General features: G+C 40.5%; 49 protein-coding genes (1 of these 49 running past the window's edge). 25 read left to right on the top strand and 24 right to left on the bottom strand.

What is annotated here, in order from left to right; all coding sequences use genetic code 11:
- Positions 1-2188 carry the 5' portion of an acyl-CoA dehydrogenase gene (locus FTU29_RS14400; RefSeq protein WP_180084142.1) on the bottom strand. Its footprint begins 326 nt before the window's first position, so 2188 of the gene's 2514 nt are visible here — the first part of the coding sequence; its start codon is at positions 2186-2188; its stop codon lies beyond the left edge, outside the window.
- A gap of 412 nt (positions 2189-2600) precedes the next feature.
- Positions 2601-3614 carry a lipoyl synthase gene (gene lipA, locus FTU29_RS14395; RefSeq protein ID WP_180004941.1) on the bottom strand — a complete coding sequence of 338 codons (1014 nt, stop codon included), beginning with the start codon at positions 3612-3614 and terminating at the stop codon, positions 2601-2603.
- A 206-nt stretch (positions 3615-3820) separates the two neighbouring features.
- Here lipA and sthA point away from each other — a divergent pair, with 206 nt between their 5' ends.
- Positions 3821-5236 (top strand): Si-specific NAD(P)(+) transhydrogenase, encoded by a 1416-nt coding sequence (gene sthA / locus FTU29_RS14390; RefSeq protein WP_078190237.1) that lies wholly within the window; start codon positions 3821-3823, stop codon positions 5234-5236.
- A gap of 142 nt (positions 5237-5378) precedes the next feature.
- Positions 5379-6491: an AAA family ATPase gene (locus tag FTU29_RS14385; RefSeq protein ID WP_180122543.1), complete on the top strand. Its 1113-nt coding sequence runs from the start codon at positions 5379-5381 to the stop codon at positions 6489-6491.
- 34 nt (positions 6492-6525) lie between these two features.
- On the opposite strand, the gene chrA is transcribed toward FTU29_RS14385, so the two are convergent.
- The gene (gene chrA, locus FTU29_RS14380; protein ID WP_180122541.1) at positions 6526-7764 is read right to left on the bottom strand and encodes a chromate efflux transporter; all 1239 of its coding nucleotides are present in this window, start codon (positions 7762-7764) and stop codon (positions 6526-6528) included.
- A gap of 335 nt (positions 7765-8099) precedes the next feature.
- On the opposite strand from chrA, the gene FTU29_RS14375 reads away from it, so the two are divergent.
- Positions 8100-9083, top strand: coding sequence for an alpha/beta hydrolase (locus tag FTU29_RS14375; RefSeq protein ID WP_257226936.1), 984 nt, complete (start codon positions 8100-8102; stop codon positions 9081-9083).
- Between the two features lie 91 nt (positions 9084-9174).
- Here FTU29_RS14375 and FTU29_RS14370 read toward each other — a convergent pair whose 3' ends face one another.
- Positions 9175-10026 carry a pirin family protein gene (locus FTU29_RS14370; protein WP_180122538.1) on the bottom strand — a complete coding sequence of 284 codons (852 nt, stop codon included), beginning with the start codon at positions 10024-10026 and terminating at the stop codon, positions 9175-9177.
- A gap of 102 nt (positions 10027-10128) precedes the next feature.
- Here FTU29_RS14370 and FTU29_RS14365 point away from each other — a divergent pair, with 102 nt between their 5' ends.
- The gene (locus FTU29_RS14365) at positions 10129-11040 is read left to right on the top strand and encodes a LysR substrate-binding domain-containing protein (RefSeq protein WP_180122537.1); all 912 of its coding nucleotides are present in this window, start codon (positions 10129-10131) and stop codon (positions 11038-11040) included.
- Positions 11041-11147: 107 nt separating this feature from the next.
- Here the strand turns inward: FTU29_RS14365 and FTU29_RS14360 are convergent, their stop codons facing one another.
- The 4 genes from FTU29_RS14360 to FTU29_RS14350 form a co-directional block, all read right to left on the bottom strand.
- Positions 11148-12104, bottom strand: coding sequence for a TauD/TfdA family dioxygenase (locus tag FTU29_RS14360; RefSeq protein WP_078191885.1), 957 nt, complete (start codon positions 12102-12104; stop codon positions 11148-11150).
- Between the two features lie 221 nt (positions 12105-12325).
- Complete coding sequence (locus tag FTU29_RS17515; protein ID WP_257220694.1) at positions 12326-12460, bottom strand: hypothetical protein; 135 nt, start codon at positions 12458-12460, stop codon at positions 12326-12328.
- A complete protein-coding gene (locus FTU29_RS14355) occupies positions 12453-13664 on the bottom strand; it encodes an MFS transporter (protein WP_180122536.1) in 1212 nt (403 codons plus the stop codon). The genes FTU29_RS17515 and FTU29_RS14355 overlap by 8 nt, the downstream gene beginning before the upstream one ends.
- Positions 13665-13909: 245 nt before the next feature.
- A complete protein-coding gene (locus FTU29_RS14350; protein ID WP_180122535.1) occupies positions 13910-14968 on the bottom strand; it encodes an OmpW family protein in 1059 nt (352 codons plus the stop codon).
- A 440-nt stretch (positions 14969-15408) separates the two neighbouring features.
- Between FTU29_RS14350 and FTU29_RS14345 the strand changes: the two genes are divergently transcribed.
- Entirely contained in the window at positions 15409-15588 is a 180-nt protein-coding gene (locus tag FTU29_RS14345) for a hypothetical protein (protein WP_078190224.1), read from the top strand.
- A gap of 60 nt (positions 15589-15648) precedes the next feature.
- Here FTU29_RS14345 and FTU29_RS14340 read toward each other — a convergent pair whose 3' ends face one another.
- Complete coding sequence (locus tag FTU29_RS14340) at positions 15649-17106, bottom strand: sensor domain-containing diguanylate cyclase (protein WP_180122567.1); 1458 nt, start codon at positions 17104-17106, stop codon at positions 15649-15651.
- Positions 17107-17301: 195 nt separating this feature from the next.
- The gene (locus FTU29_RS14335) at positions 17302-18090 is read right to left on the bottom strand and encodes a hypothetical protein (RefSeq protein ID WP_180108283.1); all 789 of its coding nucleotides are present in this window, start codon (positions 18088-18090) and stop codon (positions 17302-17304) included.
- A gap of 294 nt (positions 18091-18384) precedes the next feature.
- On the opposite strand from FTU29_RS14335, the gene uvrB reads away from it, so the two are divergent.
- The 7 genes from uvrB (at position 18385) to FTU29_RS14300 (ending at position 27990) form a co-directional block, all read left to right on the top strand.
- Positions 18385-20406: an excinuclease ABC subunit UvrB gene (gene uvrB / locus FTU29_RS14330; RefSeq protein WP_180040495.1), complete on the top strand. Its 2022-nt coding sequence runs from the start codon at positions 18385-18387 to the stop codon at positions 20404-20406.
- Between the two features lie 155 nt (positions 20407-20561).
- Complete coding sequence (locus FTU29_RS14325; protein WP_180122534.1) at positions 20562-21152, top strand: lipocalin family protein; 591 nt, start codon at positions 20562-20564, stop codon at positions 21150-21152.
- Between the two features lie 134 nt (positions 21153-21286).
- Positions 21287-22219, top strand: a complete 933-nt coding sequence (rarD, locus tag FTU29_RS14320) for an EamA family transporter RarD (protein ID WP_078191878.1) — start codon at positions 21287-21289, stop codon at positions 22217-22219.
- Between the two features lie 229 nt (positions 22220-22448).
- Entirely contained in the window at positions 22449-24125 is a 1677-nt protein-coding gene (locus tag FTU29_RS14315; protein WP_180122533.1) for a hypothetical protein, read from the top strand.
- Positions 24126-24837: 712 nt separating this feature from the next.
- A complete protein-coding gene (locus FTU29_RS14310; protein WP_111885541.1) occupies positions 24838-26295 on the top strand; it encodes a glyceraldehyde-3-phosphate dehydrogenase in 1458 nt (485 codons plus the stop codon).
- A gap of 294 nt (positions 26296-26589) precedes the next feature.
- The gene (locus tag FTU29_RS14305) at positions 26590-27306 is read left to right on the top strand and encodes an MFS transporter (protein ID WP_180122532.1); all 717 of its coding nucleotides are present in this window, start codon (positions 26590-26592) and stop codon (positions 27304-27306) included.
- A gap of 3 nt (positions 27307-27309) precedes the next feature.
- A complete protein-coding gene (locus FTU29_RS14300) occupies positions 27310-27990 on the top strand; it encodes a hypothetical protein (RefSeq protein WP_180122530.1) in 681 nt (226 codons plus the stop codon).
- Positions 27991-28048: 58 nt separating this feature from the next.
- On the opposite strand, the gene FTU29_RS14295 is transcribed toward FTU29_RS14300, so the two are convergent.
- On the bottom strand, positions 28049-28903 hold the full coding sequence (locus FTU29_RS14295) for an SDR family oxidoreductase (RefSeq protein ID WP_180122528.1): 855 nt from the start codon (positions 28901-28903) through the stop codon (positions 28049-28051).
- 115 nt (positions 28904-29018) lie between these two features.
- Between FTU29_RS14295 and FTU29_RS14290 the strand changes: the two genes are divergently transcribed.
- The 4 genes from FTU29_RS14290 to FTU29_RS14275 all read left to right on the top strand — a co-directional run bounded on the left by FTU29_RS14290 (position 29019) and on the right by FTU29_RS14275 (position 32604).
- Positions 29019-29393, top strand: a complete 375-nt coding sequence (locus FTU29_RS14290) for a helix-turn-helix domain-containing protein (RefSeq protein WP_078191873.1) — start codon at positions 29019-29021, stop codon at positions 29391-29393.
- 213 nt (positions 29394-29606) lie between these two features.
- Complete coding sequence (gene cgtA / locus FTU29_RS14285) at positions 29607-30821, top strand: Obg family GTPase CgtA (protein WP_078190204.1); 1215 nt, start codon at positions 29607-29609, stop codon at positions 30819-30821.
- 40 nt (positions 30822-30861) lie between these two features.
- Positions 30862-31995, top strand: coding sequence for a glutamate 5-kinase (gene proB, locus FTU29_RS14280; protein ID WP_180122526.1), 1134 nt, complete (start codon positions 30862-30864; stop codon positions 31993-31995).
- A gap of 90 nt (positions 31996-32085) precedes the next feature.
- Positions 32086-32604, top strand: a complete 519-nt coding sequence (locus tag FTU29_RS14275) for a GNAT family N-acetyltransferase (protein WP_180122524.1) — start codon at positions 32086-32088, stop codon at positions 32602-32604.
- Positions 32605-32662: 58 nt separating this feature from the next.
- Here FTU29_RS14275 and arsH read toward each other — a convergent pair whose 3' ends face one another.
- From arsH to FTU29_RS14245, 6 genes are all read right to left on the bottom strand, one after another.
- Entirely contained in the window at positions 32663-33367 is a 705-nt protein-coding gene (gene arsH / locus FTU29_RS14270) for an arsenical resistance protein ArsH (protein ID WP_180122521.1), read from the bottom strand.
- A 1-nt stretch (position 33368) separates the two neighbouring features.
- On the bottom strand, positions 33369-34409 hold the full coding sequence (gene arsB, locus FTU29_RS14265; RefSeq protein WP_180122515.1) for an ACR3 family arsenite efflux transporter: 1041 nt from the start codon (positions 34407-34409) through the stop codon (positions 33369-33371).
- On the bottom strand, positions 34409-34882 hold the full coding sequence (locus FTU29_RS14260; protein ID WP_180122514.1) for an arsenate reductase ArsC: 474 nt from the start codon (positions 34880-34882) through the stop codon (positions 34409-34411). Before FTU29_RS14260 ends, arsB begins: the two co-directional genes overlap by 1 nt.
- Entirely contained in the window at positions 34879-35208 is a 330-nt protein-coding gene (locus FTU29_RS14255) for a metalloregulator ArsR/SmtB family transcription factor (RefSeq protein WP_078191857.1), read from the bottom strand. The genes FTU29_RS14260 and FTU29_RS14255 overlap by 4 nt, the downstream gene beginning before the upstream one ends.
- A gap of 113 nt (positions 35209-35321) precedes the next feature.
- Positions 35322-37517 carry a TonB-dependent siderophore receptor gene (locus tag FTU29_RS14250; RefSeq protein ID WP_180122512.1) on the bottom strand — a complete coding sequence of 732 codons (2196 nt, stop codon included), beginning with the start codon at positions 37515-37517 and terminating at the stop codon, positions 35322-35324.
- A 187-nt stretch (positions 37518-37704) separates the two neighbouring features.
- Positions 37705-38406 carry an SIMPL domain-containing protein gene (locus FTU29_RS14245; RefSeq protein ID WP_180122510.1) on the bottom strand — a complete coding sequence of 234 codons (702 nt, stop codon included), beginning with the start codon at positions 38404-38406 and terminating at the stop codon, positions 37705-37707.
- Positions 38407-38891: 485 nt separating this feature from the next.
- Between FTU29_RS14245 and FTU29_RS14240 the strand changes: the two genes are divergently transcribed.
- Positions 38892-40265, top strand: a complete 1374-nt coding sequence (locus FTU29_RS14240; RefSeq protein ID WP_180035339.1) for a diaminobutyrate--2-oxoglutarate transaminase — start codon at positions 38892-38894, stop codon at positions 40263-40265.
- A 3-nt stretch (positions 40266-40268) separates the two neighbouring features.
- Positions 40269-41801, top strand: coding sequence for an aspartate aminotransferase family protein (locus FTU29_RS14235; RefSeq protein ID WP_180122508.1), 1533 nt, complete (start codon positions 40269-40271; stop codon positions 41799-41801).
- Between the two features lie 373 nt (positions 41802-42174).
- Here FTU29_RS14235 and FTU29_RS14230 read toward each other — a convergent pair whose 3' ends face one another.
- Positions 42175-43227: a Rieske 2Fe-2S domain-containing protein gene (locus FTU29_RS14230; protein ID WP_373423631.1), complete on the bottom strand. Its 1053-nt coding sequence runs from the start codon at positions 43225-43227 to the stop codon at positions 42175-42177.
- 408 nt (positions 43228-43635) lie between these two features.
- On the opposite strand from FTU29_RS14230, the gene FTU29_RS14225 reads away from it, so the two are divergent.
- The 6 genes from FTU29_RS14225 (at position 43636) to FTU29_RS14200 (ending at position 52164) form a co-directional block, all read left to right on the top strand.
- The gene (locus FTU29_RS14225; protein WP_180107529.1) at positions 43636-44661 is read left to right on the top strand and encodes a substrate-binding domain-containing protein; all 1026 of its coding nucleotides are present in this window, start codon (positions 43636-43638) and stop codon (positions 44659-44661) included.
- Between the two features lie 100 nt (positions 44662-44761).
- On the top strand, positions 44762-46141 hold the full coding sequence (gene pstC, locus FTU29_RS14220; protein WP_180035336.1) for a phosphate ABC transporter permease subunit PstC: 1380 nt from the start codon (positions 44762-44764) through the stop codon (positions 46139-46141).
- Entirely contained in the window at positions 46138-47529 is a 1392-nt protein-coding gene (gene pstA, locus FTU29_RS14215) for a phosphate ABC transporter permease PstA (protein WP_078191850.1), read from the top strand. Before pstC ends, pstA begins: the two co-directional genes overlap by 4 nt.
- A gap of 13 nt (positions 47530-47542) precedes the next feature.
- The gene (pstB, locus tag FTU29_RS14210) at positions 47543-48466 is read left to right on the top strand and encodes a phosphate ABC transporter ATP-binding protein PstB (RefSeq protein ID WP_218950056.1); all 924 of its coding nucleotides are present in this window, start codon (positions 47543-47545) and stop codon (positions 48464-48466) included.
- Between the two features lie 189 nt (positions 48467-48655).
- Positions 48656-49618, top strand: a complete 963-nt coding sequence (sohB, locus tag FTU29_RS14205) for a protease SohB (RefSeq protein WP_078190186.1) — start codon at positions 48656-48658, stop codon at positions 49616-49618.
- A gap of 341 nt (positions 49619-49959) precedes the next feature.
- Positions 49960-52164 carry an Ig-like domain-containing protein gene (locus tag FTU29_RS14200; protein ID WP_180122506.1) on the top strand — a complete coding sequence of 735 codons (2205 nt, stop codon included), beginning with the start codon at positions 49960-49962 and terminating at the stop codon, positions 52162-52164.
- Positions 52165-52226: 62 nt separating this feature from the next.
- Here the strand turns inward: FTU29_RS14200 and FTU29_RS14195 are convergent, their stop codons facing one another.
- Entirely contained in the window at positions 52227-52856 is a 630-nt protein-coding gene (locus FTU29_RS14195; protein ID WP_180122504.1) for a DUF2238 domain-containing protein, read from the bottom strand.
- 212 nt (positions 52857-53068) lie between these two features.
- Between FTU29_RS14195 and FTU29_RS14190 the strand changes: the two genes are divergently transcribed.
- A complete protein-coding gene (locus FTU29_RS14190; RefSeq protein ID WP_180023455.1) occupies positions 53069-53308 on the top strand; it encodes a hypothetical protein in 240 nt (79 codons plus the stop codon).
- Between the two features lie 113 nt (positions 53309-53421).
- Here the strand turns inward: FTU29_RS14190 and purB are convergent, their stop codons facing one another.
- The 5 genes from purB to FTU29_RS14165 all read right to left on the bottom strand — a co-directional run.
- Positions 53422-54810, bottom strand: coding sequence for an adenylosuccinate lyase (gene purB / locus FTU29_RS14185; RefSeq protein ID WP_180122502.1), 1389 nt, complete (start codon positions 54808-54810; stop codon positions 53422-53424).
- A 56-nt stretch (positions 54811-54866) separates the two neighbouring features.
- Positions 54867-55598: a high frequency lysogenization protein HflD gene (gene hflD, locus FTU29_RS14180; RefSeq protein WP_218954891.1), complete on the bottom strand. Its 732-nt coding sequence runs from the start codon at positions 55596-55598 to the stop codon at positions 54867-54869.
- Between the two features lie 12 nt (positions 55599-55610).
- A complete protein-coding gene (gene mnmA / locus FTU29_RS14175; protein WP_180122500.1) occupies positions 55611-56747 on the bottom strand; it encodes a tRNA 2-thiouridine(34) synthase MnmA in 1137 nt (378 codons plus the stop codon).
- 4 nt (positions 56748-56751) lie between these two features.
- Positions 56752-57237 (bottom strand): NUDIX hydrolase, encoded by a 486-nt coding sequence (locus tag FTU29_RS14170; protein ID WP_180010414.1) that lies wholly within the window; start codon positions 57235-57237, stop codon positions 56752-56754.
- A 202-nt stretch (positions 57238-57439) separates the two neighbouring features.
- The coding region (locus FTU29_RS14165; protein ID WP_180122499.1) for a transposase family protein at positions 57440-57671 on the bottom strand (232 nt) is incomplete at its 5' end.

Below are 57671 nucleotides of genomic sequence, written 5' to 3'. Positions count from 1 at the left end.
CAGAAACTTCATCTGCTGCAGTGCTGTAATACACGTGCTTTTTCAGTTCTTGGCGGAAAGTATTGTCTAGCATCATTTGAGTGGCAACTTCACGTTTTAAACGGTCTGTCGGTTTAGCAACAACTCGTCCCAACGGAAAGCAGATGATTTTTACTACGCTTGCTGCCAGCCGCATTGGGAAGTTGTCAAATAAGCCCTGGAAAGCTTCTTCAACATTGTACAAAGCTTTATCTAATGCAAGTTGCGCATGTAATTGTTCAGCTTCACTTCTTTGACCTTGTTCATAATATTTAAGAATAGCCGTTGCTATAAATAAATAAGAGTGAATGTCCGCCAAACGTCCCGAAAGCATTTCTTTGCGTTTAATATCGCCGGCTAAAAGGCCGAGACACATATCAGCAGTCAGCGCGAAATCAGCACTGAATCGATTAATTTTTTTATAGTAGGGGCGGCTAAATTCATCTGCTGAAGCAGGTGAGTCTGATGGGCCACCAGTGAAGGCATAAGCAAAAGCACGTGCAGTTCGGTTAAAGGTATACCCTAAGTGCTTAAAGAGCATTTCATTGAATGCATTGAGTGCAGTGTTTTTATCTTCGGCTTGAAGTAATTGTAGCTCTTCAAATAAATATGGATGGCACCGCATTGAGCCTTGTCCAAAAATCATCAGAGAGCGACTTAGAATATTGGCACCTTCGACAGTAATTGACACAGGAATGGCCTGATAATTCAAAGCTAAAAAATTACGAGGTCCCATTTGCACAGCACGTCCACCGACGATGTCCATGCCATGATTCACCACTTTCCGCATGGTTTCAGTGGCATAGTATTTGGCCATTGCAGTCATTACAGCAGGTTTGCCGCCTTGGTTTAAACCACAAGTCACCAAATAGCGGAATGCTTCAAGCATATATGCATCTGATGCGATATCACTCGATGCTTCTTGTACACCTTCAAAATTACCTACAGAAATTTTAAATTGCTGACGAACTTTGGCAAATGCACCAACATTTAAATATGCCATTTCTCCGGCTGCTGTTGACAATGCAGGGAGTGAAATACCACGACCGACCGCTAAACATTCCATCAGCATACGCCAGCCTTTGCCGGCATTTTCAATCCCTCCAATGATCCAGTCTAAGGGAATAAAGACATCTTTACCTTCAACTGTCCCATTCATAAATGGTGAGCCTGGATTATGACGAGGGCCTGTAACGACACCGTCATGACTCGCCGGTAGCAGCGCGCAGGTGATACCATATTCCGTTTTATTTTTATCTCCCAATAAGCCATCTGGATCGTATAACTTAAATGCAAGACCAATGACGGTGGCAATTGGTGCAAGAGTAATCCAGCGTTTGGAGAAGTTCATGTTTAAGCCGAGCACCTGTTGTCCCTCAAAAGTGCCATAACAGACGACACCTGTATCTGGAATAGCGCCTGCATCTGAGCCTGCTTCAGGGCTGGTGAGTCCAAAACATGGAATTTCTTCACCTTTTGCAAGGCCAGGGAGGTATCGGTCTTTTTGTGCTTCGGTACCATAGTGTAGAAGTAATTCCCCCGGTCCAAGAGAGTTGGGCACCATACAACTGACTGCGGCAGTGAGTGAGCGAGATGCAATCTTGCTCATGACACGGCTTTGTGCAAATGAGCTAAATTCACGGCCCCCGTAAGATTTTGGAATCACCAATCCTAAGAAACCATTATCCTTAATGAATTGCCAAGCTTCTGGTGGGAGGTCTTTATGTTTATGGTGAATATCCCACTCGTTGAGCATGGCACAAAGTTGCTCGACTTCATTATCAATGAAGGATTGTTCTTCAGCACTAAGCTGTGGATAGGGATAAGCCTCAAATTTTTTCCAATCAGGCGCACCCATAAATAGCTCTTTTTCCCACCAACTTGTTCCTGCATCCAACGCTTCACGTTCCGTAGTACTCATACTCGGCATCGCATTTGCTAAGGTTTTATAGGCAGGTTTGGTGAGCAGATTGAGCCGCAGTGGGTCAATCAACATAACTAAACTTAAAGCAATAAGCGGGATGCCAAGTATTAATGACCATGGGGTTAAAAAGGCGAGTGCAATTGAAACAAATATCAGTGTTATTGCGCCTACAGCTCGTGAAAGTTCAAAGAAAAAAACGGCCCAAAGAGCAAAAATAAAGAGTACTGCACTGAGTATAAATAGCATTTGTTATGGCTCCAGTGACAAGGGCCAGAGCGTTATGCGTTTAAAACAGCCTACATGCGTTTAAAAATGATCTCATCTTTTGTCTTTCTGATTTTAAAGTGCATGAGACTGTCAAAATGGCATCACTCGGCTGGTGAGTGTGATTGGACAATTGCGCGAATATAATGAAAGCGCTAATAATGTGTTATCAATAGATTGATTAATAAATAATCACAATACAATCCCTATCGGGCAAAAAAATGTCACATTACGTAAACTTGGATGATTCGATATATTGGATAACGTTTAAGGAACGGACAATTTTCGAAAGATCTTATATTGGGAAACGAATTAGGCTGAGTGTGTGAAAGCCACAAAAAAAGCCCTCAATCAATGAGGGCTTTAATTTGCGATGTTTTAAATCTTTGCGTGATTAAGCTTCAATCGTTTGAACTGCAATTTTCTTTGCAGGATCAGTTTTACGACGTACCGCAGGTACTGGCTCACCATAGTATTGACGGTCAGCAAAGTAGCTTGAACGGACCATTGGTGCAGCCCAAATGTTTTTGAAACCAAGCTTTTGACCATGTGCAGTGTAACGATCAAACTCTTCAGGTGTAACGAAACGATCGATCGGGGCATGTTCTTTAGAGGGCTGTAAGTACTGACCAATGGTGACATAGTCAACATCGTGTGCTTTTAAGTCGTCTAATAGCGCAATCACTTCTTCTTCAGTTTCACCAATACCGACCATCAAACCACATTTGGTAGGAACATCTGGGCAGTATTCTTTAAACATTTTTAATAAGTTTAGAGAGTGTTGGTAGTCAGAACCTGGACGCATTGCTTTATACAAACGTGGTACAGTCTCAATGTTGTGGTTAAATACATCGGGTGGGCACTCTGTCATAATTCGAAGGGCAACATCCATACGACCACGGAAGTCAGGTACTAAAATTTCCAAAAGTGTTTTTGGACTCAAGTCACGAGCTTCTTTAATACAGTCAACAAAGTGCTGTGCGCCGCCATCAACTAGGTCATCACGGTCGACAGAAGTAATTACGGCATATTTCAAACCAAGATTGGCAATGGTTTCTGCCATGTGACGTGGTTCATCTGGGTCAAGAGCATTGGGACGACCATGCGCAACGTCGCAGAATGGACAACGACGAGTACAGATATCGCCCATAATCATAAAGGTTGCAGTACCGCCACCGAAACATTCAGGTAAGTTCGGGCAAGCCGCTTCTTCACACACGGTATGTAATTTTTGTGCGCGTAAAGTTGTTTTAATACGTTGAACTTCATCAGGGGCAGCCATTTTGACCCGAATCCAGTCAGGCTTACGAGGCGTTTCAACCGTTGGCACGACCTTCACAGGTATGCGAGCGACTTTTTCTGCGCCACGAAGTTTTACACCCTGTACAGGTTTACGGTTCTCAGACATATTCAACTTTTCCACTGTTTTTGACGAGGAGATATTCAAAAAATTAGCTCGATCATTATAGCGGACTTGAGCTTAAATAGGGGGAAAACGATATTCATATAATAAATGTGGTTATCACATAATATATGTGAGCTAAATATCCAAAAAAGTTAGGATATACGTCATAATACAGCCTAGATTAAAGAATATTTGTAAAGGAGCGTTGAATGCCACGTAAGAAAGAGGTCGTTAGTGGAACTTTCGTGAAATACGATGCGGTAGTTCTGGGTTCTGGCCCTGCGGGTGAAGGCGCTGCAATGAAACTTGCTAAATCAGGTAAGCGAGTTGCTATTGTAGATATGCGTGAACAGCTTGGTGGTAACTGTACCCATGTAGGAACAATTCCAAGTAAAGCATTGCGTCAGACCGTTTCAAGCATTTTACGTTACCAACGTGACCCTATGTTCCAAAAAGTCGGTGAATGGAAACAGTTCACGATGAAACAGGTGTTACGTAATGCGCATAAAGTGATTCAACAACAAGTTGAAACGCATTCACGTTTTTATGACCGTAATAAAATTGATATTTTCCACGGCCGTGCGTATATCCAAGATCAAAACACTGTTTTGATTTTTAGCAATGAAGGTATGACGGAAACTTTAGTATTCCAGCAATTAGTGATTGCAACAGGTTCACGTCCTTACCGTCCAGCTGCTTTAGACTTTAATCATCCTCGCGTATTTGATTCAGATAAAATTTTGGATCTGGATTATTCAATCCAAAAAATCATCATTTACGGTGCAGGTGTGATTGGTTGTGAATATGCCTCTATCTTTATTGGTCTAGACCACAAAGTCGATTTGATCAATACACAGCACAAATTACTCAGCTATTTAGACGATGAAATCTCAGATGCATTGTCATATCGTTTACGTGAGCAGGGTGTACTGATTCGCCACAACGAACAGATTGATCATCTTGAAACACATGATGATCATGTAGTTCTGCACTTGCAAAGTGGTAAGAAAATTAAAGCAGATGCGATTTTGTGGTGTAACGGTCGTTCTGGTAATACCGATGGTTTAGGCCTAGAAAATGTAGGCATCAAACCAAACAGCCGTGGTCAATTAACCGTGAATGATCAATATCAAACTGAAGTAGAGAATATCTTTGCTGCGGGTGATGTAATCGGTTGGCCTTCACTTGCATCTGCTGCATATGACCAAGGTCGCTGTGCCGGTTCTAACATGAGCGGTGAAGAAGGAATTGCACCTGTAACGGATATTCCTACAGGTATTTATACAATTCCTGAAATTTCTTCGATTGGTAAAACTGAACAACAGTTAACTGAAGAAAAAATTCCGTATGAAGTGGGTCAGGCATCTTTCCGTCATTTGGCACGTGCGCAAATTACGGGCGACACCGTGGGCGAGCTTAAAATCTTGTTCCATCGTGATACTTTAGAAATTTTAGGTGTTCATTGCTTCGGTAATAATGCTGCGGAAATTATTCACATTGGTCAGGCTGTGATGAACAGCCCGAACAATACGATTAAATATTTCGTAGAAACCACATTTAACTATCCGACTATGGCGGAAGCGTACCGTGTTGCAACATTGAACGGTATGAACCGCTTATTCTAAGGTTAAATTGAACTTAGAATGTGCAATGAAAGACCCGTAAGTTTCGGCTTGCGGGTTTTTTATGGGTAGAATAAAGTGCATACAAAATATACAGTCAATCCACTTATAATCATCAGAATTTTCAACTCATTTTAGGTAACCCATGACGATCCGTTCAGTGACTATTCAAGGTTTTCGATCTATTCATCATATGAATTTGACCTTGTCGCGTCTGAATATTGTCAGTGGTCCGAATGGTTGTGGTAAATCCAATCTATATAAAGCTGTACGTCTCCTACATGAAGCTGCAAATGGCCAATTATCCCAAGCTATTGCAAATGAAGGCGGGATTCAAAAAATCATGTGGGCAGGTGGTCACCGTGCGGGTGATCGATCGAAAGATCCTAAGCGCATGAAGCTTGCGGTGGACATGGAACATTATGAATATCAACTTGAAATTGGTTTCCCTGAACCGCTTATTACGATGTTTGCACTCGATCCTTTGGTCAAACTAGAAGGAATTTGGTTGAGCGGCTATCAACGTCGAAAAATGAGCGAGTTGTTAGAGAGAACTAACCAAGCAGCATTTCTTAAAAATGTTGATGAAGAACGGATTGCTTATCCGATGTCTTTAACACCTGAAGAGTCGGTGTTTGGACAATTGTCCGATCCACACTTATATCCCGAAGTTTCACAAGTGCGTGAGACCATGAAAAACTGGCGCTTTTATCATGAGTTTTCAGTCAGTGGAAATTCACCGATCCGTGTCCCACAGGTGGGCATTCGTTCGCCGGTTTTAGCGCATGATGGCACAAATTTAGCCGCAGCCTTTGAAACTTTACGTGAGCGTGGCAACAGTGAAACCTTGTTTGAAGTACTAGAAAAAGCCTTTCCGCAGACCCAATTTTATGTGCAGGAAATGGGTGGGCGCTTTCAAATGATGATGCAAAAGCAAGGGATCTTAAGACCTTTGGAAAGTGCCGAATTTTCAGATGGGACTTTACGGTTTTTGTGTTTAGCTGTGGCTTTATTGAGTCCAAGACCCCCAAATTTTATGGCACTGAATGAGCCAGAAAATAGCTTACATCCCGATTTATTACCTGCCTTGGCGATGCTGATTGCCGAAGCAAGTCGCTATACGCAGCTTTGGTTGACCACACATTCCAATGAACTGGTTGAAATGATCAAACAGTATAGTGATGTGCAGCATTATCAACTAGATCAAGTCGAGGGGAAGACCGTGGTCAAGGGCGCAAGCTTAATCGATGAGGATTAGATTATTCCTTTAGTTATAGTTTTTTTGCTTAAGTTTAAAAAGGTAGAAAAGTTAAAAAAGCATAATAGCCGATAAAACTGCTTATTAAGCTAAACCAGACTGGCAGCTTGCTGCGAAGTAAAGCAATAACGACGGCAACAAATATAAAGTCCGTCCATTGAATGATGTATTTCTGGCTCATTTGAAATAGTAGACACAGTAATAGACCGACGACAGTAGCATTGATTATTTTTAAGGTGCCGAAAAGCATCGGGTATTTCATCAACTTATTCCAAAACGGTAATAAGCCAAACAATAATAAAAATGATGGTAAAAATATCGCCACAGTCGCGAGTACAGCATTTAAGAGTAGCACATCAGTCATGGGTAAAAGTGTGCCGAGATAGGCGGCGAAACTAAACAAAGGCCCCGGCATGAGTTGTGCAAGGGCATAGCCTAAGTCAAAATTTTCATTACTGATCAGTCCTGTCGAGACAAAATCCTGATGTAAAAATGGCAAAATAATATGTCCACCACCAAAGACGAGGGATGCTGTGCGGTAGAAGCTTTCTAAGCTGAAAGCCAATATATTGCTATGTTGTATATCGAAGAATGGCAGAACGAAAAAAGGGCTGATAAAGGCGAGAAGCCATAGCCAAGAGGTGCGAGTATTTTCATGTGCATTCTGGCTAAAATTGTCATGTTTGGGTGGAACTGTTTCGGCGATATTTGGCTTTTGGCTGTGTAATTGATTTGACGATAAAACTAAACCGATAATTGCAGCGCATAAAATCACCAAAACTTGATTTAGAGAAAATTGAAAGAAATAAATAAAAAATGCAGCTAAAAGCATGACTAGATACTGAAATTTTGTTTTACAGAAGCTTCGCATCATTTGCCAAAATGCCCATGCAACAACGGCTAGTACAATTAACTGAATAACATGAAAGAATAAAGTTGAGAGTTGATTACTGAGTTTTATACTTAAAGTGGCCGCGGCACACATCAGCAGGGCTGAAGGTAAAGTAAATCCTAACCATGCAAAACAAGCACCTTGATAGCGGTTGAGTTGAAATCCAATCGCCATGCCGAGCTGGCTACTTGTTGGGCCTGGAAGGACTTGAGCCAAGGCAAGCAAATGCGCATATTCATGCTCTGTTATCCATTTTTCTTGTTTCACAAAATACTGAAAAAACAACACCAAATGTGCCGCAGGTCCACCAAATGCAATACACCCTAATCTTAAAAAGGTGAGAAAGATGACAAGGTTTCGTTGTGGTTTGGACTGGCTCATGCGTTACCAATATTTAAAATCAAAAGTAAGGTTATGAATTTCTAAAGGATAAAATTATTAAAGTTAAAAGATCTTAAAGGCTGATTATTGCAGGAGTATGTAAATCCTGCTTCAAAAATATTTTGAAGTGCTTAGCAGGGAAAAAGATAATTGGACGAAGTGACATAGTGCTGTCCCACATGCACATGGCGTCGGTTTCCGCCGCTGATTAGCATCTGCACATACACATAAAAAATTGTCTAAAAATGACTTCTCCAAAATCAGACACCTTATCAGAAATTTTGAGCGCTTTATTGAAGTGGTTGATGAGTGGCATTGCATCGTTATTCTCAATCATGGCATTTGCAGATGATCAGCTACTTGCTTCACAAGCATTAGCAAGTTATACAGATCAAAACAGTTGGCAGGGCATTCAGCACTATCTACCCAAAGAATACCATTTAGATGAAACGCAGCGACCCAAAGAAGAGTGGTGGAGTTGGCAGGGTCATACTGTTCACTTAGATACTTATCGGCATCCACAGGCAAAAGTGAAGGTGATTCTGTTTCATGGTGTGGGAACAAATGGTCGACAAATGTCGATGATTTTGGGTCATCCTTTGGCACAACGTGGCTATGAAACTATCGCTATTGATATGCCCGGTTATGGCCTCACCCAAGTCAAAAAGGGCTCAAAAATTCGTTATGATGATTGGGTTCAAGCAGGTAATGACCTCATTGAAGCCGAGCTACAAAAAGATCATCGTCCTATCGTTTTGTATGGGCTTAGTGCAGGTGGTATGTTGACCTATCACGTGGCGGCAAAAAATAAAAAGGTGAAAGGTATCGTCGGTATGACCTTTCTAGACACTTCAAATAAAACTGTGCGTGATCAAGTCTCTTTGAATAAATTTATGAGCCGCGTGGGCAGCCCACTGGCTCATGTGACAGCACATACACCATTATCAGCATTACCAATGCCGATGCGTTGGGTAAGTAAAATGCATCGTTTGGTGAATAATGACGCAGCATTGCAGGTCTTCTTAAAAGATAAAACGTCAGCTGGGAATAGTGTATCGGTTAAATTTCTAGATTCGTATTTATATTATAAAAATGATACGCCACCGGAGCAGTTTAATGTCTGCCCAATTTTACTGACGCAGCCTGAACAAGACCGCTGGACGCCTTTGGCTTTAAGTCAGCCATTTTTAGCACGGATTCACCAAGTTCCAGTCGATGTCGTGCTGTTGAAAAATGCAGGACATTATCCTTTGGAACAGCCGGGACTTGAGCAAATGGTCAATGCAATAGATGCGTTTTATCAAAAAGTCACGCAATAATCTGTTGAAAGCGTGATGCGTAATTCATACCAACATAGATATAAAAAAACCGCCAGAAGGCGGTTTTTTTATTGGGACTTTGTGGAAATATTTAAGCAAAATGACCATGTTGAAAATCATAAAATGCCTGACGTATTTCATCTTCAGTATTCATGACGAATGGTCCATGTGCCGCAATGGGTTCATTTAAAGCTTCGCCACTTAAAATAAGCAGTTTGGTTGCTTCAAAAGATTTAAGTTTCAAGGACGATACTTGGTCACTGACATATAAAGTCTGTTTCGCATCAAAGCGTTGACCTTCAATTTCGATCGCCCCACTTAATACAAAAATCATGTTATTCCACTGTGGGTTGAATGAAAATTCCTGTTCAGCATTTGCATTCAAGCGCACATCCAATACATTCATCGGGCTAAAGGTTTCAGCGGCGCCCAATGTATCTTCAAATTGGCCAGCAATGACGCGTACCACGCCTGCATTTTGTGCAAGCTTTACTTCAGCAATATTGGCTGTTGTCAGTTCTTGATAGTGAGGTTCAGTCATTTTGGCATGACGAGGTAAATTGACCCAAAGTTGTACCATGTCTAAATTTCCGCCAGTTTTGGCAAAATCTTTAGAATGGTGTTCTTCATGCATAATGCCTCGACCCGCAGTCATCCATTGCACTTCGTCTTTGGCAATGCTGCCGTGATTTCCTTTAGAGTCAAAATGCTCCAATTCTCCTTCATAAACAATGGTTACTGTTTCAAAGCCACGATGTGGATGTGATCCAACACCACGTTGATGATGACTTGGAGAGAAATGATATTGGCCGGTATAGCCCATAACGAAGAATGGACTGGTTTTATTGCCCATTTCTTGCATAGGGAGCATAGAGTTTGTTGGGAAGCCATCGCCCACCCAAGTCCTACGATCACTATGATAAACACGTTTGATTGAATTCATAATTCAGCCCTCAATTTATTGCTTCTGAAATCTATTATTGAGGTATAGTGAGGGAATGACAGGGCGAAAAACTCAACAGATTATTCTAAAAATGAAACAATCATGCAAAATTTAAATGACTATTACTACTTCGTGCAAGTGGTGAAATACCAAGGTTATACCAAAGCCAGTGAAGCATTGGGTATCACAAAATCTAAGCTATCACGCCGTATCACAGAATTAGAGACCCGTTTGGGGGTGCGTTTGATTCAGCGTAATACGCGTAAATTTACAGTAACTGAAATAGGACAACAGTTCTATTTGCATTGCTTAAAAATTTTAGAGGAAGTCAGCGAAACGGAAAACTTTGTGCTTAGTACGTTGAATGACCAACTCTGTGGCCAAATTAAAATCTCTTGTCCTGTGGCTTTGGTGGAAATGCCTGTTGCCAAAATGGTCATCGATTTTATGCAGCAATATCCAGACATCAGTGTGCATCTGATGGCGACCAATCATCGGGTTGATGTTATCGAGGAAGGCGTAGATTTAGCCATTCGTGTGCGTAATATGCCTTTATTGGATAGTGATTTGATCGTTCGAGATTTAGATGCTTGGGATCATGTTTTGGTGGCATCGCCACAACTTTTCTTCGAGCGTGAAATACCACAGCAATTGGCTGAGATTCAAAATTTTCCGTGTATTGGTTTTGACCGACCTAAACATTTTTGGGATTTCCGACATCGTGAAAAAAGTGAAACTCAACAAATTGAATTTCATCCACGCTTAAGAACTGACAGTTTTAGTGCGATGATTTCTGCTGCTCTTTCTGGCGTAGGAATCGCATCTTTGCCCAAAGTGTTTGTACGTGATGCTTTAAAAAGTGGTGAGTTAATAGAGCTATTTCCTGAATGGCAATTGCCGCAAGGGGTCATCCATGTTGCATACGCGACACGACAAGGCATGCTGCCGGGTGTGCGTGCGATGTTAGATCATTTGATTTCAGGTTTTAAGGCATTAGATATAGATCATCCGTAATTTGAGCAGTGTTCTTATTGTTTTAAAATTTTAATTATTTGGAGTTATTGCTCAAACATGGATTTTACTGGGTTATTTATTTTTTATTGTTGGCATGAAGTTCAACATTAGTATGGTCGTCCTCCTGCTAGGCTAATTCGCTTTAATAAGCGGCGTTGGTCTGAAGGGAAAGGGCGGCGTGAGTGTAAAGTGGCTTGGTTATCCCAAAACACAATGTCACCTTCTTCCCATTGATGTTCATATCGAAACTCAGGTTTCAATAAATGTTCACGTAAAGATGCAATCAACTCACTGCCCGACTGATCATCGTAGTGAACCAATTCCACTTCAGATCGTTCATTTAACCACAGCCCTTTACGGCCACTTTCTGGATGGGTACGTACAAGCGGATGTGGATAGGCATGTCCAACAATCGGTTGGTCTTTGAAACGATATAGCGGTGTAGCGCCATATCCCGTTGTGCCTTTATTATTTTTGGCACGGACAAATGGGTTGTAGGTAATGAGTTGAAGTTGGTCTAAATGTTTTTGTGTCGCTTCATCTAAAGCTTCATAGGCTTTAATGGTGTTATACCATGAGGTTTGTCCACCGTCTTGTGGTAGTTCAATGGCATAGAGTAATGAACCAAAAGATGGCAGCGGAGTCCACTGATGGTCTGCATGCGCAGCCAATTCACCATGTCCAGTATAGTCACCTTTGCCGACTGCATTTGAAACGGGTACCACGTCTGGTGGTGTACCGGTATCATCTTGTGACGCTAGCACAGGAATATCTGCACCGGGACGGAAGATTGAACCGAAATAACTTGCAAACGCGAGATACTGTAAATCATCTAGACTTTGATGTTTAAAAATTAAAATCAAGTGTTCTGCCAGCGCTTGTTTTAAACGATAGATGGTTTCCCCAGACTGTGCTTTACGCGCATCTAAACCATAAACCACAGCCCCCAAAGCTTGGTCATGTTGCACTTCAATACGAATTTCATTGCCATCTTGAAAATGTTCTGCTTGATGCCAACGCGGAGCATCATGGATAGCTTGTGAAAGTTGAGTTAATGCGGTCATTTCATAAGTTCTCAAATTGTTCTTTATTGAGACTTAATCTATGGAAGAAAGTGCAGGTTGGAAAATTAAAAAATAAGCTAAGTTTATGAAAAAACGTATTATTAATACTAATATGCTGAAAATGCAGCTTTTATTTAATGGTGTAGAAAATAGCTAAAAAACTGCTGTTGTAGTGTTGATAAAACAGCAGTTTGGATCGGAATTAAGATTTCAATACGTCTTTAATGCGCACAAAACGCTTGGTTAAAGTATTCAAATAATTCAGGTGTTTGGCTCCATAAGCCGATGGACAATGCCAACAAGGCCAGAATACTGATGCCAATACTGAGTCGGAACCATAATGTTGAATTAGTCATGAATGACACTTTCCTCATTAACCATGAAATGTACCAATACCCCAAAAATACTCAGGACAATCGAAAAAATCCAAATGGCATTATAGTTACCAGTCATATCATGGTTCACACCACCCAACCAGCCACCAAAAAATGAACCGACTTGGTGAGTAAAGAACACGATACCACTGAGCATACTGAGATATTTAACGCCAAACATATTGGCCACAATACCGTTGGTGAGCGGTACGGTAGAAAGCCATAATAAACCCATAATGACGCCAAAAGCATAGATTGTCCATGTACTTAAAGGCAGCAAAAGAAAGGCAATAATGGCAATACCACGTAATCCATACAGTCCCATCAACAGCTTTGGTTTGGAATATTTGCCACCGAGCCAACCTGCTGTGTATGTGCCGACAATATTAAACAGTCCAACGAGCGCTAGGAAAATAGTGCCTGTAGTGGCATTAAAGCCATGATCAATTAAATAACCCGGCAGATGGATACCAATAAACACCACTTGGAAGCCACAGACAAAGAAACCAAGTGCTAAAAACCAAAAGGGTTTATGCTCCCAAGCCAATTGCAAAATTTGTTTAAATGTCAGAGAGGCTTCATGCGTATTGGTTGCATTTGGTGCAACATACATTGGTGCTTTTAACATCCAAGCTAAAGGAATAATAAGCGCAATTAAAATGGCGCTGACCACCAAAGCCGAAGACCAACCCAATTTTTGCAGTAGCAGTAATGTAGAGGGCAGCATAATGAACTGACCAAAAGAACCTGCGGCACTGGCAATACCCATGGCTAAACTACGTTTGTCTGGATGCGCTGCACGTCCTACGGCCGAGAGTAATACTGGAAAGGAGGTGGCTGAGAGGGCTAAACCTAGGATTAAACCTGCGCTTAAATTAAGCAGTAAACCGGTGGAGCTGACGGCCATGAGTAATAGTCCGAGGGCATATAATGCACCACCGACGGCGACCACGATCTTACTGCCATATTTATCTGCAAAAGCCCCAGTAATTGGCTGCACAGCACCCCAAATTAAGTTTTGCATGGCAATGGCAAGGCTAAATACGTTATGTCCCCAACCGAATTCATCACTCATCGGCACGAGATAGAGGCCAAATGCATGACGCACCCCTAAAGACAATGCCAAAATAATAGCACTGCCAATGAGCATGTAAATCAGGGGCTTTGAGAAACGAGTATCAGACATACAGCAGGCTACATTCTTTAAATTTAACCCAATGGTATGCGAATAAACGCAGAGTTGCGATTAAATTTAATTCACCAAACAATAAATTTTTTTTATAGGTAACTATGGATGAATAAAGAAAAATGACACAGCCGAAATTCAAAAGTGTTTAAAAGAGATTGAAGAGATAATTCAAAATAAAAGACCATATATAGCCTAATAAAAAAGACGGCTGTAGCCGTCTTTTTTTATATTCAGGTTATTAATTAGAAACGCATACCGATACCTGCATATGCAAGGATCGGGTTTACTTCAATATCCGCTTTAGATTTGATCAGTTCGCCGTGTGTCGCATCTGTAACGGTAATGGTGGTTTCATTTTGTAGGTGTGCATAGCTGACAGAACCAACAGCAAACCATTTATCATTGAAATCATATGTGAAGCCCACCGTCGCAACCGGAGCAAATACATCAGTTGCCTCTAAATCAACTTTGGGATTTGCCTTACTTGGTTTTCCTTCCAAAGAGGCGCCTGCATTACCTTCTTTAATGTTGGCAATCATGTGACCTGCGGCAATCAAATCTTTCTCAATTTGTGGATTCATTTCCAATTCATTGAAGTAGGCATACATCACGCCTAGACCCACATAGGGACGGAATTTATTGACGCCAGTTTTACCAAAGTGATATTGGATTTCAGCAGCCGGAGTCCATGCACGTGCAGAAGCTGCTGCACCATGTGCGCCTAAGTCGGTAATGAAAATATCATTTTCAAGTTCAAGATTTCCCAGTGCACCGCCTAGTGGTTTTGCAATGGCAGAAAATGGTGCATAAATTTTCCCTGAGCCTTGTAAATCAACTTTTGGCGGAATACCCGCTTTCATTTCTAGTGATACATTGTCAGTGAAGAAATAGTTGGTCATGATCCCAAGCGTGGTGACGTCGTCTGCTTCAAGACCTGTCCCTGGATTGTCCCATTGTTCAAGTCCTGAAATAGTGGCTTTACCACTCATTGCAGCAGGAACAGTGTCCAAAGTATTTAGCGCAACTTCTAGTAGGGGCGGAACTTTGTACCCTTCTCGAATATTGTCTTTTACTGTTTGTGATTTAACTTCGCCAACATCTGCCTCATAGCCTTCATTGATGGCAGTATTTACACGGAATGGTTGTGCTTTACCTTGTGGCATAACATATAGAGCACCGACAGAGACAGAAAAACGTTTGAAGCCATCGCCATCTTTTAAACTAAAATATGGTGAGTCTGCATGACTGAGCATAGGTAGGGCTGCCATAGAAGCAGCAATGCACAATACACTTTTTTTCATTTTAAAGGACTCCATGTCCGTAAATTGATAATAATTTTTCTAAGTGCCCATTATTCAAAATTAGTGCGTAAAAAATGTTATAGAAAACAAGAGTAAAGGTAATAGTCCTGTAACATTCTTGATGATTTGTATTGTTTGAAGGTTTTAATGAGGTATTTGTGTAAAAAAAAGAACATTTTTGAAATTTAGAAATGCTTCTATCTATTTGTAAATATTTAATATTTATTGACATAAATGACAGTGAATTTATTTGTTTAGGTCAATAAAATAGTTTAAAACGATCATATTCAAAGCAGTTTTTTGCTTTGTTTTCCTCTACAGGTATAAGTCATAGCTCATCGTTGAGTCGTTATATGTTAATCGTGGTTAATCTCTTAAAGCCTTTTACACCAAAACCATTTTTTTTGTACAATAGCACCAGATTCAATTGAGTTATTCGTATGAGTACGCAAAACCCTCCCAAGAAAAAGGCTTTAGTTAATTTGCCTTTTCCGATTAAAAAAGCTGAAGATAATGCTTCGGATGAAATCTTTGAAGATATGCGTCCAAAACCTCAGCGTTATGCTGACCGTACTTGGATGCCACCACGCGGTACACGTCGTTCGATGGGTAAGCGTTAAGAGATTTAAATAAAAAAGCCATGATTAAAACCATGGCTTTTTTATTGCAAATGATTGTTTTTAATTGCGTATTTCAGACTGAATTCTATGGTCTTTATTGAGATAATACTTTTTCTTCTGACGATACATGTCCAGATCTGCACGTTTAAGCATATCTTCCATTCGCTCATTCAAGATATTGGTGGCAGAACCAATCGATATACTCATCGTTTGATTAGAATAAAATTGGTTATCGACCAATAACAACTCATTCAAACTTTGTAAACAGTTTTGCAATGCTGCATCATCAGCACCCGGTAAAAGTATGACAAATTCATCACCGCCAATGCGTGAAGCAGAATAGGGGGTGTGCTGAATAAGTTGGTTAAGAATGTTGCCCAAACGTCTGAGTATACTGTCACCAGCATCGTGCCCAATACTGTCATTGAGTTCTTTTAGTCCATTTAAATCAATAAAAATACAAGAAACAGGGCGTAATTGATTGCGTTCAAGACGCTTGAGTTCTGCGATATAAAATGAACGATTATAGAGTTTGGTCAGTACGTCGTGCTTACCTAAATACTCAAGATAATTTTCAGCCTTTTTACGTGCAGTAATATCGGTTAAGGCAACCTGCACGGTGCTCCAATCATCAAGATAATCGGGAAATACAGTAAATTGTAGTAAGACGTGGCGAATACTGCCATCAAGTGCATAATTTATAGCTTCACGTTGATGATGTAGATTACCATTCCAAAGTTCAATCAACTGTTCTTTAAATGTTTGAAGCATCTCTTTGGCAAATACTTTATGTACATTTTTGAGCAAGATTTCTTTGTCCGAAGCGCCAAACAAATCAAGGGTGGCCTGATTAACATCAACGATCAGTATTTCCTTAATACACTCTTGTACAAAATCGGGGTGAACATCCAAAAATGTCACAAAATCTTCTATACCTAAAGCGCGAAGCTGATCTAATTTTATTTTAATCCGGCTGAAATCCTCTACCCAAAGTGAGGTTGGCGAATAATGGAAACGCGCTTCTGCCAAATGACGACTTTGTTCTTGTAAACGACAAGCTTCGGTATAAGACGTGATATCTTCAGTCGTAATTAAAACGGCAGATAAATCCTGCTCATGACTCGGTAGCACGATGCCTTTGAGTTGAATGTCTAGGCGTTGTCCACTGAGCGTATAGTTCACGGCAGAATGGGAAAAATGCGTTTCACCATTCCACAATGCAACCAACTCTCTAATATGTGTTTGACACATCTCCGCCTGAAAAACGAGATCAAGGTTTTGACATAAATGTTCAATATTACGCGCTTGATACAGTTCTAACGTTTTTGTGTTGACCTGTAAGATTTTTATTTTTCTTGCACATTGCAGAATACGTGATTCATCTTGTTGAAGAAAAGTGGAGAGATCCTGCACACCTTGCTGACGCCAGAGATCAAATTGTTTTTTGACTTCACTGTAATCTTCAAGCCACATGGCAATGGGGGATAGCTCAAAAAAAGGAGAATCTAGCATGTCTATTTTATGTGCTCGTCATTCTTTATGATAATGTCTGCAAGTAGTATAAGACGAAAAAAATGATATTAAAATAATGTGATATGTAAAATAAACTTTATTTTTAATGTGACTTAAGTCGCTAAAAGTCATTAATCCACATTAGATTAAAAGCCAATGTAGACTTTGGTTTTTTGGGGGGAAATGTGGTGAAAATAGTCTTTAGCGGCTGGCTTTACGAGCTTTATTTTCAGGCTTTGGTGCAGCGATTTCACGTTCAGCTTTCCAAACATCAATAAAATCTTTTTCATTAATATTGTACAGTTCAAGTAGGGCTAAAATGACACCGCCAAACATCATTGGGCCTTCTGAGTTGCTTTGAAACTCAAATATTTTCCCATTCAGGGCATGCAAAATATCTTCAATTTCAAAAATACGGTCACGACCATTGCTATCTGTCGGGTACATTTGGGTATTCAGCACAATTTTCGCAAGACTTTTTTCATTATCTGTTAAGGCCAGAACATCAACCAATTCATCTGCCGAAGGTGCAAAAATTACCGAGTCTTGAAAAATTGTATGTAGAAGTTTCGAAGTAAGTTTAGGTAAAGCTTTTTCAACGAAAGGACGGAATGAAATTGGAAAAATAACATTTCTGGAAATACCCTTAAACATGGGAGCAATTTCTTCAACTTTATAGCCAGCGACACCACAGCCAATCGACGTAATAAAATATTTGGTCTTCGGATGATTCTTGGTATAGATTTTAAAATCATCAACATAATGTTGAATCTGAGACAATGGCATTTGTTGTAAATGCTCATTCATCGTTGGAATAGCAAAACTTTGACCAGCCCATCCACGCCCAATACCATTCATTGCGCCAAAATGCTCTAGGGCCGTACGCGCTGCACCGCCAGCATGTTGACCTGCCATATTGCTGCCAAAAACAAAAATAGTATCTTCGGGTAGGTTTTTAACAATACTTTCGTCATGATATTGGTAAGTCATAAGTTTGATCTGTGGCGTCCTTTTGTTCATGTTGCAGATGAAATTTATATAGGTCAAGTATTAATAAGGGATAAATGAACGCTTTATTCCTGAGTTTTTTTAGAGCCAAGAGTTTCCTCAAGAAAAACATGCGAAATCAGGCGAATTATTTTTCAAACATGAGAAAAATCTATGGGTTTATGTTGAATTATAATTTTACAGTCCGTACACGCCTCTGGTATTTACATAAATTTAGCGTTGTTTTGTGCAACTTTGCCCTCATAATAAAGCCATATAAAACTGTTGAAGAAGAGTGTGATGCAGGAACAGCCTTTTGAACTGGTAACACAATATCAGCCGGCAGGTGATCAGCCTCAAGCGATTGAGAAATTGGTGAAGGGGATTGAAAAAGGAATGCATGATCAGTTGCTCTTAGGGGTAACAGGTTCAGGTAAAACCTATACCATGGCAAATGTGATAGCACGCACGCAACGTCCAACGATTATTATGGCGCATAATAAAACTTTGGCTGCGCAGCTTTATGGCGAGTTTAAAGCCTTCTTTCCGCATAATGCCGTGGAATACTTCGTCAGTTATTATGACTATTATCAACCCGAAGCCTATGTTCCATCTTCAGATACTTTTATTGAAAAAGATTCATCGATTAATGATCATATCGACCAAATGCGTCTTTCGGCAACACGGGCATTGTTAGAGCGACGTGATGCAATTATCGTTGCGTCAGTTTCAGCTATTTATGGTCTGGGTGATCCCAATGCTTATATGAGTATGCTTCTGCATATCGTGGAAGGAGACCGTATTAGCCGTGATGATATCATCCGTCGTTTGGTGGAAATGCAATACACCCGAAATGAACTCGAATTTTTACGGGGCACATACCGTATTCGTGGTGAAATTATTGATATTTTTCCTGCTGAATCTGATCAAAATGCCATTCGAATAGAGTTATTTGATGATGAAGTTGATTCAGTTCGATGGTTTGATCCATTGACGGGCAGAATGGTCCGTAAAGTGCCACGGATTACGATTTACCCAAAAAGCCATTATGTAACACCTAAAGATAATTTACAGCGTGCAATTGGAACGATTCGTGAAGAACTCGCAGAACGACTAGGATTCTTTCGTGCAAATGATAAATTACTCGAAGCACAGCGTATCGAACAACGTACACGTTATGATTTAGAGATGATGCAGCAGCTTGGCTATACCAACGGTATTGAAAACTATTCACGCCACTTGTCTGGCCGTCCTTCTGGTGAAGCACCTCCGACTTTGTTTGATTATGTACCTGATGATGCTTTATTAATCATTGATGAATCGCACGTTACCGTACCGCAAATTGGGGCTATGTATAAAGGTGACCGTTCACGTAAAGAAAATTTGGTCAATTACGGTTTTCGTTTACCAAGTGCGCTTGATAACCGCCCAATGAAATTTGAAGAATGGGAGCGGATTATTCCTTCGACGATTTATGTCAGTGCAACGCCTGCACATTATGAAATGGAAAAGTCTGAACAAGTCGTTGAGCAAGTGGTTCGACCCACAGGTTTGGTTGATCCTGAAATTGAAATTCGTCCAGTGTTAACGCAAGTGGATGATGTATTGTCAGAAATTAATAATCGAAAAAACTTAAATGAGCGTGTATTGGTTACGACATTAACCAAACGTATGGCAGAAGATTTAACTTCATATTTGAAAGAATATGGCATTAAAGTCGCTTATTTACATTCAGATATTGACACTGTTGAGCGCACTAAAATTATCCATGAATTGCGTTCGGGTGTATACGATGCAATTGTTGGGATTAACTTACTGCGCGAAGGCTTAGATATGCCAGAAGTGTCTCTAGTCGCCATTTTAGATGCAGACAAAGAAGGCTTCTTGCGTTCTGAGCGTTCTTTGATTCAAACCATTGGTCGTGCAGCGCGTAACTTAAACGGTAAAGCGATTTTATATGCAGATCGTATGACCGACTCCATGCAAAAAGCCATTGATGAAACGGATCGTCGTCGTAATTTACAGATTGCATTTAACCTTGAACATGGCATTACGCCACGCAGTGCAGTGCGTCAAAACGTCAATGATATTGATACAGGTGAAGTGCTGACAGATGATGAAATCGATGCAAAAATTTCAGATCAGGCCAAGGCATTAACTGCAGATGAACGTCATTTGATGTCGGATCCAAAACTTCTGGCAAAACATATGAACAAGCTGGAAAAAGAAATGCTGAAGGCATCGAAAGATTTACAGTTTGAACAAGCCGCTCGATTACGCGATGAAATCTTGCGTTTAAAAGCACAGATGATTTCATAATTTTGTTAGACAAGATGCGGAATATTGTTTGAATGACATACATAATTCAGACAAGAAAATGATTTTTAGAGCAATTTTTTCCGCTAGAGTAAAAACACGAGAGAAAGAATTACTTAATTTTCATCGAATGTTTTGCATCGAAATGAGGCATAAAAATGACAACAACGAATCTTCCGAAAGCTGGTTTTAGGCTCGCAAAAATTGCATTAGGTGCTGTAGTCTTAATTGGTTTAGGTGCAGCTACAATGGCCTATGCACAGACGAAACCATTACAGACTGTGGAAAAAGTTGAGCTCGATCGTTATTTAGGTATGTGGTATGAAGTAGCTCGTAAGCCTATGGTTTTTCAAAAAAGCTGTGACCGTGATGTGATTGCGGTTTACACGCTAAATGAAAATGGCAACATTAATGTAAATAATCGCTGTGTATCTAAAGATGGTACCAAGAAGCAATCAATAGGCGAGGCATTTGTACAAAATGCACCGTTTAACTCGAAATTAAAAGTTAGTTTCTTACCAGAAGCCATTCGTTGGTTGCCTGTGGGGCGTGGTGATTATTGGGTACTCAAAGCCGATGAAGACTATCAAACAGTTTTGGTGGGTGAGCCACGTCGTAAATATATGTGGGTTCTTTCTCGTTCGGCTCATCCAGATCAGGAAGTGCTTCAGGAATATCTAAATTATGCGCAATCTGTCGGTTATGACTTATCAGATATTATTCATACCAAGCAAACAGTAAAACCATAAAACCTAAATATTTGAACAAATGCTAAAAAACCATGCCTGTGCATGGTTTTTTATTTGCTAGAATGTCCATGCGAAAAGCTTGATTGATCAAGCAAAATATCAAGATTATGTAGTCATTTGGACTGGAGTGAAAGATGTATAAAGGCGTTGCATTGTCTGTATTGGCATCGGTCACTTTCGGTATTTTGTATTTCTTTACCATCTTTTTAAAACCTCTAGATAGCGAGCAAACTTTTGCATGGCGCATGTTGGCGACCTTGCCATTTTTAACCTTATTTATGTGGTGGATGAAAGATTTAAACAAAGTCAGTGAAATTTTTTGGCGTGTGGTCAAGCAACCGATCTTTCTCATTTGGTTAATCATTAGTTCATTTTTATGTACTACACAGCTTTGGTTGTTTTTGTGGGGACCAATTAATGGCCGAGGGCTAGAAGTATCTTTAGGGTATTTTTTATTGCCCTTAGTAATGGTTCTGGTTGGATGTGTACTGTATAAAGAAAAGCTGTCTAAATGGCAGATGGCTGCCGTGGCATTGGCAATTTTAGGGGTCGGCCACGAAATTTGGCGTATTGGCAGTATCGCGTGGGAAACTGTCTATGTCGCTGTGGCTTATCCGATTTATTTCTTTTTACGTCGTACCTTTAAAACCGATCATTTGGGTGGTTTTTGGTGGGATCTTTGCTTAATTTTGCCTGTAGCCTTTTATTTAGGATTTATTCATAGCGATAGTTTAGCGCTGATGTCGTTATTCCCGTATCTGATTTTGGCGGTTTTAGGACTGGGTTTTCTGAGTGCGCTTGGCTTAGGTAGCTATATGTTGGCGAGTCGTTATTTGCCATTTGTGATTTTTGGTTTGTTGAGTTATTTAGAACCCGTGTTGTTAGCTTTTGCATCCATCGCATTGGGGGAGCGAGTAGAAGCCGAAGAATGGCTGACCTATATTCCAATTTGGGGTGCGGTATTATTATTGGTGATAGAAGGTGTTTTGCATCTGTTTAAACAAAAGCAAAATGAACGTGCGCTAGCAAAAAATGTAAAAGCGTTAAATGATCGAATCGATTCTTAAACTGAAAATGCTGGTACGATAAATTGATCAGTTTACAATTAATGCTTGCTGTTTTTTAGTAAAATCTTAAACTTAGAAAACTACAACAAGACATGATTCAATTTATTGTTTAGGAAGAACAGCATTGAATGATGGTGTACAAAAATATTTATTTTAGATAAAAATAAACTGAAATCGATAAAAGATTGATTAAAGATTGATTAAAGAACCAAGATACAGGAAGCAGTCAGTGGTTGTCCCATTTCATCTAAGCGCAAAACTTTTACAGCTAGAGCCTGTGTTGGATCAGCATTGGCAGAGTATCGTGTCTGAAGTGTGCACTGATCTTGATCAATCAAACTTACCGCAGATACAGCAGGTGTTATCGCAAAAAGGTATTCGTTGGGAGTCTTCATCACAGTCGTATCAAAGCGATGTACCGATGAATTTGGGCATGCTGATGAAAGTACTAAAATATGATGTCATGCGTGAGCATGCACAGTATTTGGCAACACAGCTCGAAGAACTTAGGATATTGACCCAGAGTATTCAAATTGCGCGAAAATTAGAAGAAAACCTACTCTATATCAATAAAATAGATGCAGAAGAAGATTTTGAATTACAGCATGAAAAAAACGAATTACATCGGCATTTTATTTTAAATGCCGCACAAATCATCCGTGAAATGGATTTGATTGCGCCGAGTGATGCACGTCAACTCACTGCTCTGCAAGTTAAAATTTTCTTGATCGAAATTTTCTTAAAGTCACATGTGTTGGGGCAAGTGTTTGATGCTTCTATCCCGAAATCATCTGAGGTTTGGCAACATCCGATTTTTAAATACTATTTAAAGCGTGAACAAAAAACGCGATATCTACAAATCGTACAAACATCTGAGTTTATTTATATTTTGTCGCCTGATTTAGATTGGACGACGCAGTATTCAGCAACGCGGTTTTTATCTACAAAGCATAATGATGCCTTAGCAGACGATGTTTTTGATGGGGTGGCCATAGATTTAAATACTGCTTTAGAAAATCAACAGATCGAACAATTAAAATTTCGAGTCTCAAAGTTGGCATCCATTGCAGGTTTTATACATTTAGATCTACAAAATTTAATGCAGCAACTACATACACGGGTAGATAAGCATCTACTTTTGATGCTGCATGTAGAGGATGCCATTCAATTGGCAACGGTTTTACCTGCTTTTGAGCAGCAGTTCAATGCATTGATCTTGAAGCCATTGCATCAGACTGTTCAATATCAACTGAGTGAGCAGATACAGCATGATTTTGTCTTTTTCCATAGCATGCAAATATCTCAGAAGCTCATCACGAGTCTAAAAGTCTTGAGTAGTTGCCCAAAGTTTGAGGCAAGTTTGGAGTTGAAACGACTGCGACTTCAACTACAGGCTTGGCAGGTGCTTTTGTTGAAACGGCGTGCTCAAATTTTTCATGTCCAAAACGAAGATAATTGGGAGTTTCATCATCAGCAGTCACAGCAAATTTATATGGCGCTGAAGGCGCTCTTGCAGTCGGTCGATGATCAGCAGAAGGTCTTTGCTACAGAAGCAACTGTAGAAAATATGGGTACCCATGGCGCGCATGTTGGATTTTCCAAACGCATGACGAAAACAGGGGATTATGAAAGCCTTGAAGCCGATGCTTTAAAAGCGCAGCAGCAAAAAAAGCGACAAACTTATATGCAGGTTTTAATGTTGCAAAAGGAACATGCGTCACAGCTCGTCAATCTCGATTTTGAGCCATGTGAAAATGCCTTAAAGGTGCAGTCTTTTAGTGATCGGAGATATTTTGCGATTAGTACTGGAGAGAATGGTTTAAATGCACTACCGAAAATATTAGAGCTGAGTGTAAATTTCTTTGATTTTAATTTGGAAAAGTTTGCTGAGAATCTGAAAAATTAACAGAATTTTAAATATTGATCTGACTTTAAAACTAATGTTAGGCAGTAACATTAGAGGCGTAATTTGATCCAAATAAAAGAACGATACGCGGTAATGTTATCCGCAATTGTCTAAGACAAGGTTACTTCTAATAAAAAATGTTTTTGCGATACTTTGAATAAATTGACGGTAGTGAACGAGTTTTGCGGTGAGGAGCATTGCTCCGCAAGATGGTTTGCTTGCGAAGCTTCGCTTCTCATTTTGCCAAATGAGAAACAACGTTTCGTAAGAGTACCTCCAGCTGAAGGCTAAACCCTTTATTCAAACCTCAGATGTAAGACTCCGTCGAATAGTCTTAAAAATCATCTAAAAATGTGAAATTATTATTACGAGCTTAGCATCAGTAAAAATACTATAAATTGAGCAAAATAAAAAAACAGCACAATTTGAAAAATATAAATATTCGTTCATCTTTGAGCTAAATCTGCTGAGATCTGGTTGATAAAACTACATTTGAAATTTTGTGACAAAAATCTGCGAAAAAGCCGGTTTTTCAACTTTCGGCTATAAAATCATAATACTAATCATGATTATTTTGAAAATTGATAGTGAATATATAACAAAATAACCTTGTCGAAATCTGCTTTTAGATTCATTAATTTTCAGTTTTCCATTACAATTGTGGGGTTTTGAAATTTATGCTTAGATTTACAATTAATTAGAGGACGTATCTGTGAGCAAAGACACTATCGTTGCCCTACATGCAGAGCACCAAGGTCGCTGGAAAAACCGTGAAGAAATCGCGGAACGTATGATTGCCCTAGTGGGTCAGTTATATCGTGAAAAAAACATCGTAGCTACAGTATACGGTCGTTCTTTAATTAACCGTTCGGTTATCCAAATTCTTAAAGCGCATCGTCGTACTCGCGTACTTGACGTTGAACTTTCAGTTGTGAACACTTTCCCAATTCTTGAAGCTTTGGCGAAAATCGAAAACATCGGTACTGCTGAAATTGATCTTGGCAAACTTGCTGTTGAGTTCAAAGAAAAAGGCGGTGATGTTGACGCATTCGTTGCTGACGCTGTGAAATCACTCGAAGGCAATGCAACTAACGTTGAAAACCGTGATGTTGTACTTTACGGTTTCGGTCGTATCGGTCGTATCCTTGCACGTTTGATGATCAGCCAATCTGGTCTAGGTCGTGGTCTTAACCTTAAAGCAATCGTTGTTCGTAAATCATCTGACGGTGACTTAGAAAAACGTGCGTCTTTGTTACGTCGTGACTCTATTCATGGTCCATTCGCAGGTACGATTTCTGTTGATGAAGAAAACGAAGCAATCATTGCTAACGGTAACTTCATCAAAGTGATCTATGCGTCTAACCCATCTGAAGTTGATTACACTGCTTACGGTATTAACAATGCACTTGTAATCGATAACACAGGTAAATGGCGTGATTCTGAAGGTCTTGCACAGCACCTTAAATGCGCTGGCGCTGCACGTGTCATTCTAACTGCACCTGGTAAAGGTGACATGAAGAACGTTGTATACGGTGTGAACCAAGCTGACATCCTTGATGAAGATACAATCATCTCTGCTGCAAGCTGTACAACAAACGCGATCACACCAACACTTAAAGTGTTAAATGACAAGTACACAGTGATCAATGGTCACGTTGAAACAGTTCACTCGTTCACAAACGACCAAAACTTGATCGACAACTACCATAAAGCTGACCGTCGTGGTCGTGCTGCTACTTTAAACATGGTAATCACTGAAACTGGTGCTGCTAAAGCTGTTGCTAAAGCACTTCCTGCTCTTCAAGGTAAATTGACTGGTAACTCAGTACGTGTACCTACTCCAAACGTATCTCTTGCAATTTTGAACCTTACTTTGGGTCAAGATGTTGATCGTGAAGAAGTGAATGAATACATTCGCCAAATTTCAATCAACTCTAACCTTCAAGGTCAAATCGGTTATACAAACTCAACTGAAGTTGTATCGTCTGACTTTATCGGTTCACGTACTGCTGGTGTGTTTGACGCTCAAGCGACAATCGCTTCTGGTAACCGTTTAACTGCTTATGTTTGGTACGATAACGAAGTGGGTTATAGCTGCCAAGTATTGCGTATTGCTGAGCAAATGGGCGGCGTAAGCTATCCAAAAGTTCCTGCTGAAACTAATGCTTAATTAGTTCACGCTGTAAAAAAAGGGCCTCATTTGAGGCTCTTTTTTTATCTAAAGAGTATGGGTTAAAAACTTAAGGCATAGATGACGAATGGATTGATCAAAAGTATCAAAAGTTCTTGTTTTTTTCTGCCACTGTTAGATGAGTGTGAGTCATTTATAATGAAAAGCTGACTAAAATGTTCAAGTTTTAAGTTTATGAAATTATTAAAGAATTAAATACAAAAAATTGCAAACTGGTTTGTATAATGTGTTCAAAATGAGACTGTAAAAAATAAAAAGCAAAAGGAATTTAGTTTGCAAGCAAAGCACATGCTCAGTGGATTGGCATTTATTGTGTTTGCTACGCTCTGTGGTGTACTTATCGCCATTTGGGTGTTTAAGCACTTTAATATTTATATTCCGCTAGAAAATCAGAACGTCAATATTGATCTGCAAGAGCCGTTACAAGCCGAAGTCAAAATTCATGATGCCTTGGATGTGGACGTGACAGGGAGGGTGAATGCTGAAATTCCGATACATGAAAATTTAAATATTCCCTTAACTCAAACGCTGACGCCACGGGTGTATTTTGATAATCAAGTCCCGATTAAGACCACGATTCCAGTGCGTGAAACTTTGAAAGTGAATCAAAACCTACCTGTGAACACCAAAGTGAAAGTTAAAGTCATGGGGCAGGATGTGACTTTGCCGCTCAAAGGTGATATCCCGATACAATTGGATATTCCAGTAAATATGAATGTGCCTTTGGAGCAAAAAGTACATTTAAAATTTGATGCGCCAGTCAAAACCGTGCTGAAAGAAAACCTACATATTCCACTAAATGCAAATTTAAAAACCAACATTCCTATTGAAGGTAATTTAAATGTTCCAATTAAGACGGCATTAAAAGCGACAGTGGATGTGCAAAATACGTTGCCGGTTCAAATTAAAAAGGGTGAATTGGTAATTCCACTAAAAACAATGCGACTCAATAGAGAGCATGCCAAAACTGAAGCTAAAGCTCAGGAGTAAGCCATGTGGATATTTCAATCAGCGAAGCGCGTCATTTTGAGTTTTATCGCAGTTACGTTATTGGTTGCGGTGTTATTTTGGTTGTATTTAAATATTTATGCGTCGATGCAAGTACGTGCAAAAAATGCTGATATTCAATTGTCGCATTCACTACCCACCAAAATTTCCGTTGGTAATTATTTGCAAACGCAGTCTATTGGGACTCTGGATACGCAGATTGCTTTAGATCGGAAGCTGCAACTACCCTTAAAGGGAAAATATCTGGCAGATTTGCAGTTTAGTGTAGAGGTTCCGATCTCAGTGGATATTGATTATTCCACCAATATTCAAATTAACCAGACGATGCCGCTTGAGGCGACCACAGATTTGGTGATTAAAAATAAACTCGTGCCGAAATTTCCCTTAAAAATGGACATTCCTGTCAAGTTAGATGTGCCTTTTCATTTGAAAAGAACCTATAACATTCCTATTCGAATTAATTTTAATGGTCCTGTGTATTTTGAGTTTAATGAAAAAGTTGATTTGCACGTGGTACATCAGTTTGCACCACAACTAAAACTCAATGACCCGATGACCATGCGAAAAATCGCAACCTTTAATGCCACGATGTATAACGCAGAGCGTAATACCAAGGCAAATTTAGATATGAATATGGATTTGCCGATAAAAAATGTACATCCATAACTCAGATTAAAACCAACAAAAAAGCCCGAATCAATTCGGGCTTTTTGTTGGTTTGATCTTATTTTAAAGCAGCTTCAACAGCACTGTGTAGAGTAGTGGTTGGGTGACCGAGTAGCTGTTCCAAGTCCTTGCGATCACTTTGCATCGCACCGTCAATGCTATTGATATCGGCATCGACGATCACATCTACAAGACCAGCAGGTAATCCAGCTTGTAATAGACCTTGTGTGTATTCTTCTGCTGTAAGATTTTGATAGTGAACATTTTGACCTGAAACTTGCTGTAGGGTTTCAGCAAGCTGTGCCAAGGTGAAACTGTCTGAGCTTGCAAGTTCATAGGTTTTATTCTCATGACCAGCGCTTGTAAGCACTTTTGCAGCAGCTTCGGCATAGTCAGCACGGGATGCTGCATTAATTTTTCCATCCTTTGCTGCACCAAATAAGGTACCTGTTTCAACCACATGTCCTGCAGCAGCAAGATAGTTTTCGACATACCAGTTATTTCGTAAGAAGGTATAGGTTAAACCACTAGCTTGAATCAAACTTTCTGTTTCACGATGTTCTTGAGATAAACCCAATGGTGACGTATCTGCACGTAACAGGCTGGTATAAGCAAGATATGGAACTTTCGCTTCTACTGCAGCATCAATTACGGCTTTGTGTTGTGGAGTACGACGACCAATTTCATTGGCAGAAATGAGTAATAATTTATCGACACCTTGTAGTGCAGGAACAAGTGTATCTGGTTGATCATAGTCAAAATGACGAAGTTCGATGCCTTGAGCTTGTAGAGATGCTGCTTTTTCTGTTGAGCGAACTAAAGCGATGATGTTTTCGGCCGCGGTTTCTTTCAATAAAAATTGAAGGACCAATTGGCCTAGTTGACCTGTTGCACCTGTAATTGCGATTTTCATATTTAAACCCTCTGATTGTTGAATAAATGATCTTGATGGTTGAATCTTAATCTGTTAACTTACTAAATGTAAGTACGTACCAAAAAGTAAGTTAGTGACTTTGAGGAAAGATTTAATGAACACATACGCTACAAGTAAATTATTAGGTCAAGTTTTATCCACAGATTGTCCATCTAGAGAAATATTGGAACATCTCACCAATAAATGGTCAGTATTAGTTTTGCGTTGTTTGACTGAAGGGGTACACCGTTTTAGTGAACTTAAGCAGCGGATCGAAGGGGTGAGCGAAAAGATGCTGGCTCAAACGCTGAAAATGCTCGAGCAAGATGGTTTTATCTTACGGACAGTCTATCCAGTTGTGCCACCCAAAGTTGAATATCAACTGACTTTAATGGGCTCACAGGCTGCAGAAAAGTTAATGCATCTGATTGGTTGGGTTGAACGAACCTTGCCTGAAATTATTGAAGCCAAGGAAAATGCACGTAAATAGCTTTCAGAAATGGGGAGTGAAATTCGTTTGCCATTTATCAAAGGTATTTTGATGATGAGCTAAAGATTTTCGAGCGAGGTGCGGATTTTCCTAAAAATTTGCATCAGCACCAAGATGAATGAAATTTATAGTATTGCTGAATAATATTGTTCGAGAAATTCTTTAAAATATGGCAGAATAAGCGGTTTTAAAGTTTTTAGAGGATTGGCAAACATGCGCTTTGTTGATGAAGCGGTCATTACCGTAGAGGCTGGCGACGGTGGCAATGGCGTAGCCAGTTTTCGCCGTGAAAAATTCGTACCATTTGGTGGTCCAGATGGTGGTGATGGTGGTCGTGGCGGTAACGTATACGTTCAAGCCGACAACGACACAAGTACCCTAGTAGATTATCGTTATACACGTAAATTCCGTGCAGAACGTGCTAAAAATGGTCGTGGAGCGAACTGCTCAGGCCGTGGCGGTGAAGATACCGTATTGCTCGTTCCAGTGGGCACAACAATTGTAGATACAGAATCTGGCGATATCATCGGCGACTTAGTGGCTGACGGTCAGCGTGTGTTAGTGGCAGCAGGTGGTGAAGGTGGTTTGGGTAATACTCACTTCAAATCTTCAACCAACCGTTCTCCACGTAAATGTACACACGGCTCAAAAGGCGAATATCGTGAAATTCGTCTTGAATTAAAAGTACTCGCAGACGTTGGTTTGTTGGGTATGCCAAATGCGGGTAAATCAACCTTTATCCGTGCAGTTTCAGCAGCAAAACCAAAAGTTGCAGATTATCCATTTACCACTATGGTGCCAAACCTAGGTGTGGTTGATGCCGATAGTCACCGTTCATTTGTAATGGCGGATATTCCAGGTCTAATCGAAGGTGCGGCAGAAGGTGCAGGTCTAGGTATTCGATTCCTGAAACACTTGGCGCGTACACGTATTTTATTGCACATCGTAGATGTTCAACCGATTGATGGATCAGACCCTGCGTACAATGCAAAAGCAATTTTGGAAGAATTGAAAAAATTCTCTCCAACACTTTCAAAATTACCTGTTGTATTGGTACTCAATAAAGTAGACCAATTGGCGGCTGAAACGCGTGATGAATGGTGTGATCACATTCTCGAAGAGTTGCAGTGGAAAGGCCCTGTATTCAAAACTTCAGGTTTAACGTTTGAAGGTACTAAAGACGTTGTGTACTACCTGATGGATCAAATTGAAGAACAGCGCGAACGCGAAACTGAAGATCCTGAATATGCAGCAGAAGTTAAAGCGTTCCGTGATCAGCTTGAAGCTGAAACACGTGAGCAAACGCTTGCTGCGAAAGAAGCATATCGTGAAATGCGTCGTCAACAACGTCTGGCAGGTCAAGGTGAAGACTTTGATGATGAATTTGAAGACGGTGATGATGAGGCAGAATCGTACTACGTACGTTAATTGCTGAATAAGTGTCAAAGCAAACAAGTCTGAGGACAAGATGATAGAAGTGGTAGATGGGCAACGTCAGCTCAAGGGTTGTAAACGTATCGTTGTTAAAATCGGATCATCACTACTCACAGCAAACGGAAAAGGGTTAGATCTGGATGCAATCTCGCATTGGGCGGGACAAATTGCAGAACTACACAATGCAGGACGCGAGATCATTCTTGTGTCTTCCGGTGCTGTGGCTGAAGGTATGGTTCGAATGAATCTGGACAGCCGACCCACAGATCTACCCAGTCTTCAGGCTTGCGCAGCCATTGGACAAATGGGTTTAATACATACTTGGTCAAGCGTTTTAGAACAACGTTCTATTCGTACAGCTCAAGTTTTATTAACCCATGACGATTTGGCTGACCGTCGTCGTTATTTAAACTCTTGTGATGCCTTGCAGCATTTGATTGATTGGCGTGTGATTCCTGTGATCAATGAAAATGACACAGTGTCGACTGACGAAATCCGCTTTGGTGATAACGATACTTTGGCAGCTATGGTGGCGGGTCAGGTACATGCAGACTTATTGGTGATTTTAACTGACCAAGAAGGCATGTTTGACTCAGACCCTCGTTCCAATCCAGATGCCAAACTGTTCCATACAGTACGTGCAATGGATGAATCATTATTCGATATGGCTGGCGGCGGCGGTAAATTCGGTCGTGGTGGTATGTTGACCAAAGTTCGTGCGGCACGTTTGGCAGCCAAGTCCGGTTGCCCAACAGTCATTGCGAGCGGTGATAGTGATAATGTGCTGTCACGCGTGATGGCCGGTGAATTACTTGGTACATTATTTATTACCGACAATGACCGTGTCACAGCCCATCAACAATGGTTAGCTGCACATTTACAAACAGCTGGTCGTTTAGTGATTGATGATGGTGCAGTCAAAGCCATTCGTGATAATCACCGCAGTTTATTACCTGTAGGCGTGAAAGCGGTTGAAGGGCATTTTGAACGTGGTGATGTGGTGGAGTGTGTCGATACACAAGGTCATCGTGTTGCCGTAGGTCGTGTAAACTTCAGTTCACGCTCGGCAGAAATAGTTAAAGGTTTGGCCTCAGATAAAGTTCATCAAGTTTTAGGGGAAGCCCGATCACTTGAAATGATCCATCGCAATCATATGTCGATTTACTAAATTGAAAATCAAAATCCTGCTTCCGAGCGGGATTTTTTATGGCATGCCATTTGAATATAACGATAAAAATAGTAATAAGACGAGAAGAATATGAGCGAAATTCAATATTTAAACCTTCAAGATCTAAAAGATGAGCAGGCTCAACTGTGTGAATTATTGGCCCAATGTGTGCAAGATGGTGCATCACTGGGTTTTTTAACTAAAGAATCTAAGTCGCACTATGATGAATATTGGTCTGCTGTGGCAAAGGATATTCAAAAGCATAAAACCTTTTTGTGGGTGGCGCTGCAAAGCGGTGAAGTTGTGGGCACAGTACAATTGGTTCGTGCCACCAAAGCCAATGCGCTGCGTCGTACTGAGATTGAAAAACTTATGGTGCATCCAAAGGTACGTCAGCAAGGCATTGCTCACCAATTATTCACACTTGCAGAAGATAAAGCAAAACACTTGAACTTGAAATTACTTATACTTGATACGCGTACAGGCGATGTCTCTGAAAAGCTATATGAAAAATTTAGCTTTATAAAAGCTGGGATCATTCCGCAATTTGCATTGAGCCATACAGGTACAATAGATTCAACGACATTATTTTATAAATTATTAGTTTAAGTTGAAACGGATGGATATTTTAGACCAAAACTCCTGCACAGATGCAGGAGTTTTTTCATTAAAGGTTCTTTTGATTAACTCGTTTAGAGAGTTCTTCCGCACTTTCAACTCGTTCAGAATAGCGATCTGTGAGGTAGGCAGATTGACCACGTGTGAGTAGGGTAAATTTATATAATTCCTCCATCACATCGACAATGCGAGTGTAATAGGAGGAAGGTTTCATGCGATCATTTTCATCAAACTCTAAAAATGCTTTTGCAACGGAAGATTGATTTGGAATCGTGATCATCCGCATCCAACGCCCAAGGATGCGCATTTGGTTAACAGCATTAAAAGATTGCGAACCACCACTGACTTGCATTAACGCCAGCGTTTTACCTTGAGTAGCACGAATGGCACCTGACGCTAAAGGAATCCAATCAATTTGTGCTTTCAATATAGAGCTCATCGCACCATGTCGTTCTGGCGAACACCAAACCATGCCTTCTGACCATGTAAGCAATTCATGTAATTCCTGAACTTTGGGATGTGAAGTTTCAGCATCTTCAGGCAGTGGAAGACCTTTAGGATGAAAGATTTTGACTTCTGCACCAAAATGTTCAAGGATTCGACCCGCCTCCAATACTGTTAAACGGCTAAATGAGCGTTCACGGTTAGAGCCATAGAGCAGCAGAATGCGTGGCGGATGTTCAAGTGCTTTTGCTTGAACATGTTCAAAACTCGGTGTTTCAAGTAGATCTAGTTGAATATTGGGGAGCTTCATTTTAGTTCTCTTTATACCATTTGCGTTTTAACCATAGCGATACACTCACTAATGCAATAAGCACAGGCACTTCAACCAATGGGCCAATAATCGTGGTAAATGCAATCGGAGATGCAATGCCAAAGGTGGCGATGGCAACAGCGAGGGCAAGTTCAAAATTATTACCTGCTGCTGTAAAGGATATCGCAGTGGTTTTGGCGTAGTTATTGCCCATCCATTTGCTCATCAAAAAGCTAATGAAAAACATCACCACAAAGTAGATCGTGAGGGGAATGGCAATACGCAGTACATCCATCGGAAGGCTCACGACATCTGCACCTTTGAGGCTAAACATCACCACAATGGTAAAGAGTAATGCGATTAAACTGATGGGGCTGATTTTGGGTATAAATTGATTTTTATACCAATCCAGACCTTTTTGTTTTACCAATATGGCACGCGTTAGGAAACCGAGCAGGAAGGGAATGCCTAGATACACCAATACTGCATGTGTGATGGTCCAAAAGCTGACTTGGATCACTTGTGCTTCGATACCAAAATAAGGCGGTAAAAAACTCAAAAAGAACCATGCGTAGGTACTAAAAAATGCAATTTGGAAAATACTGTTAAATGCCACTAAAGCCGCAACGTATTGGTTGTCCCCACAAGCGAGATCATTCCAAACCAGAACCATCGCAATACAACGTGCTAAACCAATCAGAATCAAACCGGTCATGTATTCAGGGTAGTGTTGTAAAAAAACGATCGCCAAAATAAACATCAGGCAAGGTGCGATTAACCAGTTTTGAAGTAGTGAAAGGTATAAGGTACGTTTATCTTTAAACACTTCAGGCAGGGCTTTGTAATCCACTTTCGACAAAGGCGGATACATCATCAGGATTAAACCAATGGCAATCGCAATATTGACATCACCGATATTGAGTTGATTTAAAGCTCTTGAAGTACTTGGAACATACACGCCAATCGCAATGCCTAGCCCCATTGCGATAAAAATCCATAGCGTTAAATTGCGGTCTAGAAATGACAGTTTTGCAGCAGCCATTATTGAATCTCTGAAATTTTTTGGATTTCTTTGTTAAGCTCTTCGCGACTTAATTGATTAAAATCGAGTGCAAATAAAGCATCTAAACGGCGGTTAATATGTGCCACGGTATCAAGAAAAGCTGCAAGTTTGATGTCATCTGCAAGCTCTAAATGGGAGGGATCTTCTAAGCCCCAGTGGGCTTTGATGGCAGAGCCTAAGTAAATTGGGCAAGCTTCTTGAGCTGCAGAACCACAGACAGTAATTACCACATCGGGTTGGTATTGTTCACATGCTGTGATGGTTTTACTCGACAAGCCCTCAGTCGGTAGATTGAGGTTATGTAGGGTTTTTAAGGTAAATGGGTGGACTTGTCCTGAAGGTTTACTGCCTGCGCTATAAGCACGGAAACCTTCAGGGGCACGCTGGTTAAAAAGTACTTCGGATAAAATGCTGCGGCAGCTATTGCCAGTACATAGAAATAAAAAATTCATAGCGTTTCACACAATGTGGTAGTGCCTTTCGGGGAGTTTAAATCGAGGTCTTTAAATCGTTCTTGGTGACGCATGACATCGAGTATTTGTGTACACCAAGTAGGCAGTGCAGGGTGAATGGAGTAATAGACCCATTGACCTTTACGTTGATCACTCAGCACACCTGATGAACGCAGTAATGCCAAATGACGCGAAATTTTAGGTTGGCTCAATTCAAGGGACTCAGTGAGTTCGCAGACGCAGAGTTCACCTTTACAAGCCAACAGCATGATGATGTTCAGACGAGTCTCATCTGCAAGTAATTTGAAAAATTCAGTCTGTTCCATGTTTATCTGCATATATGGATTTTCATATATCTTTACATATGGATATATGGATGTCCATATATATTATTCAATAAAAATCCCACACTTGGTGGGATCTTTATATTTAGACCAGTTTAAAAGTCGAATGAAGTTTGTAAGAAGAAGGTTCGTGGCTGACCAATATATTTACCACCGGTTGCATCTGATGAACGGGTGAAATACTGTTTATCAAATACATTCTTAATACCAGCAGCAACTTTAATCCCTTGTAGCGAACCGCCAAAGTCATAGCCTGTACGCACAGCAAAAGTTGAATAGCCTGGAATATCGCCCAGTTTACCATTTGCTGTTTCTTCTGTTTGGTAAATCCCCGAATCTTGGTTACCTGGGGCACGTTGTTTAGATTGTGCATACATGTCGGCATTGATTGACCAAGCATCATATTTATAGCCTAAGCCAAAATTTGCAACATTCTGTGAGTAAAACGGTAAGTCTTTATCTTTAAAGTTACCCGCTTTAGCAACCGCTTTGGTATAGGTGTAGTTGCCATAAGCTTTTAAGCCTTCGAGATTGTCAGCCAAATGTCCAAAGTCATAGCTAAAACCGGTTTCAATCCCTTTATGGCTGGTTGCCCCTAGGCTGGTCCAAATGCCATTGCTGCCGGCATCACGGTCTAAGTAGAGCTCTTTTTCAAAATCTAAATAGAAAGCGGTTAATTCAGCAGTTAAGCCATTACCGAGATATTTAGTGCCGATTTCATAGTTTTTTGACTTTTCTGGGTGTAAGCCATCGAGTGTAGAAACAGCCACATTATCTTTTGCTGCTGCTAATTGGTTATATTGCTGTGGACCAAAAGAGACACCGGCATTGGCAAAGAAATTCCAATGGTCAGTTGCTTTATACAGGACAGCTAAACTTGGTAAAAATTCATCTGATTGGATCGATGGATGAACAGTATTTTGTAATACGCCATTTTTATAGGCACTAAAACTGTTTTGCGTATCAATCGATTCAAAACGAACGCCGGGTGTAATATTCCATTTACCCAATTCTATACGGTTATCGATATAAGCTGCGTGTGCTTTGGTGCCACCCGCACTACGTGTACGTGCAATAAACTGACCGGGTTCAGCATCTGCAGCGTATTCAGTACGGCCTGCGAACTCGGTGCTTTCTTCATCCATATAACGGTAGCCTACAGTCACTTCATTCAGCGTGCTACCTAAGCTATAGCTACGAGAATAACGTGGCTCAATGGCAAAGACTTTATAATCACGCGGTGAAGTATCTAAGCGATGATTGCCATTGGTTAAGGTGGATTCAAGATTGCTGGTACGGAATGAATCGATGTAATAACTTAAAAGTTCAAAGTTGTTCGTGTCATCTTTATGTGTATAACGCAGCGATACATCTGAACGACGGCCAGTGAAAAAATCACGATAATGCGACGTTTGATATGGATTTGCTTCGAATTCAGCAGTGCTTAAACCTTCAGGCATTTCACCTGTACCATCGTAGTGATGGAAATTTAATGCAATTTTATCCTGATCTGTTATGTCATAAGCGGTTTTTAACATGACATCATCAATGTCATTTTTATTGTTCGCTTCACGATAACCATTGCCTTTAGTGCCTGAATAAAGCAAGGCAAGACCTAAACCATTATCTAATGTTCCACCAACAAACAGACTAGGACTTAATTTTACCTGATCTGTACCTGTTGCATATTCAGAGTTTAATGCCACGGTACCTTTAAAGTCTTCAGGAATGCTACGTGTGGTAAAGTTGATAATACCGCCGACATTTTGTGGTCCAAAACGGACAGAACCTGCTCCACGGACTACATCAACAGATTCTATATTTCCTAAAGAGACAGGCGCCATCGAAAGCTGTGGTTGGCCATACGGTGCAAATGACATTGGGATGCCATCGATCAACACGGTTGAACGTGGAGAGAGGCGAGAGGTTAATCCTCGAACGCCAATATTTAATGAAACATCGCTACCGCCAGTACCATTATTTTCTTGAACCTGAACGCCGGGAACTTGGCGTAACGCATCTTTAAGAGATGTTGCTGCGCTTTCGTTTAAGCGTTTACGGTCAATGATGGTCCGCGCACCGGCATGCTTTTGCACCTTTTTTTCATTGGCGTTTTCCAGCCAGTTCCCTTGAGTTTCAATGGTGATGGTTGGCAAAACATCTGCTTGCGCTATCTCTGTATTTTCAGCAGCTGAAGCCAAAGTGGCAACCATGCTTATACCTACGGCAATACTCAGCGGTAATAGCGGGAAATTTTGAAGCTTTGGAGATTTTTTGCTTGAACTATACATAAAAGTGTGAGCAATGGAGAGAGAGCGCGTATCATAATCTTGAGTGCGATAAATTTAAATAAGGATGATTATCATTTAAAACTATGAATTTGATTAAGCTAATAGACTTTTTAATTTAAATAAAGAATAGGTGGATTTTATAATTAAAAAAACCGCGCTAAAGCACGGTTTCTTAAAATGAATTTAATTATTTGAACTGGATAGAGCCATTTGCACTGACCGTGATTTTAGATTCACCACCTGCCATTTCTTGTTCAGGAATAGCATCAGCACTTGCAGCTTTCATCATCGCCATACGCGGAACTGGCTGACCACCATAATTGCTGGTATTTAAATTGATATTCACCAAGTTATAGCCTGACTTATTCCACGCTTGTGACAATGTTTGCGCGCGTTGTTGGAAGTTTTTAGAGGCTTCAACCATGAGTTCATTTTCTACTTTTTTTCGCTGTGCATCTGACACACTAAAGCTGATGGATTGAGTTTGGAAATTTTGTTGTAACTCGCTCACCAATTGGCTAGCTGCTTTAAAGTCTGTACTTTCTAAACGCACTTCGGCACGACCACGCCATTCTTTCAATTTACGACTGTCATTGTCATAAATCGGGTAGGTGCTTTGAGATCCCGTTTCGATTTTTACCGCAGGGTATTTACGGGCTGTGTTCACCGCTTGGGTCATCAATTGGTTGATTTGGGTAGCAAGTTCAGCCGGTTGTTTATTTGATTTTTCAATATATAAAACGGCATACATTTGGTCGTTCGACACTTGGCGAGTAGCATCCGCCTGAATATTCACGATGTTGTAATTGAGTGGGTCAGCTGCTTGAGTTGCTGCTGCCAAACCTAGACCGGATGCTAATAAAACAGTGGATAAGATAATTTTACGCATTGTTATGACCTATTCTTCTTTCAGAATGATTAATTTAGCTTATGCTGTTATCTTAAAAGGGGATTGTGATGGATTAAAGGAAAATCTGTGGTGGGATTGTAAATCTTTCAAGAAAAATAAATGTAGTGCTTGATGAATTATTTATTTAAATAATCAGTACTTAGTTGTTTTAATAATTGAAGATTACAATAATCATTCATAAGTTGTAAAAAAGCATAAAATAAAAAGGTTTTCTTTGTTTTGTCACACTGTAAGATGATAATTCAAGATATCCATGGAATAGATCTGTTTTTTCTCTAAATTATCTTTTTATTTGATCATAAAAGTGATTTATTTTCTTGAAAAAGTCTGTATCATCCGCCTCCTAGTTAGCCCATACTCAAAGAGCTTTTAAAGCTAACTAGAAACTCATAAAGCACCGAGTCAAAGGACCGCAAGTCACCCGACTTATTTCTTTCAACCCATATCAGAGATGGTAATTCGATATGAGCGTTTCTTCTGTAAACCCTGCCACTAATTCTACTAACGAATACTATTTGACTCGCCAAAGCCAGATGGAATCCAATGTTCGTAGCTATCCGCGTAAACTTCCACTTGCGATAGCAAAAGCTTTAGGTTGTTGGGTTACTGATGTTGAAGGTACAGAGTACCTCGATTGTTTAGCTGGGGCAGGAACATTGGCATTAGGCCATAATCATCCTGCGGTAATTCAAAGTATCCAAGACACACTTGCAAGTGGCCTCCCATTGCATACTTTGGATTTAACAACGCCTTTAAAAGATGCTTTTACTGAAGCACTACTTGAGCAATTACCTGGTGGTAAAGAAGAGTATTGTCTACAGTTCTGTGGTCCGTCTGGTGCAGATGGTACAGAAGCAGCAATTAAGTTAGCAAAAACATACACTGGTCGTAGCTCAGTGATTAGCTTCTCTGGTGGCTATCACGGTATGACTCACGGTTCTTTAGCAATGACAGGTAACTTGTCTGCTAAAAATGCTGTGAACGGCTTAATGCCGGGTGTTCAATTTATGCCGTATCCGCATGAATACCGTTGCCCATTAGGCATAGGTGGTGAAGCGGGTGTAGACGCATTAACGTATTATTTCGAAAACTTCATTGAAGACGTAGAAAGCGGTGTAACGAAACCTGCAGCTGTAATCTTGGAAGCAATCCAAGGCGAAGGCGGTGTAGTGACTGCACCTGTAAAATGGTTAAAGAAAATCCGCGAAGTGACTGAAAAGCACAACATCGTGTTGATTCTTGATGAAGTACAAGCGGGCTTTGCACGTTCAGGTAAAATGTTTGCCTTTGAACATGCAGGTATTGAGCCAGACGTCATTGTAATGTCTAAAGCGGTAGGTGGTAGCTTACCACTTGCAGTATTGGGCATTAAACGTAAGTTTGACGCATGGCAACCAGCGGGTCACACGGGTACATTCCGTGGTAACCAACTTGCTATGGGTACGGGTCTTGCAACGATCAAAACCATTAAAGAACAAAATTTGGCTCAAAACGCGCAGGAGCGTGGTGATTTCTTACAAGCTGAAATTAAAAAATTAGCGGTAGAATTCCCATGTATCGGTAACGTACGTGGCCGTGGTTTGATGATTGGTGTTGAAATCGTTGATGAACGTCAAAAAGCAGATCACATGGGTTCTTTACCAGGTGATTCTCAATTGGCAGCAGCAATTCAAGCAGCATGTTTCAACAACAAATTGTTGTTAGAAAAAGGTGGTCGTAACGGTACAGTAATTCGTTTACTTTGCCCATTGATCATCAACCAAGCTGAATGTGAAGAAGTGATTGTTCGCTTCAAGAAAGCTCTTGCTGAAGCACTAGTTGCAACTCGAGGCGCGTAAGACATGGTAGATTTTGCAGAACATCGTAAAGCGTTATTCTGCAATGATGCACAATCCATTGCTGACTACCAGTCAGCAATGGATTCAGCTGTAAAAGCTGTATCTGCATGGTTGCAAAATGACAAAATGTACACAGGCGGTAGCATTAAAGAGCTTCGTAGTGCAATTGCATTCAATCCTTCTAAAGAAGGTATGGGTGTACAAAAATCACTAGACCGTATGGTTGAGCTGTTCTTAAACAAAAGCTTAAAAGTACATCACCCACATTCTTTAGCGCATTTGCATTGCCCAACAATGGTGACAAGCCAAATCGCTGAAGTGCTGATCAACGCGACTAACCAATCTATGGACTCATGGGATCAAAGCCCTGCAGGTTCATTGATGGAAGTTCAATTGATTGATTGGCTTCGCCAAAAAGTGGGCTACGGTGCAGGTCAAGCAGGTGTATTCACCTCTGGCGGTACGCAGTCTAACTTAATGGGCGTTTTACTTGCACGTGATGCGTGCATCGCGAAAAACTGGAAAGACGAAAACGGTAACCCGTGGTCTGTACAGCGCGATGGCGTACCTGCGGAAGCAATGCGTAATGTCAAAGTGATTTGTTCTGAAAATGCACACTTCTCTGTGCAAAAGAACATGGCCATGATGGGTATGGGCTTCCAATCTGTTGTGACTGTTCCTGTAGATGCTAACGCACGCATGGACATGGACGCACTTGAGAAAACCATGGCGCACCTTCAAGCTGAAGGTAAAATCGTCGCATGTGTAGTTGCAACTGCGGGTACAACCGATGCAGGCGCAATTGACCCATTGAAAGAAATTCGTGAAATCACCAACAAATATGGCGCGTGGATGCATATCGACGCAGCATGGGGCGGTGCGTTAATTTTATCAAATGATTACCGTGATATGTTGGATGGCATTGAGCTTTCTGACTCGGTAACGCTTGATTTCCATAAGCATTACTTCCAAACGATTTCATGTGGCGCATTCTTGCTTAAAGATGAAGCAAACTATCGTTTCATGCATTATGAAGCTGAGTATTTAAACTCTGCTTATGATGAAGAGCATGGCGTTCCTAACTTAGTATCTAAGTCACTACAAACAACTCGCCGTTTTGACGCGTTGAAATTGTGGATGACGGTTGAAGCGTTAGGTGAAGAGCTTTACGGTTCGATGATTGATCATGGTGTAGGTCTAACACGTGATGTTGCAGACTATATTACTGCCACTGACGGTCTAGAAATGCTGGTTGATCCTCAATTTGCATCGGTATTGTTCCGTGTAGTACCAGCAGGTTACCCAGCTGAATTGTTAGATACATTGAACCAAAACGTTGCAGACGAATTGTTTGCTCGTGGTGAAGCGAATATTGGTGTAACTAAAGTAGGTCAAGTTCAATCATTGAAAATGACGACTTTAAGCCCAGTAGCGACTTTAGACAACGTGAAGAATTTGCTTGCTCTAGTGCTAGCAGAAGCGGATCGTATCAAAGGCCCAATCGCTGATGGTACATATACACCTGCAATTGACTAATCATTTGCTTGTGTGAAAAAAGGCGCTCAATTGAGCGCCTTTTTTATGCTTTTGAATAGCTTAGATTTATAAATAAAGTGCAACTTAATTGATGTTATAGCCGAAATTCTTCTTTAATGCATACTTTTTGTTGCGTAGGCGTATTGTTACTTTGACGGATCAAAGTAACTAAAATCCTTCTCAGGCAAAAGGTACATCCATGTGACTTTTACCTTACAGCGACATCCCTGTCGCCAGTCGCGATAGTCATTGATGTTTATCATTTGATGAATGAGATACCACAATATTTATAACCAATATAAGGCTTGTAAAGGAGTTTCCCTCTCCTTGTAGGAGAGGGTTAGGGTGAGGTGAATGCAATACGATATTGATGTTATGCAGCAAACAATGGACTAAATTCTTTCTTTCGTAATAGTTTCCGATACATTCTTGAACTGCGGTCTGTAGGAAAATGTGCTTCTATACTCAAATCTAAGGGCAAATATTCAGGCTTTTGCGATTCGGATACTAAGCGATCTTCTTCAAATATTTTTAAGTTAAAGTCGTAAGCATCTTCGACAGGTAAGTCTTTGTCATAATTGCGGCAAATGGGAGCAAATAGACGGGTGGAACGAGCAGTCATCGGTGAAGCCGCATTCATAATCACTTGCTTGCTGTTATTTGGAAAATGAATCGTCAGCGTTGCAGTAAACGGCAGATGAATTTCAAAATGGCGCAGCCATTGGAAACCCTTTTGTCCGCGCTGTTCTAAACCAATTTGATAGCGCCCAACACTGCTCCAATAGTCTGCATTAAAGCCAGTTTCTGTTTCGATGGTCGTGTAGTCAGGTACTTCTACATTTGCAGGGTCGCCAAACGTATCGGGATGTACCCATGCAAAATGCGCAACATCAATAAAATCTTCAAGCTGCCGGCCTGCAAAACATTGAAAATCTACCGTTGGCCAAACCAATTGTTGAAAATCTGCATCTTCCCAATTGGGCATGCTAGGTATATTGGGTTCAGCTTCAGAATGAGCCGTCAGATTGCACCAGATCAAACCATAGCGCTCTACCGCTGCATAGGTGCGTAAATTAAAGTGCGGTGAAATTTTCTGTTCTGGATATGCAGGAATACGGTTGCAATGACCATGATCATCAAAGCGTAAGCCATGATATCGGCAGACCACGCCTTGACCATCATTCTTGCCTAAACTTAGGGGTACGCAGCGGTGTGGGTAGGCATCTTTAGCTACAATCAGTTCATCTCCCATTTTATAAATGACGAGCGGCATATCTAAAAGCATGGTGCCATAAGGCTGTTCTGTAATGTCTCGAGTGAGTGCAATCGGATACCAATATTTCGTAAGTAAGTGCCAGTCATGTTCTTCAAAAGTCATATGTACAGGCAAGTCTGGATTAAATGTCGCAATGGCTTTACTGGTTATTTTAGGCTCTGTTTTTATGTAAAGTTGCATATTGAGCTAACTAAAAATGTAATGAAATTTTAATTATTGGAATAACATGGAATAAAAAATCGAACATGCAAATGTGCATCATTCAGAAAAAGAGGACAATTTGAAAAAAGAAAATAAGACAAAATATGACAGTGATATGAATTCTTACGAATATCAAAGTAGAAATATATAAGACCAATACTTTGATAAATTTCATTACGTATTGAAAAATAAAGAATTATATTTAAATCAATGAGCAATCATCAATTATCATAAAAGCGTCATAAAGATGTAACCTAACTGTCATACTCTAAAATCAAAATGCGTATATCGAAAAAGTACAAGACTTTATTAGAAAGTGGCGTACTCCAATAAATGCATCAATAAAGAGAGATGAGAATGCGCTTCAATCATATCGCAATTGCGTTGGCACTTTCAGGGGCAGCTGTTGCAACAACTGCAAATGCAGCTCGTGACACGATCCAAATTGCTGGTTCTTCTACAGTTTTGCCTTATGCAAGTATTGTTGCAGAAGAGTTTGGTAATACATTCCCACAATTTAAAGCACCTGTTGTAGGTTCTGGTGGTACTTCTGGTGGTTTGAAACAATTCTGTAATGGCGTTGGTGATAACACTATCGATATTGCTAATGCATCTCGTAAAATTAAAGACACTGAGCTTGCTGCTTGTAAAAAAGCAGGTGTAAACCAAGTTCTTGAGATTAAAGTAGGTTATGACGGTATCGTGTTTGCATCAAACGCTAAAAAAGCGGCATTCAAACTTCGCCCACAGCACGTATTTGCTGCACTTGCTGCTGAATTACCTTCAAAAGGTAAATTGGTTCCAAACCCATACACACGTTGGAATCAAATCGACCCAACTTTACCAAACGAAGCAATCACTTTAGTTATTCCTGCATCAAATCACGGTACTCGTGAAGTATTCCAAGAGAAAATGGTAGATGCTGGCTGTGAAACTTACCAAGCATTTGCGAAGCTAGATAAAGATGCAAAGAAAAAGGCATGTTCTACATTCCGTAAAGATGGCCGTGTAATTGAAATTGCTGGTGACTATACAGAGACATTGGCACGCTTAAAAACTTCACCTAACGCTGTAGGTGTATTCGGTTTAGGTTTCTATGATCAAAACCGTGACAAATTACGTGTAGCGACAGTAAACAATGTTGCGCCATCTGAGAAAACAATTCTGAATGGTTCTTACCCTGTATCACGTCCATTGTTCTTCTACGTGAAAGGTGAGCATCTTAAATCAATCAAAGGCTTGAAAGAATTTACAGAATTCTTTGTAAGCAAAAAAGTATCTGGTAAAGGTTCTAAGCTTGAAAAAGCAGGTCTGATTTCAATGTCTGACAAAGAACGTGCTGCGGTACTTGCAAACTTTAAAGCTGGTAAAGCAGTTAAATAAAAGTATGGAATTAGCCAATGGCAGGGTCGACCTGCCATTGGTTTTTTTGCAAAGAAACAGTTTTTTCAAGAAGGGCTTTTGAAAAAACAGTGGAGATTACATGAATCTGCTACTTATTGGTGTGTTGCTCGCAATTATTGCAATCGCTTATCAAGTTGGACTGACCAAAAGTCGCAAACTTGCAGGTAAAGGCAATAACTCAGCAATGTTGCATTCACGACCGGGCTATTATGGTGTTTTGGTCGCTTTATGGTGTGGGATTCCCGCTTTTTTAATCTTGATTGTTTGGAACTTGGTTGAACCGAGTATTTTTCAACACGTTATTTTAAATAATGTCCCAGAAAATATTCGTTTAGATTTAGATCCTGCAAGCACAAGCGTAATGGTTGACCGCGTCCAAGCGATTGCTTCTGGTTTTGGAGTAAGTGATACGCCAGCTGCATATGAACTTGCAGCAGCAGAACAGTTACAGAAAATTGAAAACATCGGCTCATATGCAAAATTGGCCGTTGTGATTTGTGCGGCATTGATTGGTTTAGTTATGGCTAAACGCCGCATCGCAGAAAAATATCGTGCACGTAATCAAGTCGAAAAAGTTATTAATATCGCATTGGCACTATGTTCCGGTGTGGCAATCCTGACAACAGTTGGCATTGTGATGTCGATGTTCAGTGAAGCCATGCGTTTCTTTAGTTTTGTCAGTCCACTCGATTTCTTCTTGGGCACTGAATGGAACCCAGGTTTTAGTACATCAGGGAATGCCGAAGGTAGTTATGGTTTGCTGCCACTCCTTTGGGGCACACTCATGGTTAGTGGTATTGCACTACTGGTTGCTGTTCCGGTTGGTCTGATGATTGCGATTTATTTGGCTGAATATGCAAAGCCAAGTTTCCGTGCTTGGGCAAAACCTGCCATAGAAGTTCTCGCAGGTATTCCAACCATCGTTTACGGTGTATTTGCCTTAATGATTATTGGACCCTTTGCAAAACAGCTTGGCGCATATATTGGACTCGATATTAATGCAACCAGTGCTCTAACAGCAGGCTTTGTGATGGGGATTATGATTATCCCATTCGTTTCATCATTATCTGATGACATCATTACTCAAGTTCCTCGCGCGCTTCGTGACGGTTCACTCGGTTTGGGTGCAACAAAATCAGAAACTATTCGCCAAGTAGTGATACCTGCAGCTTTGCCGGGCATTATCGGTGCATTCTTATTGGCAGCATCTCGTGCGATTGGTGAAACCATGATTGTGGTACTTGCAGCAGGGAACAGTCCTTTACTACACATTAATCCGCTCGAAGCAGTGTCTACAGTCACCATTACCATCGTAAACCAATTAACAGGTGATACAGACTTTGCGAGTCCTCAAGCATTGGTTGCTTTTGCACTCGGTTTAACACTGTTTGTGATTACCTTAGGGCTGAATATTGTTGCACTGTACATTGTGCGTAAATACCGTGAGCAATACGAATGAGTACGACGAATACATCAAACATGGATCAAAAATTTGATTCACATGCAGCCGCTGAGCTTCGTGAAAAACGTAAGAAAATCATTGAAAACTCTTTGGCGAAAAGACATCGTAAAGAAAAGACCTTCCGTGTCTTGGGCTTTAGTGCAGTAGTGACTGGTTTATTTTTCGTCGTGCTATTGTTTGGTAGTATTTTAGCCAAAGGTTTACCTGCATTTTGGCAAAGCTCAATGACGGTACCTGTGTTTTTTGATCCAAACATTGTCAAAGTTGGTGCGAAACCAATTCAAAAAGAAGGTGAATCACCTGCACAGTTCCAAGAGCGTTACATTGCTTGGCAAACTGAAATGGGCATGGTGGATTGGGATGCGCTCATCGTAAATGGCATCATAGCAAAAGATCCAGCGATTGCCTCACAACGTGATGATCTCAACAGTTTATATACAAGTTCAGAAGCTTATCGCTTACGTGACATGGTAATGGCAGATCCGTCATTGATTGGTCAAAAACAAGATTTTAAAATCCTTGCAGATGCTAATGTCGATGTCTGGTTGGCTGGTAATATTGACCGCAGCTTGCCTGATGAACAGCAACAATTGAGCCCAGAAGTACGCCAACTTGCAGATAAACTTAAAGCTGATGGTGTTATTACTAACTCATTTAATACTGAAATATTTAAGAATCCAGACTCTCGTAGCTCACCTGCAACTTCAGGTTTAGCTGGGGCGTTTATGGGGTCGTTATTTATGATGCTGATCGTGATCATTATTTCGATTCCAATTGGTGTAGCATCTGCAATTTACTTAGAAGAGTTTGCACCTAAAAACTGGATTACCGATGTTGTCGAAGTCAACATTAACAATCTAGCAGCGGTTCCTTCGATTGTCTTTGGTTTGCTTGGTGCAGCGATCTTTATTGGTTGGATGCATATGCCGCTTTCGGCTCCTGTGGTTGGTGGTTTAGTCTTAAGTTTGATGACTTTGCCAACGGTCATTATTACCACACGTGCTTCACTAAAAGCTGTTCCTCCATCGATCCGCCAAGCCGCTTTAGGTTTGGGTGCATCACGTTTACAAACTGTATTTCACCACGTCTTGCCACTGGCATTACCAGGTATCTTAACCGGTGCCATTATTGGTGTAGCGCAAGCCCTAGGTGAAACTGCTCCATTATTATTGATTGGTATGAGTGCCTTTGTAGCAAGTGTACCAGCCACTCCTTTAGATCAATCCACTGCATTACCTGTACAAATTTTCCTTTGGCAAGGTAATGAGCTACGTAACTTCTTTGAAGGACGTACCGCAGCAGCAATCATTGTACTTCTTGCTCTCATGATCGGCTTAAACAGTTTAGCCATCTGGTTACGTAAGAAATTTGAAGTACGCTGGTAATTGAGGGCATTATATGAATAGCGTCGTTACAACTGAAAAGAATTCCTTATATCAGGATAAGTCCGTGAATCCAGAACAAACACAATTTACCTCTGCTCAGGGCAGCCAAAAACAAACCAATACTGCGTTTGTGTCACAATTCGATACGCAATCTAGCGCGAAAAAAGATGCGAAATCGAGCAATGTGAAAATCAGTACCAATGATGTGCATGTGTACTATGGCGAATCTGAAGCGATCAAAGGCATTGATCTGAACATTTATGAAAATGAAGTGATCGCCTTTATTGGACCGTCTGGTTGTGGTAAGTCAACTTTCCTGCGTACGCTCAACCGTATGAATGACACGATTGATTCTTGTCGTGTGACAGGACAAGTGCTCATGGATAATCAAGACATCTATGATCCAAATCTTGATGTGGTATTACTGCGTGCCCAAGTAGGTATGGTTTTCCAAAAGCCGAACCCATTTCCAAAGTCAATCTTTGATAATGTCGCTTATGGTCCAAAACTGCATGGATTGGCGCGTGACAAATACGACATGGAAGAAATTGTTGAAAATAGTCTGCGTAAAGCAGGTCTTTGGGATGAAGTGAAAGACCGTTTGAGCCAACCGGGTACGGGGCTTTCAGGTGGTCAGCAGCAACGTCTTTGTATTGCGCGAACCATTGCAGTCAGTCCTGAAGTTATTTTGATGGATGAACCCTGTTCAGCACTGGATCCGATTGCAACTGCAAAAGTAGAAGAACTCATCACTGAACTTTCAGCGCAATATACCATTGCGATTGTGACGCACTCGATGCAACAAGCAGCACGTGTATCTGACCGTACCGCATATTTCCATTTGGGTGATTTGATTGAAGTGAATTCCACTGAAAAAGTCTTTACTCAACCGGATCATCAATTGACTGAAGCGTATATTACCGGGCGTTTTGGCTAATCTAGTCTGTCTAAAAAAGAGCCGAAAGGCTCTTTTTTTATGAAGTCAATAATTAGGTCAAAAAGTCTTGATAAAAATAAAATGCTCAATTTGGCTCAATGAGAATTATTTTCAAAAAATAGATTGAATTTTTGTGATGCAACCCACATGTTATACAACATAAATATGAATTAAATGAGTTTCAATTTTATGCTATTTCATAATCCCAAGTTGCCTGCGGAAATTCGTGTAAGTCACTTAAATGCACGTATTAATGAACAACGAAAAAAAATTGCGCAAACCACTGCATCTAAACTTGAGCTGCTGCAACTAAGCCAACAATTATCAAAAGAAGCGCGCGCACGTAAAAAGAATAACCAAAAAATTTATGTGATCGATTTTAATGGTGATACCGCTGCATCGGCGGTGACAAGCCTTCGTGAAGAAATTACCCTAATCTTAGCGACAGCAAAAGCTGGGCGCGACCGCGTAGTTTTACGTTTAGAAAGTCCAGGCGGGATGGTGCATGGCTATGGTCTGGCTGCAGCACAATTGGTACGTTTACGTGATGCTGGATTTAACTTAACCATTTGTGTGGATAAAGTTGCTGCAAGTGGTGGCTATATGATGGCCTGCATTGCAAATGAAATAGTTTCAGCTCCATTTGCAGTTGTGGGATCGATTGGCGTGGTTGCACAAGTGCCAAACTTTAACCGTTTATTGAAAGAAAAACATATCGATTTTGAACTGTATACAGCAGGTCAGTTCAAACGTACCGTCACTATGTTTGGTGAAAATACGGCTGAAGGTAAAGCCAAATTTGAAGAAGAGTTGCAGCAAACGCATAACTTGTTTAAACACTTTGTTGAAAAATACCGTCCTCAGCTTAATGTCGATAAAGTTGCAACAGGTGAGCATTGGTATGGTCAAGATGCCATTGATCTTAATCTAGTCGATAAGCTCCAAACGTCAGATGAATATCTGTTAAGTCTCATGCCACAACATGATGTATATATGATTGAAACCCGCAAAAAGCCAACGCTTGGTGAGAAGTTAGGCTTACAAGCAGCACAAATTGCGGACTCATTGGTGCCTGCAGTCATGTCTAAAGTGATGGAGTCATTGAGCAAAGCCAATTCGAGCCTCGTGCAGTTGCGTGACCCTAAACTCTAAAATTGTTTTTGTTATGATGTATTTAAAGCTCACTTCGGTGAGCTTTTTTTTATGCTAAATGATACTACTTTGAAAATTGCAGCAAGCGCGGCTAATAAACAGCAACCATTTATAAATACTTTGATAATTTTGATTATCCAAACTTGGCTGAATCTAAAATATTAAAATGGATAGAACCATAGAAACCGCTGTTATTGGCGTAGAATTTAAGGTGAAAAATTAAATAAAAATAATTCTGATGAATTTACATCCAGAATGGTTTGTCTGTTCAGCACCAATTTGATAAGGTACTTAACTAATTATTTATTAGATGTTTATTACATAATAACACTGAGGGCGAAATGACAAAAATTGTCGTGATATCAAAGAAAGATCAAACGATTTTAAAAGAAACTCAGGCCACAAAAATACAAATATCTCAACCGTCCGTTATTCAGTTAGAACTCAAGCCAGCCGATATTCAGTCGATCCATAGGGTAGGTAATCAATGTGTGATTACCCTGAAAAATGGTCAAAAAATCGTGATTGATCATTTTTATACAGATGACTTTGGCTCTGATAATTCTTTGGTTTTACATAGTGGGCCAGAGCAATTTGAGCTGGTTGAAATTGATGTCGATGGCAAAACGGTGAGCTATCGCTCTGTGAATGAATTTATGCAACCTTTAGCTGCATCGACTCAATTAAATCAGGCGACAACACCAGCTCAAGCTACAGAAGTTGCTAGCGAGGATGATGGTTCACCATCGCTACTTAAGGCGGGATTAGCGATCTTAGGTGCAGAAGCGATATATCTTCTAGCATTTGATAAAGAAGATGATAAATCTTCTAGCAATGACAAAACAGCGCCAAGTACGCCAACTGGAAGTTTTGATAGCGACGGAAAAGTGGTATCAGGCAAAGCCGAAGCTGGCGCAACGGTTTATTTAGTAGATGCCAAAGGCAATACGATTGGTCAATCTAAAGCAGATGCCGATGGCAACTATAAAATTACTTTAGATGACGCGATTACAGACGGCAATCGCGTGATTTTGTACGCGAAAGACAAGGCGGGAAATAGTTCTCAATCGACGATTTTAACGGGTAGCAAAGATACTATTGCTCCAGATGCTGCAAATGCACAAGTGGATGAAAGCGGTAAGTTTGTCTCTGGTTTTGCCGAAGCGGGTGCAAAAGTTTATGTTTATGCTGCAGATGGCACAACGCTTTTAGGTGGGCCTGTGACTGCGGCAAGTGATGGCAATTTCTCCATTGCATTAAGTAATACTTTACAAGCAGGTGAGACGGCTAAAGTCATTGTAGAAGATAAAGCTGGCAACAAATCTGAAGCGCAGTCAGTTGAGATGGGTAAAGATACGCTTCGACCAGATCAACCTAAGATTGAAGTGAATAAAGCCGGAACTGAACTGGTTGGTACTGCCGAAGCCAATAGCACCATTCAAATATTAGATGCAAATTTACAAGTCATCGCCACCACTACGGTAGAGGCCAATGGTCAATTTAAACTAACATTGTCCCCAGCGCTGTCGGATAGTAATAAGACAACCATTATTGTGGTTGATGCGGCAGGCAATCAATCGATATCGTTAAATGTCACTGCCGGAACAGACAATATAGCACCAGTGGCACCAACAGCGACGATCAATATTGATGGTACAGAAGTGTCGGGAAGTGCGGAAATTGGTACCAAAATTACCATTAAAAACAGTGCAGGAAATACGCTTGGTACCGCAACTGTAGGTGACGATGGTCGCTATACGGTGAAATTAAGCAGCGCAGTAACAGATAATAATGTTGTCCAAGTGACTGCGACAGATGCCGCTGGCAATAGCTCAAAGAGCACGCAAGTGATTGGTACAAAGGACACCATTGCACCATCTGCGCCAACATTGACGACGGTGTATGATGATCGAGATACTACAAAGCTCACCATTAAACAGGGGGAGAGCACTCAAGATTCAACCCCAAGTTTTGAAGGCAAATGTGAGACCAATGCCACGATTACCATTTATAAAAATGGCGTCGCAGTGGCAACCGTCAAAGCAGATACTAGTGGGAAATGGTTGTATACACCAGAGTCAGATTTAGCAGCAGGTAAGTATAGCTATAGTTTTACCCAAACGGATCTGGCAGGAAATACCAGTGCCAAAAGCTCAGCATTTGATTTTACCGTTGAAGCGATGACAGTTGCCAAAGTGAGTTTATTCTTGATGTCAGAAGAACAGGCTTCGGTTGAATTACATGATCAGGCATCACTGTTAACAGGTGATAATACTGTGTTTGATGTACTTGCGCAGCAAAGTGTTTCGAGCTTTGGCTTAAATGAAACAAGCTCTTTTATTTCTGATGATCAAATCGATTTGATCGGGTTGTTGAGTAATCCACCCAACATTGCTCTTGATGTAATATCAGATGATTCATCTTATTTAAATGTCTCTACTAATCCTGTATTGGGTGTCGCAGCAGTTTCAAATACAAAGCTTCAAACAGCATGGGGCGCTTTAGATCCGTTAGATCAATTCTTAAATGCGCTACCACTCTATTAATAATTAATACATCCATTCATGAATATGGCGATAAAAAAGCACTCTAATGAGTGCTTTTTTATTTAAGATTTTTTCTGATTGAAATATAAAAGGCCGCCAGTGATCATCGCACCAAATGTTGCCAGCAGCATATCTTTATGCGCATCCCAAATATCACCTTGTTGCCCATTGTAATTTTCAGCTTCCTCTGGTGATAAACTAATGGCAATCAGCCATTCGATCCATTCATAAAATAAACTGGTCGCCATGACGAATTGTACGACCAATAAAAAGAGTGTTCCGGCTTTTAACTGCGGTAGCCAGATTTGAAATATGCGATAAAAGAACGGGTAGAGCAGCAAACCATAGGCAAGATGTACAAGCCGATCATACATATTCCGGGTCCATCCCATGCTTTGGTCAAGGTTGAAACCGAGGAGAGCTTGTGTCCATTCAGAATAAGGTACATAAGAATATAAATAATGGGCACCAATGACATGAATCAGTAAAAAGCCAAGATACAGACAAACTATTGTGAAAGTTAGCCCTATTTTATAGAGGAAAGCGAGCAACACGATCAGCATAAACGCTGTCCCGATTTGATGGAGGATATACGCTTCCATTTCTAAAGGTTGGATACTGGCGATCACAATGGCAAGAGTTAATAATGCAAAAGCTAAGATGTGCTTAAGTTTTAATTTGAAATCAATCATGAAAAGGCAAAGCTCAAAATTTTTATCGGTGTGCAGTGGTTATAATTCGCGGCAAGTATAGCCATAATGCGATGAAAAGTGTTAGTTAGACGGCGCTAGAATTTGTGCATTATTTTTTCAAATGTCATCAGTTCGCTACTAGGGATAAGTATTTTCAAAAAGATTGTATTAAACTCAGATGTATATCGAAGTTTATATATTTGGAAGTAACTATGGCCGTTGTTGAGGCATTTATTGCGACTCAAAATTGTTATTTTAACTATGAGTTTGAAGAACTTAATTTAACAGATGATTTTCCAGAAGAGCTCTCTGTGTCTTTGCGCGGCATGATGTTTCGCCATGAGATTCAATATCCCGATGCCACATATTATGTTTATTATTCAGATGTTTTAACAGGCTGTGAATTACAACGGATGAAAGATGATTGGGCAAAATATTGCCCTGCAGAATAAAATTACGTCTAAATTTTCTCTCCTTGCGGAGCATGCTCCTTATCTCAAAGAGAGAAGAAGTATTATAAATAAAAAACGAGGCATGAAGCCTCGTTTTTTTGATCTATCTAAAATTAGATTTTAGAAATAAGATCTTTAATGTTTGCTGCTTGAGTTGATGCATTACCTGTATATGTTGCAGGTGTCATTTCTGCAAGACGCGCACGGTCAGCAGCAGGAACAGCTTCAAGCTCATTACCATTTACGAAATCAACCATCATATCGCGAGTCATTGCTTGACCACGAGTGAGGGCTTTAAGTTTTTCGTATGGTTTTTCAACTGCATAACGACGCATAACAGTTTGAATTGGTTCAGCAAGAACTTCTTGAGCATGGTCAAGGTCTTCAAGAATACGTTGAGCATTCAATTCAAGTTTGCCAATACCTTTAGAGCAAGCTTCAAATGCGATCAAGCTTTGTGCGAAACCAACGCCCATGTTACGAAGAACAGTAGAGTCAGTTAAGTCACGCTGCCAGCGAGATACAGGAAGTTTTTCACCAAGGTGAGCCAATACCGCATTCGCAATACCCAAGTTACCTTCAGAGTTTTCGAAGTCAATTGGGTTTACTTTATGCGGCATCGTTGAAGAACCAACTTCACCTTCTTTCAAACGTTGTTTGAAGAAACCAAGTGAGATGTAGCCCCAAACGTCACGGTTAAAGTCGATCAAAATGGTGTTGAAACGACGTAGCGCATCAAAAAGTTCCGCCATGTAGTCATGTGGTTCGATTTGAGTGGTGTACGGGTTAAATTTTAAGCCTAAAGATTCAACAAATGCTTGTGAATGAGCAGGCCAGTTAATTTCAGGGTAAGCAGAGTAGTGCGCGTTGTAGTTACCTACTGCACCATTGATTTTACCAAGTAATTCAACTTGTTTGAATTGTTTGATTTGACGTGCAAGGCGGTAAGCCACGTTCGCCATTTCTTTACCCAAAGTTGTTGGGCTTGCAGTTTGACCGTGTGTACGAGACAACATTGGTTGTTCAGCGTGTTGTTCAGCCAAAGCAACGATTGAATCGATGATTTGCTGCATTGCTGCAACTAAAACTTCACGGCCATTTTTAAGCATTAAAGCGTGAGACAAGTTGTTGATGTCTTCTGATGTACATGCAAAGTGAATAAATTCGCCTGCATTTTTAAGCTCATCGATATGTGCGATTTGCTCTTTTAAGAAGTACTCAACTGCTTTTACGTCATGGTTTGTTGTACGTTCAATTTCTTTAATGCGGTTTGCATTGTCTTCAGAGAAGTTCGCAACAATTGCATCAAGCGCAGCGTTAGTTTCAGTACTGAACGCTGGAACTTCAGTGATTTCAGGACGGTTTGCAAGCGCTTGTAACCAACGCACTTCAACAGTCACACGAGCATGGATTAAACCAAACTCAGAGAGGAAGGGACGTAGAGCATCACATTTGCTTGCGTAACGTCCATCTAATGGAGAAAGTGCGGTTAAAGCGTTCATAGCGATTCCTTAAATTTTGGAATTAAACGTAAAACAAAAAGCCCGTACTGCATCAGTTAAACCACCTGATACTGTAAACGGGCAAGATCTTGAATATCTTGTAGTAGCTTGCGCTTACTGAAAATCATACCCCACGAGCTACCGCCGAGCTGACGCCACAAGTGAGCCATTTGTAAGCCTGTAAATAATGTCGCGCGAATGCGATTGGTATGTACTGTATCTTTAAATGCTTCAGCGTTGCCTCGAACCATAATGCGAGGATTGATCGAACCCGCAGTTTCAATATAGGTTTGGGCAAGGTTTGCAATGATACTTGGATGTAAATAATTATTATCGAAAAATGAAAGCTGTCTTAGGATTTTTTGTTGGGATTGTTCAATAATTTCAACGAACTTCGGATTGCTATACACTTTCTTTTCTAATTGCAATAAAGTCATTGCATAGGTCATTGGAAGTTTAGTATTTGCAAGTTTAGGCAATCTAGATTTTGGGGAAGTGTTAAATGGCTGGGTAATGCTGCTTTCTAAAGTTTTTAAACCGAGAGAAATATCCGCCAATTTATCAAAAAAATCGAGCGTTTGATTGGACTGATTGGATTTAGGACGGATATTCAAACTGGCTTTGATGAGATGTTCAAAATAAAAATTACCACTTTCACCAATACTTTGCGTACCCGTCAATGCGGTCATATGGGTTAGCTGCGTCGCTTGAAAAACAGCAGCTAACGCCAATGCGCGATTTTGGCGAGTATTCAGAGTTTGAGGCTGTTGAAACGGTAACTCTGTCATCCGAAACAATCCTTATTCAATAAAATCCGGTTTAGGGGCATTGGTATGATGAATCACACCACCACCTAAACAAACTTCACCGGTGTAGAACACCACACTTTGACCCGGTGTAACAGCACGTTGTGGCTCATCGAACTCGACACGCACACCATTTGGCGCTGTAGAGTCTTTAAATAATGTACAGTCTTGGTCAGGCTGACGATAACGAGTTTTCGCTGTGCAGCGGAAACCTGATTCAGGAATCTCATGTTCACCAGCCACCCAATCAATCGCTTCAGACCATAAAATGGTGCTTTGCATGAGTGGATGTTCATGACCTTGACCAACGACTAGGCGATTACCTTCGATATCTTTATGCAGTACAAACCAAGCGCCTTCTTCAGCACCTTTTAGACCACCAAGACCAATGCCACCACGTTGGCCGAGCGTATAGTACATTAAGCCGTGATGTTCACCAACCTCTTTACCTGTATCTAGGACGATTTTTCCGGGTTGAGCAGGTAAATATTGCTTTAAGAAGTCATTAAATCGACGTTCGCCAATAAAGCAGATTCCTGTTGAATCTTTTTTCTTCGCGGTGATTAGACCTAATTCTTCAGCGATTTTACGCACTTGTGGTTTTTCAATTTCACCTACAGGGAACAAAGTTTTGTTAATTTCACGACCATGCACTGCATGTAGGAAATAGGTTTGGTCTTTATTGTTGTCTAGGCCACGCAGTAGAGGTGCGTACTCTTCACCACGTGAATTTTTTAGCGTTTCACCACGGCGGCAATAATGGCCTGTCGCAATAAAGTCAGCACCTAAGTTCACAGCATGGTCTAGAAATGCACGGAATTTAATTTCTTTATTGCAGAGAATATCTGGATTTGGTGTACGACCTGCGGCATATTCTTCTAAGAAATGCTCAAAGACACGGTCCCAATATTCCATCGCAAAGTTTGCGGTATGAAGTTTGATACCAATTTTGTCACAAACAGCTTGAGCATCGGCAAGATCTTCCATTGCCGTACAGTATTCCGTGCCGTCATCTTCTTCCCAGTTTTTCATGAAAAGACCTTCAACTTGATAACCTTGTTGAAGTAAAAGTGCTGCAGATACAGAAGAATCTACACCACCAGACATACCGACGATGACACGTTGTTGCATAGGATTAAGCATCCAAATTTGAAATTAAGGGAGAATTTTGGTGCTCGTAAATGAGCGATAAAGGAAATTTTTGACCTGAAAGAGCATCTTGTACAGCTTTGATGACTAATGGACTGCGCGCACGGGCAGACTCAATGAGTTCATCAAGCGTCATCCATACTGCACCGACAATGCCTGTGTCTAACTGTGCATCGGAATGGTACTGAATGTCCTTAGCTAAGAAACAGAAACGGAAATAAGTACGATCAGGGAACATCGGAGGAGTATAAGTATACATGCCTAGGAGGTTCGTGATTTCTACATCGTGACCTGTTTCTTCCATGGTTTCTCGAATGGCGGCTTCAATAATGGTTTCGCCAGCTTCAACATGACCTGCAGGTTGATTAAATACAGTATGGGTGACACCTTCTGTATGTTCTTCAACAAATAGGAATTTTCCGTCTTTTTCAACGACTGTCGCAACAGTGACGTGAGCAGTCCAAGCGGTCATAGAAAAGCACCATGGGGTAAAAACGCTATTCTACAAAATTTAGGGAGCGGTGGCTATGATGGGAGGTGAATTCTTTGGAGAGATATTTTTTAGCGTAGAAATTTATGGAACACTGTTTCATAAATAGGGTTGGAAACAATGAATCATAAAAAGCCCTGAACAGTTGATATAGGCTTTTTTTGTAATAGACTTCTTTCATAATTCATTTTTTGCTCAGCTCTAAATTATAGATTCCCGCAATTAAATTAAATCTTAAGCCCAGTCTTTTTCCTCGATTACGATATCGCTCGGCAAGGATTTTGAAAGTTTTTAAACTACCAAATACATGCTCAACCCCAATTCTTCTTTTGTTGATTTCTTGATTATAGATTTTTAGTTCAGGATCCAAATTACAGCGCTTTTTTGCTTTTAATGGCAACAAGCTATTTGGATAC

Source organism: Acinetobacter sp. YH12086 (genome assembly GCF_013419345.1).
Classification (GTDB): Bacteria; Pseudomonadota; Gammaproteobacteria; order Pseudomonadales; family Moraxellaceae; genus Acinetobacter; species Acinetobacter amyesii.
The sequence above is the reverse complement of the archived record's forward strand: the minus strand, read 5'-3'. Positions and strand labels throughout refer to the sequence as shown.

Bases quoted from the DNA above. Each gene is read 5' to 3' on its own strand.
- pstB (WP_218950056.1), top strand. From the start codon at position 47,543: ATGAATAGCGTCGTTACAACTGAAAAGAATTCCTTATATCAGGATAAG.
- FTU29_RS14370 (WP_180122538.1), bottom strand. From the start codon at position 10,026: ATGAATTCAATCAAACGTGTTTATCATAGTGATCGTAGGACTTGGGTG.
- FTU29_RS14240 (WP_180035339.1), top strand. From the start codon at position 38,892: ATGAGCGTTTCTTCTGTAAACCCTGCCACTAATTCTACTAACGAATAC.
- lipA (WP_180004941.1), bottom strand. From the start codon at position 3,614: ATGTCTGAGAACCGTAAACCTGTACAGGGTGTAAAACTTCGTGGCGCA.
- proB (WP_180122526.1), top strand. From the start codon at position 30,862: ATGATAGAAGTGGTAGATGGGCAACGTCAGCTCAAGGGTTGTAAACGT.
- sohB (WP_078190186.1), top strand. From the start codon at position 48,656: ATGCTATTTCATAATCCCAAGTTGCCTGCGGAAATTCGTGTAAGTCAC.
- FTU29_RS14345 (WP_078190224.1), top strand. From the start codon at position 15,409: ATGAGTACGCAAAACCCTCCCAAGAAAAAGGCTTTAGTTAATTTGCCT.
- FTU29_RS14350 (WP_180122535.1), bottom strand. From the start codon at position 14,968: ATGAAAAAAAGTGTATTGTGCATTGCTGCTTCTATGGCAGCCCTACCT.
- cgtA (WP_078190204.1), top strand. From the start codon at position 29,607: ATGCGCTTTGTTGATGAAGCGGTCATTACCGTAGAGGCTGGCGACGGT.
- FTU29_RS14385 (WP_180122543.1), top strand. From the start codon at position 5,379: ATGACGATCCGTTCAGTGACTATTCAAGGTTTTCGATCTATTCATCAT.
- FTU29_RS14170 (WP_180010414.1), bottom strand. From the start codon at position 57,237: ATGACCGCTTGGACTGCTCACGTCACTGTTGCGACAGTCGTTGAAAAA.
- FTU29_RS14235 (WP_180122508.1), top strand. From the start codon at position 40,269: ATGGTAGATTTTGCAGAACATCGTAAAGCGTTATTCTGCAATGATGCA.
- arsB (WP_180122515.1), bottom strand. From the start codon at position 34,409: ATGGCTGCTGCAAAACTGTCATTTCTAGACCGCAATTTAACGCTATGG.
- FTU29_RS17515 (WP_257220694.1), bottom strand. From the start codon at position 12,460: ATGACTAATTCAACATTATGGTTCCGACTCAGTATTGGCATCAGTATT.
- FTU29_RS14360 (WP_078191885.1), bottom strand. From the start codon at position 12,104: ATGACCGCATTAACTCAACTTTCACAAGCTATCCATGATGCTCCGCGT.
- FTU29_RS14255 (WP_078191857.1), bottom strand. From the start codon at position 35,208: ATGGAACAGACTGAATTTTTCAAATTACTTGCAGATGAGACTCGTCTG.
- hflD (WP_218954891.1), bottom strand. From the start codon at position 55,598: ATGACAGAGTTACCGTTTCAACAGCCTCAAACTCTGAATACTCGCCAA.
- arsH (WP_180122521.1), bottom strand. From the start codon at position 33,367: ATGAAGCTCCCCAATATTCAACTAGATCTACTTGAAACACCGAGTTTT.
- FTU29_RS14335 (WP_180108283.1), bottom strand. From the start codon at position 18,090: ATGACTTACCAATATCATGACGAAAGTATTGTTAAAAACCTACCCGAA.
- FTU29_RS14355 (WP_180122536.1), bottom strand. From the start codon at position 13,664: ATGTCTGATACTCGTTTCTCAAAGCCCCTGATTTACATGCTCATTGGC.
- FTU29_RS14260 (WP_180122514.1), bottom strand. From the start codon at position 34,882: ATGAATTTTTTATTTCTATGTACTGGCAATAGCTGCCGCAGCATTTTA.
- pstC (WP_180035336.1), top strand. From the start codon at position 44,762: ATGAATCTGCTACTTATTGGTGTGTTGCTCGCAATTATTGCAATCGCT.
- sthA (WP_078190237.1), top strand. From the start codon at position 3,821: ATGCCACGTAAGAAAGAGGTCGTTAGTGGAACTTTCGTGAAATACGAT.
- FTU29_RS14195 (WP_180122504.1), bottom strand. From the start codon at position 52,856: ATGATTGATTTCAAATTAAAACTTAAGCACATCTTAGCTTTTGCATTA.
- pstA (WP_078191850.1), top strand. From the start codon at position 46,138: ATGAGTACGACGAATACATCAAACATGGATCAAAAATTTGATTCACAT.
- FTU29_RS14250 (WP_180122512.1), bottom strand. From the start codon at position 37,517: ATGTATAGTTCAAGCAAAAAATCTCCAAAGCTTCAAAATTTCCCGCTA.
- FTU29_RS14325 (WP_180122534.1), top strand. From the start codon at position 20,562: ATGACAACAACGAATCTTCCGAAAGCTGGTTTTAGGCTCGCAAAAATT.
- FTU29_RS14295 (WP_180122528.1), bottom strand. From the start codon at position 28,903: ATGAAAATCGCAATTACAGGTGCAACAGGTCAACTAGGCCAATTGGTC.
- FTU29_RS14365 (WP_180122537.1), top strand. From the start codon at position 10,129: ATGCAAAATTTAAATGACTATTACTACTTCGTGCAAGTGGTGAAATAC.
- FTU29_RS14190 (WP_180023455.1), top strand. From the start codon at position 53,069: ATGGCCGTTGTTGAGGCATTTATTGCGACTCAAAATTGTTATTTTAAC.
- chrA (WP_180122541.1), bottom strand. From the start codon at position 7,764: ATGAGCCAGTCCAAACCACAACGAAACCTTGTCATCTTTCTCACCTTT.
- rarD (WP_078191878.1), top strand. From the start codon at position 21,287: ATGTATAAAGGCGTTGCATTGTCTGTATTGGCATCGGTCACTTTCGGT.
- FTU29_RS14290 (WP_078191873.1), top strand. From the start codon at position 29,019: ATGAACACATACGCTACAAGTAAATTATTAGGTCAAGTTTTATCCACA.
- mnmA (WP_180122500.1), bottom strand. From the start codon at position 56,747: ATGCAACAACGTGTCATCGTCGGTATGTCTGGTGGTGTAGATTCTTCT.
- FTU29_RS14225 (WP_180107529.1), top strand. From the start codon at position 43,636: ATGCGCTTCAATCATATCGCAATTGCGTTGGCACTTTCAGGGGCAGCT.
- FTU29_RS14200 (WP_180122506.1), top strand. From the start codon at position 49,960: ATGACAAAAATTGTCGTGATATCAAAGAAAGATCAAACGATTTTAAAA.
- FTU29_RS14245 (WP_180122510.1), bottom strand. From the start codon at position 38,406: ATGCGTAAAATTATCTTATCCACTGTTTTATTAGCATCCGGTCTAGGT.
- FTU29_RS14300 (WP_180122530.1), top strand. From the start codon at position 27,310: ATGTGGATATTTCAATCAGCGAAGCGCGTCATTTTGAGTTTTATCGCA.
- purB (WP_180122502.1), bottom strand. From the start codon at position 54,810: ATGAACGCTTTAACCGCACTTTCTCCATTAGATGGACGTTACGCAAGC.
- FTU29_RS14275 (WP_180122524.1), top strand. From the start codon at position 32,086: ATGAGCGAAATTCAATATTTAAACCTTCAAGATCTAAAAGATGAGCAG.
- FTU29_RS14375 (WP_257226936.1), top strand. From the start codon at position 8,100: ATGGCATTTGCAGATGATCAGCTACTTGCTTCACAAGCATTAGCAAGT.